Below are 56,989 nucleotides of genomic sequence, written 5' to 3'. Positions count from 1 at the left end.
TCGCCGATGGCGCGCCCGAGACCGCGACCTATCGCGCGGCCGCCCCGCACCACGGCGTCGCGATCGAACTCGCCAACGGCGAACTCGTCGTCACGCTCGGCACCGAGGAGAAGCGGACCGGCATCGTGGTGCTCGACCGCGACCGCGCCGAGAAGGCGCGCAACGAGGACTGCCCCGGTGTGCACGGCGAGGCGACCGCCGCGGGCGAGGCCGTGGTGATCGGCTGCGAGAACGGTGTGCTCGTCTACCGCGACGGCGTGATCAGAAAAGTCACCAGCCCGACCGAGTACGGCCGCATCGGCAACCAGGCGGGCAGCGCAGAGTCGCCGGTCGTCCTCGGTGACTACAAGCAGGACAGGGACGCCGAACTGGAACGCCCGCAGCGGGTTTCGCTGATCGACACGGTCATCGGCACGTTGCGCCTGGTCGATCTGGGTACCAGCTACACCTTCCGCTCGCTGGCTCGCGGCCCGCGCGGCGAAGCCCTGGTGCTGGGCACCGACGGCCGCATTCACGTCATCGATCCCGTCGCGGGGGCCGTCGTGCGGACCATCCCCGTCACTGGTTCCTGGCAAGAGCCGCTGGAATGGCAGAAGCCGCGACCCGCGCTGTTCGTCCGCGGCGACATCGCCTACGTCTCCGACCCCGGCGCGAAGCAGCTGCACCGCGTGGACCTGAACACCGGAGCGAAGACGGCGAGCGTCACGCTGCCGGACACGCCGAACGAAGTGAGCGGCGTGGCCGGGCACTGAGTGCGCGCCCAGCCGGACCTCGGCCGGCGTTCGCAGGCGCTGCCACGCGAACGCCGACGATATTCGTGCGAGGAATCGCGTCGCGACGGGTTAGGTTGACACGATGCCGCTGCGACACGAGCCGGACGTTTCGAAGGCCGAGTGGTTCACCAAGGGCGACGATCCGTGGACGCAACTGTGTTCGATCGGACCGAGTGGATTCGCCAGGTATGCCCGGCTGTTCCATCCGATCGCGCCCGAGGAGGATTCGTCCGATCCCGGCATCCTGCTCAACTACGAGGGCGACCTCGACGTCGAGACGCTGCGGCGACTGTGCGGCATCCTCGCCGGGCACACCGCGACGCCGGATGAGTGCTATTTCGGGCTCTGGGAGGGCTTCGGCGATATCTACGGCGGCTCGTCGGTCGCGGTGGCGTTCCGCGTGGACGGGGAAGCGGATCTCGCCTCCGCGCCCACCGTCGGACCGGCCTTCCCGCCAGAAGTGATCGATGGGCCGCGGGTGCGCATTCCCGCCCGGGACTATCTGCTGTTCCGTGGGCCGCTCGACGAGGCAGGACAGTGGGGGGCCGCGGACCTGGTTCCGGGCTGGTCGCGGACGATCAACAGCCCGAATCTCATCTGGCCCGCCGACCGGGCCTGGTTCGTGGCGACCGAGATCGATGTGCCCTGGACCGGCGTAGCGGGCAGCGCCGCGCTGATCGAGGCATTGCGCGACGATGCGGAACTGGACGTGGAGGAGGTCGTGCCGTCGGGCGAGCTGTCCTATTGGCGGAACGGCACGTGAACGCCTCGTAGTCGCCGAGGCGTGAATCCGCGGCCCGACCGCCGCTACGGTGGGATGGCATGGACACCGCTGTGCTCGCGCTGCCAGGGTCCGCGCGCGTCTCCCCGGCGTCGGCGTGGGGCCGGTTCTCCAGGATCGCGCAGCTGCGGCCGGTGGTCCTCGCGGCCGGGTGCCTGGTCGTGGTGCAGCTGGCGATCCGCTGCTGGGTGGCAGGCAGCGGGTTCTTCTACTGGGACGATTTCATACTGGTCGGCCGGGCGGCCCGCTTCGGACCGTGGTCCACCGATCTGCTGCTGTACGACCACGACGGGCATTTCATGCCGCTGGCCTTCGTCACGGCGTGGGCGGTGAACGCGGTGGCGCCGCTGGTCTGGGCCGGTCCGGTGGTGGCGCTGCTGATCATGCAGCTCGCGGCGTCGGCCGCCGTGGTCCGCATGCTGCTGCTGTTGGCGGGCCCGCGCCTGCCCATCCTGATTCCGCTGGTGTTCTACCTGTTGTGCCCGTTGACCATCCCGGCGTTCGCCTGGTGGGCCGCCGCCTTGAACGCGCTGCCGCTGCAATTCGCCCTCGCGTGGGTGATCGGGGACGCGGTGCTGCTCGTGCGCACCGGTCGTCGCCAGTACGCGGTGTCGGGGATCGCGGTGCTGGTGGTGGCGCTGCTGTTCTTCGAGAAATCGGCGGTCGTGCCGTTCGTCGCCTTCGCCGCCGCCGCGCTGGCCCGCCACGTCGACGGCGACGCGGCCCCGATCGGCGCGGTGGCGCGGCGGGGTGCGGCGCTGTGGATCGGATCGGCCGCCGTGCTCGGCTTCTGGTCCATCGCGTATCTCGCGGTGGTCGACGGCCCGGGTCTGCCCGACGATTGGAACGAGTTGCGCGACCTGCTGCCCACCGCCGCTTCGCTGGGGATCGTGCCCGCGCTGTCCGGCGGGCCGTGGGTGTGGGAGCGGTGGCTGCCGTCGACGCCGTGGGCCGATCCCCCGGGCTGGGCGGTGGTCGCGGCTTGGCTGGCGCTGGCCGCGGCGGTGGCGCTGACCATGCGCGCCCGGCAGCGGATCGCAGCGGTGTGGCTGACGGCGGCGGCCTACGTCGTGATCGCGCAGCTGGCCGTGGCGCTGGCTCGTGGCGGGCCGAACACCGCGGCGGAGGTGATGCAGTCGCTGCGCTACTTCGCCGACCTGGCGGTGGTCGCGGCGGCCGCGGGCGCGCTCATGCTGCGGGCTCGTCCCCGGCCGTCCCGCGGGCGGCCGCGCATGGCGCTTGCGGTCCGGCCGCTCGCGGTGGTGGTGACGGCGGTGTTCGTCGTGAGCAGCCTCTGGTCCACCTGGACGTTCGTGCGATCCTGGCGGGCAGGCCCGTCCGAGACGTACATCACGAACGTGAGGTCGGCGCTGCGCGCGTGGGACGGCGCGCCCCTGCTCGAGCAGGAAGTGCCGTGGAACGTCTTGAATCCGATGGCCTATCCCCAGAATCTGACCAGCAGCGTGCTGGCCTCCGTAGCCGCCCCCGGCACGTTCGCGGCTTCGACACCGCACCTGCGCATGATCACCGACGACGGTGCGATCGTCGACGCGGCCGTCTGGTGGAACCGGTCCATCCTGCCCGGACCGGAGCCCGGCTGCGGCTACCGCGTCGACGGAACCCGGTCGACGCTCCTGCGCCTCGACGGCCCCATGCTCGCGAACAAGTGGACCGCGCAACTCAACTACGTGGCCGGTCGTGACGGGGTGGTGAGCGTCGCCATGGAACACGGCGAACCAGTGTCGGCGCCGGTGCGGAAGGGGCTGAACACGGTGTTCGTGCGACTCATAGGTAGTGGGTCGGCACTGCGGATCTCCGCCGGTACCCCGGGGCTCGACCTGTGCGTCGGCGTCGGACCGGTCGGCGTCGCGTCGTACGACAACTGAGCCGCCGCCCCCCGGCAAGCCCGTGGGTCGATTCATTCGGGCTGACCGATCGGCTTGCGGACCGATCCGCCTGATTCCGAAGCGGTCCCGTGCGGAGCCGAGTCGAAGCCGCCTCGGCGCGGTTCGCCGCGTCGCCTCGACACGCAGCGTCAGATCGCGAACTTCTACTACGACACCGCGCTGAGCGGATCGGCCGCCGCGATGGCGAGCGTGCTCGCCGTCACCGCGCGCGAGCACATCGTCTTCGGCTCCGGCTGGCCCTTCAGCGCGCTCACCCTGCCGCAGACCGGCACCCACGGTCCGGCGCCGGGGCTCACGACATCTTCGACGCCGATCAGCGGATGGAGATCGAGCGGATCAGTCCGCTGCGGCAGCTGCTCCGGCTGGCCGCCGCGGTCGGCGCGTGAGCGCTCGCTCAGTTCAACGCGACGACGGTCTCGGCCGCGGCGCGGGCGCGCGACAGCGCCTCCGGCACCGGAATCCGGCCCAGATACATCTCGGCGAGGATCGGGTCGACGGCGCGCAGCGCGGCCGAAAAGCCGGGGCCGCCACCGGATGAGATCCGCGGGCCGCGCAGGACGTCGAAGAACGGGGAGACGTCCACTCCCTTCCCGGCCCAGTAATCGCGGTAGCGCTGCTGTTCGGAGACAACCGCCGGGATGGTGGCGCCGCCCTCGGCCAGGTGGCGATTGCCCGCGCCGCTGCCGAGCCAGGCCAGCACCCGGCGCACCGCCTCCGGATGCCGGGTGGCCGCGTTACCGGCGACGCCGATCGCGTTGTTCGTGCTCACCCGCCCCGCCGGGCCCGCGGGCAGCAGAGCGACGCCCCATTCGAAGCGGGCCTGTGCTGCGATCTGCGCGAGAGTGAACGTCCCGGACTGCAACAGCGCCAGTTTTCCTTGTAGGAAGGCATTTTTCGCGAAATCGGGATTGGCGTTGGTGTCCGCGGGCGATGGCGCGAGCCCATCGGCGATCAACCGCACCACATAGTCGAACGCGGTGACGCCCTGCGGGCTGTCGAAGACGAAGTGACCGTCGTCGTTTTGGAAGCGGGCTCCGTTCGAGCCCAGATACGGCAGCTCGATGGACTGGAAGTCGTGACCGGCGTTGTACGCGTACGGCGCGACCGCCGCCAGCCCGCGCAGCAACGGGCGCAAGGTGTCCTCGCCACTCGGACTCCACCGCGCCGTGTTCAGCTCGGTGGGATCGATGTGCGCGGCAGCGAGCAGGGCGCGGTTGTAGTACACCGCGGTGCCTGCATCGACGAATTGCGGGACGGCCCACAGCTTCCCGGCGCGGGTGTACTGCGCGACCGCCGAGGGGTCCCACGCTGTCGCGGCATCGGGACCCAGCGTCGCCCCGATGTCGAGCAACCGGCCCGCGTCGGCGTAGTCCTCGTACAGATTGGTCAAGAACAGATCGTCGGCGGTGCCACCGGCCACGTCCAAGCGCAATTTCTGCTGGTAGGACGACCACGGCACCACCGTGATCCGCACCGCGACGTCCGGATTCGCCCGTTCGAACTCCGCGAGCGAGGCGCGGTAGGCGGGCACGAGACTCTCGTCCCAGATCCGCAAACCCACCACGGTGCGGCCGGACCCGTCGACGTCGCGGCCGAGCCACAGGGCCGCCGCGACCAGCAGTGCCGAAGCGAGCGCGAGGGCGAGCGCCACGCGGGTCGAGGTCCTCATTTGACTCCCGTCCACGCGATCGAGCGCAGCACCTGCCGCTGGCAGATCACGAACAGCACCACCAGCGGCGCGATGGCCAGCGTCGTGGCCGCCATCACCAGGGTCCACTGCGCGTTGTAGCGGGTCTGCAGATTCGCCGTCGCCACCGTCAGCACCTGCCACGAGCGCCCGCTGCCGGCGACCAGCGGCCACATGAAGTTGTTCCACTGCGAGACGATCGTGATGAGCGTCAAGGTCGCCAGCACCGGCCTGCTCATCGGCACCATGACGTGCACGATGATGTCGAGGGTGTTCGCGCCGTCCAGGCGCGCCGCGCCGATCAGCTCCTGCGGAATCGCGCGAAAGTACTGGCGCAGCAGGAAGATCGCGTACGGCGATCCGAACACGAAAGGCAGCACCAGCGCCCAGAACGTGTTCAGCAACTCCAGCCGCGCGAACATCAGATACAGCGGGATCAGGGTCACCATCGGCGGCACCATCATGGTGCCCAGATACACCCAGAACAGCGCGTCGCGGCCCGGGAATTCGGTGCGCGCGAAGGCGTACGCCGCCAGCACCGACGTGACCAATTGCCCCCCGGTGACGAACACCGTCATCAGCGCGGTCACCAGCACCGCACGCCCGAACCCGTAGTCGAGCACGGTCCGGAAATTGTCCGCGGTGACCGGATGGGGGAGGGCCAGCGGTGACCCGGTGGCGAACTGCCCGGGTGTCTTCACGGCGGTGAGCGCGCTGAGCAGCAGGGGCGCCACGGTCAGCAGCGCTCCGGCCGAGAGCACCGCGTAGGCCGCCGCCGAACGCAGCCGATCAGATCTCATACGTGGTCCGATCCCGGAAGTAGCGGTGCTGCGCCACGGTGATCGCGAACATCACCGCGAACACCACGAGCGCCATGACGGCGGCGCGACCGGGACGCGCGGCGTCGAACGCTTCGGTGAAGATCCGCATCGCGAGCACATCGGTGCGGTCGCCCGGTCCGCCTCTGGTCAGCGCGTACACGGTGTCGAAGGTCTGGAACGCGGTCAGCACACCGGTGACCAGTACGAAGAACATCGTCGGGCGCAGCAGCGGCAGGATCAGCCAGCGGATCCGTCGCCAGCCCGTGGCGCCGTCCAGCGCTCCGGCGTCGAGGATCTCGCTCGGAATCGCGCGGATCCCGGCCACGAAGAACAGCGCCACGTATCCGAAGTTCGCCCACACGCTCACCGCGGCCACCGACGGCAGCGCCAGCGCCGGGTCCGACAGCCATTCGACGCGCCTGCCGAGCGCGGCGTTCACGGCGCCGCCGGTGGGAGCGAACATCCACTGCCAGACCACGCCGACCGCCACCGGCGCGCACATCCACGGCAACGCGTACATGACCCGCAGGCTCGTCGCGCCGCGCCGCCGGGCCAGCAACGCCGCGACCGCGAAACCCAGCACCGTCTGCGCGGGCACCACGATCGCGGTCAACGCCAGCGTCACCAGCATGGCGTGGCCGAAGGCGGCATCGCCGAGCACCGACCGCCAGTTGCGCAGCCCGACGAACTCCATCGGTCCCAACAGGTTCCAGCTGTGCAGACTGAGCCAGGCCACCACCAGAATCGGCAGCACGAGGAACGCGCCGACGCCGATCAGGCTCGGCAGCAAGAGAACATAGCTCGTCACGCCGCGACGAGCCCCACGCCGGTTCATGTGCTGCGACGTTACCGCCCTCGCCCGCCCCGGCACGGCGGGCGGGGGCCGGTGGTCAGTTGGTCGGACCGCCCGCCACGTAGATCACCTGGCCGGAAACGAAACCGGCGCCCTCGCTCACCAGGAACGAGGCGGTGTGCGCGATGTCCTCCGGCGTGCCGACGCGCTGCACCGGGATCTGCGCGGCGGCGGCCTTCTGGAAATCCTCGAAGGAGACGCCGACGCGCTCGGCGGTGGCGGCGGTCATGTCGGTGACGATGAAGCCGGGCGCGATGGCGTTGGCCGTGACGCCGAACTTGCCCAGCTCGAACGCCAGCGTCTTGGTGAAGCCCTGCAAACCGGCCTTCGCCGCCGAATAGTTCACCTGGCCGCGATTGCCCAGCGCCGAGGTGCTGGACATGTTGACGATCCGTCCCCACTTCTGTTCGACCATGTGCTTCTGCACCGCGCGGGTGAGCAGGAAGGCGCCGCGCAGATGCACGTTCAGCACCGCGTCCCAGTCGTCGACGCTCATCTTGAACAGCAAGTTGTCGCGCAGGATGCCGGCGTTGTTGACCACGACGGTCGGGGCGCCCAGTTCGCTCTCCAACTGCGCGACGGCGGCGGCGACCGACTCCTCGTCCGACACGTCGGCGCCGAGCGCGACGGCCCGCCCGCCCGCCTCGGTGATCGCGCCGACCGTGTCGGCGCAGGCGGCCGCGTCGAGGTCGAGAACCCCGACCCGAAGCCCGTCCGCCGCCAAACGCTTGGCGATGGCCGCGCCGATCCCTCGCGCGGCGCCGGACACTACTGCAACTCGCTCGCCCATGAGCGCGTCCCTTCGTCGATCGGATGTCGGATCGGATCAGTCATACCGCACCGCCCCGCATGGCCGGGGGCGGACAGGTCGCCGAATCGCCGCCGGGGAATCAGCGCAGACCTCGAGCGGAAGGCTTGCCCTGCTCTCGACCCGGATGCTTCGATCGGCACGTGACCGATCAGAACGAGGTTCCCCGTATCGTCAGCGCCAGCCGTGAGATCAACGCGGGTCAGGCGGAGATCTTCGAGCTCATCGCCGACCCCGCCGAGCAGCCGCGCTGGGACGGCAACGACAACTTGGCCGAGGCAGCGGCGGGGCAGCGGGTGCGGGAAGCCGGAGCGGTGTTCAGCACCACCTTGACCAACGGGGCCGTGCGCGACAATCACGTGGTGGAGTTCACCGAGGGCAGCCGTATCGCGTGGCGTCCGTCGGAACCGGGAAAACAGCCGCCCGGTCACCTCTGGCGCTGGGAGCTGGAGCCGGCGGCCGAAGGCCGCACCCGGGTCACCCACACCTACGACTGGACGTCGCTCACCGACGAGAAGCGTCAGGTCCGCGCACGCGCGACCACCGCGGACAAACTGTCGGCCTCCCTCGACCGGCTCGCCGAACTGGCCGAGCGGCAAGCGGTTTCGCCGCGGCAGTAGTCCCGCCAGCGGTGGGCAGGAACCGGGACGGTCGCCGAATATCGTGGTCTCGGAACACGCACGCCGGACCGCCGCGCGGTCCTGCCCATTCCGCAGGGAGGACGCTATGAAGGCTTCGAGGATTCTGCTCTGTGCCACTTCGTTCGTGGCGGCATCGGTCATCTCGGCGGCCACCGCTGGCATCGCCGCCGCGCAGCCGGTGGTGGACGTCGTGGCGGGCAAGAAGTGGATCGTGGTCAGCGTGACGCCCCAAGGCGGGGATCGCCCGGAGTGGTGCCGAGTGGATCCCTATTTCGGCACGCCCGAGACCGTCAGCCTCGAAGTCGCGCCTTCCGGCAATCTCTTCGTCGACAACGTCGCCCCCGGCCCGCACCGGGTGTCGGTGTGGTGCCCGAACGGGGGCGCGAGCACGCACGACGTGGTGGTTCAGGGCTGAGAGGCACGGCCGCGCGGGTGACCCGGCGACAGGACACATCGCCGCCCGGTACACCTCAGCGCGGTGCGGCCCCTCGGGACAGCAGCAAGCCGATGAGACCGGCTTCCTGCCCCTGAGCGGTCATCATGTCGCGGACCAGCTGCTCGAACCATGCCGCCGTTCAGCAGGCTGTCCGCCGCCTGCGGGCCGGTCGGCGACAGTCCGGTAACCTTGCCCCAATGACCTCGCCACGCCGTGGGAACAGGGGGCCGAAGGCGGCGGCCGGCAATCGAGCGGCCTTGATCCAAGCGGCGCGAGAGGTCTTCGCCGACAGCGGGTTCGACGCGCCGTTCAGCTCCATCGCGCGGGCCGCCGGGGTGGGGCAGGGCGTGCTCTACCGGCACTTCCCGACGCGCGAGAGCATCGCGCTCGCGGTGTTCGAGGAGAACATCGATGGCATCGAGGCGCTGGCGGCCGATTCCGCGGTGACCGTCGACGATCTGCTGGCGATCATGGTCGATCAGATCACCACCTCGGCGGCGTTCATCGCGATGATCCATCCCACGAACACCGACGACATGCGCCTGTTCGAGGTGGCGCGCAGGCTGATCACCCTCATCGGGGAGAAGCTGGAGGATCCGCGCCAGCGCGGCACGGTGAGTGCCGACATCACCACCACGGACGTGGTGCTGGCGTTGGCGATGCTGGCGGCCGTGCTGTCGAAGACCGACGCGCAGTCGAAGAAGGAGACCGCCCGGCAGGCATGGGCGTTGCTCGACCGCGCGCTGCACGACTGACGGCGCGGACGGGCCTGTCGCGTTTCACGCCGCGCGATCGATCGACGCCAGTGCGTCGGCGACGCGCTCGAGCGAACGGATCACGTGCAGAAGTCCATTGCCGAATTCGCGCTGCGCGAAATCTATTCCGGTTTCCGCCGACCAGCGAGCGAGCAACCGGTGTACCGTGGCGTCGGCGCCGCTGGTATGCGATTTCACCGCGGCGGCGTGTGCGTGTCGTTGTGCCGGATCGTGCACGGCGGCAATGCCTTCGGCGGTATGTGCGGCGGAGTCACCGATGATGTCCACCAGTTCGACGAGTTCGTCGGCCAGCCCGATCAAGTCGTGGATCTGGGCGATCTCGGCGGCGATCGCCATGTGGTCGATGCAGCAGCGCAGCAGGACGGCGAGCCGGCGCAGGTGCCGGGGCAGCGGGCCGACCGGCGCGCCAGGGGGGATGAGGCCGGCCAGGCGATGCCGGATGCTGAACGGATCGACCGGGGGAGTGCGGAACTCGGCGAGGACGATGGCGCCCGCGCGTAGATCGAAGGCGGTCGCGGTGAGCGGGTCGTCCGGATCGGCCCGGCTCGTAGACGTTCGCATACCTCTCCTGGGATCGTCGCCGAGACGCCGACTTGCCCATGCCGCCCCCTCGGTCGCCGGTGGAATCGTCGCGTCGCGCACTGCCGACAGGCTATTGCTGGCAGATAGCTCATGACTGTATGCCGGACCTGTGCATGATCCGGATAGTGTTGTCCGGTAGGTGATCAGTCTGAACCATTCGCGCGATGTCGTCAAGCCGTCGGCGCGTCGTGTCTCATGGCCGATCTGGCTGCCCGCAGAGCGGTGGATCAGGATGCAAGGTTCGAAATTGGCTGGTGTATCGGGCCATTGGGCAATTCTTCCGACGTAACGCGGTCAGGTTTCGCGCGGTGCCGATGGTGCGCGGCCGTTTGTGTCCCCCTTGTCTCGCGGCGAGGAAGGTGATGTCGGACGGTGGGGGTGTCCGGATCGGTAGGTGAATCGACCAGTTTGGCCAGTTGGTTGCCAGATGGTGATGCAGGTCACAATTCGACTCGTTCGAAGCGGCGTCATCGAATCCGCGTCCGCCTTAGTGTGTGTGCGGCAGAACCTTCCGGCGAGGGCGCGGCGACCCACTTCCACCCGCCGTCTCCGCTCACCGGATCCTTCGCTGGTTCGGCACGCGGCCGCCCGACGGCGGCGCGACTCGCTGATCGCTCTGGCCGGCGCGATGGCTGGTACCCCATCGCAGTCGGTGTCCGCGGCCGGACCTGTCGGTACTTTCGTTGGTGCTACCGGGATGGGAACCATGGCTGTACGATCCGTCGATTACGTTGACCGAGGCGCCCCAGCATCGCGCTCCTTCACGCAATGGCGAGCCCAGGCTCGCCGGTGCCCACATCGGTACCGCCTGGCGGTGGTCGCCCCCGATATCGCGGACGTCGTGCGCTGGACCGGCGGGTGGCTGTTCGACCGAACCGTCGCGGGCTGGGAGGTCACCGTGCTCGTGGCCGAGCGCGCGGATACCCGCCCGCTGCGCATCCTGGGGGCCGCGGTGCTCGACCTCGAGCAGTTCTCGGCCGCGCCGGTGCGGGAGACCTGGCCGCAGGCGGTCGCCGTCGCCGCCGAAGCGTATCGGTCCGACGGCAGGGTCCGGGACGGCGTGCTCGACTGTCTCGACCGCGGGCTCACCGAGGTGACGATGTGGGGAGAGGATCTTCCCGCCGAACTCGACCGTCGGGTCGGCACGGTGCAACACCGCGTCAGCTCGGCCGGCCGGGCGTTCAAGACGTGCGCGCTACGAGCCGCGGGGCTCGCCACCCATACGGCCGGCCCCATCGAGGTGTTCCGGACCGCGATGACAGCGCGGACACACCCCGGCTACGGCGTCGACCTCGTGCCCGCCGGGTGATCTGCTCGCGTGCCCGCTCGGCTGATCGTCACGTCGCCGTGCCGGACGTGTACCCACGTCAGGGGGCACGGTAGGCCGCCGGGCAGTAGCGGCCGGTTGTCGAACCGTGGCCGTCCGACTTCTCGGGACCGGCGCGCGGAGGCCGGTCCCGCGTATGGCGACCTCAGACGCAGAAGCTGACGCTTACCGGACCCAGCGGAATGTTGAGGCAGACCGCGACCGACCCGAGGGCGTTCGTCGTCGGCGCGGGTGACGCCGGTGCGGCCGAGGCCGCCGGGGCGAAGAGGGCGCCGATGGTCAGCGTGAGAGCGGTGGCGGCGATCGCTTGCGTGGCTTTGGTGATCATCGTGATGTTCCTTGGCTGAGCGATTGGGCGATCCGGAACCCGACCCGGCGACGACGATCCGAGTCCGGGGTGACTCTGCTCAGATCATCCGCTTATGAGGTGGTGGGGACAAGTGCTCGCGCGACGACCGAACGGCGGGCGAGGTCACGACGGGAAGTGGATCACCTGGTTGGAGAACAGCGCGTCGGGGTTGGTGATGTGATTCGCCGCTGCGACGACTCCCACTCTGGTGTCCAGGTCCCCGGGGCCGTACACGTCCTCGCACAGCGTGCGCAGTGTGTCGCCCGCGATGGCGTGACGGCGGTTCAGGCCGGGCACGATGAGCACGTGCCCTGGATCCGGTTCGGCGCCCTCGGGCAGGTGGTTGGCCCGTTCGATCATCAGGGCGAGGTGCGCGTCGCCGTACCAGCGCTCGGCGAGGATCGCGAGGCTTTCGCCTTCGACCACCGTGTGGTGACCGACATCGGCCAGCTCCGGCATGTGCAACCACGCGCCGCGCTGGATCGCCCGTTGCGCCACACCGTTGACGACTTCCCAGATGAGCTGGGTGCCGGTGTCCTCGGTTCCGTAGTAGCGCTGGGTGATCTGCTTGCGCGCCGCGGTCGAGTCGGTGGTGGTGACGAGATGCCGCCGCGTGATGTAGGGGATCAGGAGTTGCTGTCCCACGTCGATCGCATTGGGATCGGCGAGATGGTTCTGGCGTGCGATCGCCGGGAACAGGCTGCTGTCTCCGTATTCCCGGTGCGCGATCGCGGAAAGGGTGTCGCCGGGTTGTACTTCGTACTTCTTCATCTCTTCGGCCTTTCTGGAAGTGCCGACGGCCGGCGGCGTGTACCTCGATTCCGATTGTTTCCACCGCGCGCCTGCCGTCCACGAACGGTTGTCGCGCTACCGAATGCTCGTCGCGTTCGGCGGCGGGATCGTGCGTAGACGACTACTCGTTTTCGGCGGCTCTCCCTTCCGCTGCGCCGGGCGGCGTGCCGGGTACCCGGATGCTCGCGCGGATACGCGGGCCGGGTCGCTCAGCCGGTGCGGGGCTCGGACGGCGGATCACGGCGTGTCCGTGCCGGGGAGCCAGCTGTGACCTGGGCGGGTCCATTGCCGGTCCTTGATCATGCGGCGGGCGGCTCGCTTGTTGCGTCCGATGAGGCGTTCGAGATAGAGCAGGCCGCCGAGATGATCGGTTTCGTGCTGAAGGCAGCGGGCGAGGTAGCCGGTGGCCTCTACGGTGACGGAGCGACCGGTCACGTCGACGCCGGTGACCTCGGCCCGGTGCGCTCGCCCGGTGGGGTACCACTCGCCCGGTACCGACAGGCATCCCTCCACGTCGTCGTCGGGGTCCGGCATCGTCTCCGGGATCGGGGATGTCCGCAGGACCGGATTGATCACGTGCCCGCGGTGCCGCCGGCCCCCGTCGACGAGGTCGTAGACGAACACCGCTCGTGGGTCTCCTACTTGGTTCGCGGCCAAGCCCGCGCCGTTGGCCGCGGTGTTGGTGTCGAACAGGTCGTCGATGAAGGCGGCGAGGTCGTCGTCGAAAACGGTGACGGGGACCGCGGGCGTGGTCAGTCGCGGATCGCCCGCGATGAGGATCGGTCGAACAGCCATAACCGGCAGGGTACTCAAATGCGAGTAGTCGTGTCAGACTAGATCGGTGAACGAGACCCGGTTGTTCGTCCTCGCCGCCCTCGCCAAACGCGGTCCGATGCACGGACATCAGCTGCGCCGCGATGCTCGCCTCGACCGTGCCGACCTGTGGTCACGGGTCAAGCCGGGGTCTCTCTACGGCGCCCTGCACCGGATGGCGGGCGAGGGATTGATCCGGCCGCTGCGCACCGAGCAGGACGGCGCGCTTCCCGCTCGCACCGTCTACGAGATCACCGCCGAAGGGCGCAGGGAACTGCGCGCCCTGCGTGACGAAGCCTTCACCGAAGTCGACATCCGGCCCGACCCGGTGGATCTCGCGTTGGCGGTCAGCGACGACCTCGACCGCGAACTGCTGCGCGGATACCTCGAAGACCGCCTCGCCGCACTGCGGGCGCGACGCTCCAGGATCGAGCATCAGCTCGACCGCCGCTGGCCCGACCAGACCATGGCCGACGACCTCATCGTGGAACATGCCACCATGCGGATGGAAGCCGAAATAGCCTGGCACGAACGGGTTCTCGGCGATATAGACAAGCTCGACGCACGTCGCTCCTGACGGTGGCGCATGTGGTCGCGCGTGGCGATGTTCGTGCGGCGAGAAGCGGTCGGCGACAGGTGTTCGCGTAAGCGGTGACCGGACAGTTCTTTTCGATCGTGTGAAGAAGCTCCGCGGCTGATTCGACGGCTGCGGGCCGGGTAGCACCAAGACGTGGCGCGAAGAGCCACAGTCGGTTTCATCCGCTACCGAAAGGAGCAAGTGATGGCAGACCAGAACAACCCGGGCCAGTTCGGCAACCGTTCCGACACCGAGGAACAGGCGCGTCGCGGCGGCCAGGCCAGCACCGGCAGCTTCGGCGATCGTCACTCCGCCGATCCGAGCGAGGCCGGCCGCAAGGGCGCCGAAGCGCAGCCCAACGAAGCGAAGGTGCGTGGCGGACAGCACAGCCACAGCGGTCGCTGACCGCGACCGAACACGGGCCGGGCGGTACAACCGCCCGGCCCGTTTCGTTGTGCCGGGAACTCTTCGGTCGCGCTGGGGGACAGCGCGGGCGCTGCTGCTTCTATGTGACTAGTAATTAGCAGAGAAAAGATCGACCGATGGGCCCTGTTTTCCTGCCGTCTCGTCGGAGATCAGCCCGGAGCCGGCTTGCTGGACCTGCGTCCGACTGCATCGAACATGCTGATCATGCACGCGAACTGGGTGATCCGGCTGGTCGTGCGCCGTGGTGTGATCGGTACCGCGAAGTTGCGGAAAAGTAAGGACAACTGGCCGTGTTGCTTGCTAAGTTAATGACTGTTCTTATCGCTGCGACGGCGATGAACGAGTGTCGCCGGCCTTTCGTCGCATCATCACGGCGGCGCTCGGCTCAATGAGGAGTGGCGCAGACATGGATGGATTCAGCAGGCGCGACGCGTTGAAGGCCGGTGGGGTGCTCGGCGCGTTCGGCGCCCTGGCCATGGTGACCCCGGCACGCGCGGAGCCGTGGACGTGGTCGCCGCAGGGTTCGGTGGCGGGCTACGGCGAAGGAGCCGACCCGCTCACCGTCTGGGATCCGGAGGCGGATCAGTTGGTCGCCTCCGTGATCGACCGGGGGGAAGTGCCGAGGGTCAACGAGTTGTTGCGCACCTGGACCACGAACGGTCAGCCTCTGCCGGACGGGTTGCCGGCGGATCTGCGCGACTTCATGGAGTACGCGCGTCAGCTGCCGCAGTGGGCCGATCGCGGCAAGCTGGCCACCGCCGTCGATTTCAACAAGAAGCGCGGGCTGTACCTCGGCGTGCTCTACGGGCTGGCCAGCGGCATGATGAGCACGGTCATTCCCAAGGAGGCGCGGGCGGTCTACTACTCCAAGGGCGGTCACGACCTGAAGGACCGCATCTTGAAGACCGCCAAACTCGGTTACGACATCGGGACCGCGAATGCCTATGGTCCCGACGGCGAGATGGTCGTGACCTGTGTGAAGACCCGGCTGGTCCATGCCGCCGTGCGTCACCTGCTGCCGCAGTCGCCGCACTGGGCGTCCTCCGCCGAGGAGGACATTCCGATCAGTCAGAACGACATGATGGTCACCTGGCACAGCCTGCCGACCACCGTGATGAAGCATCTGACCGCGTGGCAGGTGCCGATCCCGCCCGCCGAGTCGGAGGCGTTCCTGCATTCCTGGCAGGTGGGCGCGCACATGCTCGGCATCAAGGATGAGTACATACCCAACTCGTGGGCGGAGGCGAACTCGCAGGCCGCGCAGGTGCTGGATCCGATCTTGGCGCCGACCCCGGAGGGCGCCAAACTGGCCGACCGGCTGCTGCGGCTCGGGGCCAACCTCGACTTCACCGTCCTCACCAAGCCGGTGCTCGGCGCCTTCACTCGCTTCCTGCTCGGCGACCGGATCGCCGACGGGCTTGCCATCGCCAGGGAGCCGGTCTGGGACCCGCTGCTGCGGGTGAGCTGGGGGCCGTTCATCGCCGTGCGCGAAGGCCTGCTGCCCGTGGTGCCGCTCGCGCCGGACGCCTACTGGCTGTTCGACGAATTCCTCCGCAGGGCGGCGCTGCTGTATCTGGCGGAACTGCGGATGCCGATCAGCATCGAGATCCCGACCATGAATCGAGACATGAGCCAGCCGCCGCGCTGAGTCGCCGGACGCCGATGCGCTCCCTCTGGAGTGCATCGGCAGTAGCTGGTAAGTTACTCGTTATTCTTTGTAGTACATTGCCGAGGTGGGTGACACCTCTCCGCAGGGGCCGGTCCCACGGCCGCCGATCGGGAAGTGAACAGCGCCTCCCACTCTAAGTTATGAGGAGTTCCGCAACGTGAGCCATAGGATGTCCGGTCCGGCGCATGGCTCGACCGCCTTGCGATCGATGTCCAAGGGTGGCGCGGAGCAGGCCGGACGGACAGTGCGGTCAGCATGACGAACCCGCAGCATATCCGACACATTCATATCGAATCCGGCGCGTTGGTCCTGGACTACCGGGCATGCGCGGAACAGGCCAGGAGCGTGGCCGCCGACTTGGCGCACAGCCACCCGGAGCTGATCGTCACGATCGATGACGACGTCCACGTCGAGTTGCCGGAGCTGCCCTGCGGCGGTCTGTGGCGGTGATCGGGTTCCCGGGAAGGTCGATCTCGCCGGCCGCGGTCGGCCGGAGTCGCTGCCTACGCGCATTCGCGTAGACGACGGCGATCGGCTGCGTCGGTTGTCGTAGCCGCTCGCGCATCCGGGGCGCGGCGCGGGAGCGCGCGAATGCCGTACGCTCACGGCATGGGTCAGCAGGCGGCGTCACGACGGCTGTCCGCCTGGTTGTCACGTCGGCCCGCCTGGTTCCCCGATGTCCTGCTGGCGCTGTTCGTCACCGTGATCCAGGTGCAGAGCGCCGCGATACCGGTGCCGCTGGAACCGGCCTACACGCCGGTGACGGGTTTCGGCTATGTGCTGCTGATCGCCAGCGGTCTGGCCGTCGCGGCGCGACGCCGGCAGCCGGTCGCGGTCTTCGCGGTCACGGCGGTGGCCAGCCTGATCTATTTCGGTCTCGGCTTCCCCGACCGGCTTTCATATCTCGGGCTCTTCGTCGCCTTGTACACCCTGGCCGCCTACGGCGACGGGCGGCGGTCGCTGATGGTCGCGGGCGCGGGCATCACGGTGCTGTCCGTCGGCTGGTTGATCGCCGCGGCGGATGTCGAGCCGCTCGTGGCCATCGGGTGGGTGTTCTTCCGGATCGGCGCCTCCGTGATCAGCACGATCCTCGGCGAATCCGTCCGATCCCGCCGGGTCATCGCCGCCGACGCGCAGGAACGCGCCGAACTCGCCGAGCGCTCCCGCGACGAGGAGGCCAGGGCGCGGGTCGACGCCGAACGGCTGCGGATCGCCCGCGAAGTGCACGACACCGTCGCCCACGCGATCGCCATCATCAACGTGCAATCCGGTGTCACCGCACACGTGCTCGACAAGCGACCGGAACAGGCCAGGGAAGCCTTGCGCACCATCGAGCAGACCAGCTCGCGGGCGCTGCGGGAGATGCGCGCGATCCTCGGTGTACTCCGCGACGGCGACGAGCGCGAACCGTACCCCGGGCTCGGCCAGATCGATGAACTCGTCGGCAAGGCCCGCGAAGCCGGGCTCGACATCGCTTTCCAGCAGACCGCCCCGGTGACGCCGCTGCCGAGCGCGGTGGGCAGCGCCGCGTACCGCATCGTGCAGGAATCGATCACCAACGTGATCCGGCATGTCGGCCCGACCAGGGTGACGGTGGCGCTCGAACCCGGCATCGACGCCGTGCGGATCCGTGTGGTCGACGAGGGCCGTCGCGACGCCGCCGGGGCACGGACCGACAGCGCGGGCACACCCGGACGCGGCATCGCCGGGATGCGCGAACGCTGCCGGTTGCTCGGCGGTGAACTCGACGCCACACCGCGTCCGGAGGGCGGGTTCGAGGTCACCGCCCGCCTGCCCCTGACACCGGTCGGAACGCGCTTGTGAACTCGACACCGCCGATCAAAGTCCTGCTCGCCGACGACGAACGCCTGGTCCGTTCCGGCTTCAAGGTGCTGCTCGACCTGGAAGACGACATCACGGTGGTCGGTGAGGCCACCACCGGTGCCGAGGCCGTCGAACTCGCCCGCGCCACCCGCCCCGACGTCGTCCTGATGGACATCCGCATGCCACGGCTGGACGGCATCCGCGCCACCGCGCAGATCGCCGAGGCCGGCGGGATGGAGCGGGTGAAGGTGCTCATCCTCACCACCTACGACACCGACGAGAACGTCTTCGACGCGTTGCAGGCGGGGGCGAGCGGGTTCTTGCTCAAGGACGCGGGCCCGGCCGAACTCTTGCACGCCATCCGGGTGATCGCCGCGGGTGACGCACTGCTCGCGCCCCGGATCACCCGGCGGCTCATCGGCCAGTTCACCGCGCGGCGGCGGGCGGCCAAGTCCGCCGAGGACCGGCTCGCCGTGCTGACCGACCGCGAGCGCGAAGTACTGGCGCTGGTGGGGGAGGGCATGAGCAACGACGAGATCGGCGCCGCGTTGTTCCTCAGTCCCGCCACCGCGCGCACCCATGTGAGCCGCGCGATGGTGAAACTGGGTGCGCGCGACCGCGCGCAGCTGGTCGTGATCGCCTACCAGACCGGTCTGGTGGGGTTCTCCTCGTAGTGATCGGGTCCGCGACGCCACGGGATCGCGGCATCCTGCGAATCCCGGTGCCGCACAATGCCGTAGACCTCCGTGATCGACTACGACGACCCGCGCAGCCGAGCGGCGTTCTCGTACGCGCGTTCACGTAGACGGTGACTCCTGTCGCCGGAAGCCGAGTGAGCCAGGACGGCGCGACCATCGACGCATGATTCTGGATCCCGAACTCGAGGCCGCTGTCTCGTTCTTCCCCCCTGCCGATCTGAGCGACCCCGCCATCGCCCGGAAGCATCTCGCCGAGTTGGCCGCCGCGATCCCGGTGCCGGACATCGCGGGCATGTCGGTCGAAAACCGCACGGTGCCGGGCGATGCCGAGGTGCCGATACGGATATACCGGCCGGCCAGGGCCGAGGGCGGCGCCCTCATCTGGCTGCACGGCGGCGGATTCGTCATGGGCGACCTGGACACCGAACATCCGTGGGCCACGCTGCTGGCGGACGACTCCGGCGTGACGGTGATCTCGGTCGGCTACCGCCTGGCTCCCGAGCATCCGTTCCCCGCCGCGCCCGACGACGTCTACGCCGTGCTGGCCTGGACCGCCGAGCACGCGACCGAACTCGGCATCGACCCGGCGCGGATCGCGATCGGCGGGCACAGCGCGGGCGCTGGGCTCGCGACCGCGGTCGCGCTGCGGGCCCGGGACGAGCAAGGGCCGCCGATCCGCTTCCAACTGCTCAACCAACCCGTCCTCGACGATCGTCAGCTGGCGTGGTCGGCGCGCAATTTCACCGATACCCCCTTCGTGACCCGGGCGAAAGTGGCCCAGATGTGGCAGCACTACCTGGCCGGCGCGCCCGCGACGCCGTATGCCGCACCGGCGCGCGCCACGGATCTGTCCGGCCTGCCGCCCGCCTACATCGCCACCGCCGAGTACTGCCCGAACCGCGACGAGGACATCGAGTACGCGCTGCGCCTGCTGCGAGCGGGCGTGCCGGTGGAGCTGCACCAGTGGCCCGGCACGTTCCACGGATCGCAGGCGATCCGGTCCGCCGACGTGTCCCGGCGCCAGAGCGCCGAATTCGCCGCCGTGCTCCGCCGCGCGCTGGTCCCGGCGCCCGGCTCGAAAACGGCGTAGGCGCAGAGCGATCGGTCGAGAGGAGAGCACGATGACCACCATCGAGATCGCCGAGGCGAGCAAGCAATCCACACCACCCTCGCCGGACGGCGATTCCCCGGCGGGCGGAGGTATGACCGCGCTGCTGCGCCCGTACCTGGGCGGATTCGCCGCGGTCGTCGTCCTGCAGATCGTCGGTGCCGTCGCCGGTCTGGCGCCGTTGCTCGCGGTCGTCGAATTGGGCCGGACGCTGTTGTCGCCCGGCCCGGTCGATCACGGCCATGTCCGGATGATCGTCGTCGCGGGTGCGGCCGGGTTGTTCGTCCGGCTGCTGTTCACGGCCGCGTCGTCCGGAATCGGGCACCTGCTCGACAGCCGGGTGCAACTGGCCTTCCGCCGGAAACTCGCCGCGCGACTGGGGCGGGTGCCGATCGGCTGGTTCGCCCGGCGCGGCGCCGGCGAGCTGGCGAAGATCGTGGGCAAGGACGTCGGTACCGTGCACCCGCTCATCGCCCACACGCCCGGCGAACTCGTCGCCGCATTCGTCGTGCCGCTGGTGTCGCTGATCTATCTGTTCACCGTGGACTGGCGGCTCACGGTGATCACGCTGCTGCCGGTGGCGCTGGCAGTGGCGCTGGTGCCCTTGATGATGACCCCCGCCCGCCTGCGTGAGCAGAAGGAGTTCGACGCGGGAATGGCGCGCATCGCGAGCGCGACCGTCGAATTCGTGCAGGGTATCCGGGTGGTCAAGGCGTTCGGCTCCGGTGAGCGCGCGCACCGGAAATTCCGCACCGCGGCAGACGATTTCACGGACTCCTTTCTGCGTATGGTGCGCGGTCTGGCCGGACTCGGCGCGGCGATGCAGGTGGTGCTGTCGCCGCCGTTCGTGCTGCTGGTCGTGCTGACCGGTGGCGCGGTCCTGATCACGGGCGGCGCCATGGCCCCGCCGGACCTGCTGCCCTTCCTGCTGCTCGGCCTGGGGTTGACCGCTCCGGTGGCGGCGCTCGGCCACGGCTTCGACGATCTGCAAGCGGCCCGGCGCGCCGTCGGCCGGATCCGGGAAGTGCTCGCGGTGCCGTCGCTGCCGGAGCCTTCGCGTCCGATCGCGCCGCGGGGACATCGGGTGGAACTGCGGGACGTGCGGTTCGGCTACCACACCGAGCACGAGGTGCTGCGCGGCATCGACCTGGTGCTCGAGCCGGGGACGGTCACCGCGGTCGTCGGGCCGTCGGGCAGCGGGAAGTCCACGCTGGTTCAGCTGCTTCCCCGATTCTTCGACCCCACCCACGGCGCGGTCCTGCTGGGCGGTGTCGATCTGCGCGAACTCGGCAGCCGGGCGCTCTACCGGATGGTCTCCTTCGTCTTCCAGGACGTGCGGCTGCTGCGCGCGTCGGTCGCGGACAACATCGCGCTGGCGGTGCCGCACGCCGACTTCGGCGACGTGGTGCGCGCGGCCCGGCTGGCGAACATCCACGATCGGATCCTCGAACTGCCGCGCGGCTACGACACCGTGCTCGGTGCGGAAGCCGAGCTGTCGGGCGGTGAAGCGCAACGGCTTTCGATCGCACGCGCGCTGCTGGCCGACACTCCCGTGCTGGTGCTCGACGAGGCCACCGCCTTCGCCGATCCGCACACCGAGCAGGCGGTGCGCCGAGCCCTGGCGACGCTGGACGGCGATCGGACCATCCTGGTCATCGCCCACCGGCTGGAAACCATCGCCGACGCGGACACCGTCGTCGTGCTGGAGAACGGGTCGATCGTCGAGCGCGGCAAGCCGGGCGAACTGCTGGCCGGCAACGGTAGGTTCGCCGAATTCTGGCGTTCCCACCGGCCCCCGCTCACCGAGAAGACCGAAACCCTCGGCGCCATGCTGCGGCGTGAATTCGGGCCATGGAGCAAGCATGGTGTGCGCGCGCCGTCGTTCGCCGACCAGACACCGCGAGGAGATGAGCTGCGATGATCCGGATGTTGCTGCGCGTGCTCGGACACGAGTACGCCCCGGCCGTACGTCGCACCGTGGCCCTGATGACGGCGACCTCGGTGGCCGAAGGGCTGTCCTACGCTCTCCTGGTTCCGGTGCTGCGAGCCCTGCTCGGGAGCACGCCCGCCGACGCCTGGCCGTGGCTGATCGCCTTCGGGGCGGCGATCGCCTGCTACGCGGCCTTGCGCTATCGCAGCGATCTGTCCGGGTTCCTGGTGGGAACCACGTTGTTGGGCGGCGTCTATCACCGTTTCGGCGATCACCTGGCCCGGCTGCCGCTCGGCTGGTTCACCGCCGGTCGCGTCGGCGAGGTGTCGGTCCTCGCCAGCGAGGGTGTGCTGCAGGCGATGAGCGTGATCGCGCATCTGCTGGCGCCGATGATCTCCGCCTGCGTGACGCCGCTGACGATCGTCGCCGTGCTGCTCGCCTTCGACTGGCACATGGGGCTGGCCGCGCTGGTCGCCGTGCCGGTGGTGGCGGCCATCCAGATCTGGACCGGACGCGCGATGGCCGCCACCGACGCCGACCGCGTCGAGCGCGCCGAGGAGGCCACCGCGAGGGTCGTCGAATATCTCCAGGCACAGCCGGTGCTGCGCGCCGGTGGCCGCACGACCGAACGGTTCCGGCTGCTCGACGACGCGCTGTCGGGACTCGAGCGCGCCTCCCGCCGCGCCGTGCTGTCCGCGCTGCCCGGCATGGTCGGCCTGACGCTCACCGTCCAAGCGCTGTTCACCGTGCTGCTGGCCCTCGGCGCCTACCTCGCGCTCGGCGGTGACGCAGGCGCGGCGGAGATGCTGGCGCTGCTGGTGCTGGTCGCCCGCTGCGCGGATCCGCTGCTGTCGCTGTCGGAGATCGGTGGCAAGCTGCGCAGCGCGCGGACCGTGCTGAGCGGGCTCGACACCGTGCTGCGCGCCGAGCCGCTGCCCGAACCTCGCGAACCGGTTCGGCCGGCCGGCCACGACCTGGCGTTCGAGTCCGTCGTGTTCCGGCACGGCGACCGTACCGTGCTCGACGGCGTGTCGCTGTCGGTCCCGGAGGGGCAGCGGGTGGCCATCGTCGGGCCGTCCGGCGCGGGCAAGAGCACACTGCTGCAATTGCTCGCGCGGTTCTACGACGTGGACGGCGGCGCGGTGCGCGTCGGCGGTGTGGACGTGCGGGCGATCAGCACCGAAGCGCTGCGGGAACGGATCGCCGTGGTATTCCAGAACGTCTACCTGTTCGACGGCACGATCGAGGAGAACGTGCGTCTGGGCCGTCCCGGCGCCGCCGAAGCCGAAGTGCGGGCGGCGGCGACCGCGGCCGGGCTGGACGAAGTGATCGAGCGCCTGCCCGGCGGCTGGGCGACGAACGTCGGCGAGGGCGGCGCGCTGCTGTCGGGAGGTGAGCGCCAACGCGTCTCGATCGCGCGGGCGTTGCTGAAGAACGCGCCGATCGTGTTGCTGGACGAGGTGACCTCCGCGCTGGACCCGGTGAACGAGGCCGCCGTTCACGACGGCATCGAACGGCTCATGGCGGGCCGGACGGTGGTGCTGGTCGCGCACCGGCTGCGGACCGTCCGACGGGCCGACCGCATCGTCTTCCTGGACGACGGCCGAGTCGTGGAAGAGGGCACCCACGACGAGCTGTTGCGCCTCGGTGGCCGCTACGCCGGCTTCTGGGAGTTGTCCACGGTGGGCGCGGCTGCCGAATGAGCGCGGATGTCCGCACCCCGGCGCCACGGCCATGGTGCGGACATCCCGGCTCGAACCGGACCGATCACGGGGTGCGCTCGTCGTCCTGCGCTGCCCCGCCGCGGGCCGCCCAGCGGCGCAATCCCGCCGGGCTGCGCAGCATCAGCACACCGATGGCGGCGACGGCGATGCCGCGGGGCGCCTCGTAGATGAAACCGGACAGCCCTTGGGTGGCGGGTATCGGCAGGAAGAAGCCGACCATGCCGAGCAGCGTGAGCACGGCGATCCAGCGGGGAATCGCGTTGTGGCGCAGCAGGCTCGCGCCCAGCAGGCCCATACCGGCCAGCATCACCACGCCGCCGATCGAGTTGAACAGCGCGAACGCGGTCGTGTCGATCATGTTGTCGTTGCCCGCGATCAGGTGCGCGGTCCGCGGATCGGACGCGAACGGGTAGGCGACGAACAGTTCGACGGTGAGATGACCGGTCGCGGTGACGATATTGCCGAGCAGATAGGCGACCGTGCCGGCGAATCCGGCCGGGCCGAGTCGCGGTCGCAGCCAGGCGTACATGCCCGGCAGGCCGAGCACGAGCAGGACGGTGCCGATACCGAGCAGCGTCTGCGCGATCGGCGTGCCGGGACTGGTGAGCGCCTCGACCGAATGGCCCTTGCCCGCGACGATCGGGTGCAGTGTGCCGCCCGCCATGCACAGGGCCCCGCCGATGGTCAGCGCGGCGCCGCACATCCGCAGTACAGTCTCGCGAGAGGGGCGGCCGGCCACGGTCCGCTCGTCGCCGGTGGTCGGGGTTGGCAGGAGTGCTTGCGTGTGTGTCATGAGCCAAGGGTCGGCGAGGGCGCTGGTGTGACGCTGGTGCGCGGCGGGTCCGGCGCCGACGCACCCGCCATCGCGGTGCTCGGCCCCTTGGAGGTGCGCGGGCCGGACGGCGCCCGCCGCACCATCCCGGCGCGCAAGCACGCCGACCTGCTGGTGATCCTCGCCGCCGAGCGCACCTCCCGCAGCGCGGATCATCTGTGCGAACTTCTGTGGCGGGGCAACCCGCCCGACAGCGCCCTGGTCACCCTGCAGGGCTACGTGTCGCGGTTGCGGCGGGCGCTGCGGCCGCTGCCCGAAGTCCGGATCGAGACCAGCTCGAACGGCTACGTGCTGCGCTGCGGCGGATCGGGCACCGACCTCGATCTGCTCGACGTGCTGTCCAGGGACGCCAGAGCCGCGTACGCCGACGGTGACGTGGCCGGCGCGGTCGACCTCCTCGAACGGGCGTTACGGCTGTGGCGCGGCGAGGCGCTGGCCGATGTCGGCGACGTCGCCGAACTCGCTCCCGAACGGGCGCGTCTGGACGAGTTGCGCTGTGAACTGGTGGAAATGTGCGCCGAGGGCTTGCTGGTGCTCGGCCGGGCGCGGCACGCGGTCACGCTGCTCACCGACGAACGCGCCCGGCATCCGCATCGCGAGGGCACGGCCCGTCTGCTGGCGTTGGCGCTGCGCGACTGCGGGCGGATCGCGGAGGCGCTGGATGTCCTCGCGCGGTTGCGGCGCACGCTGCGGGACGATCTCGGGCTCGATCCCGCGCCCGACACCGCGCGGGTGGAGAACGAGATCCGTAATCCGGCCGCACCGTCGACGACTCCGGCGGCGGGACGATCCGCCCTCGTCGGACGGGAGGACGTCGCCGCGGTGCTCGACCGCGCCAGGCAACGGTCGCGGCGCGGGCTGACCGTCGTGACGGTGCGCGGCGCGCCCGGCATCGGCAAGACGGCCGTCGTCGAGGACGCCGTGCGACGCCACGGCGACTCGGCCTTCTTCACCGCGGGCAGCAGCGGCGTCGGCGCTGCGGCGCAGGCGACGCTCACGCCGTGGCTGGATCAGGCCGCCCTGGCCGGGCGCGCGGTCCCGGAGGTCCCGACACCGCGTGCGCTCGCGGCCTTGTTCGCGGACGTCGCCCGGGAGACCGGCCGCGTGGTCGCGGTCATCGACGACGTGCAATGGGCGGACCCCGACTCGGTGCGGACGATCGCGGCGGCGATGCGGGTGCTGCGCGCCCATCCCGTCCTTCTGTTGCTCACCGTCCGGCCCGAGCCGCTTCCGGCCGAGGTGGAGGCGGCCGTGCGCTTGCTGTGCCGCGCGGGCGCCCATGTCGCGATCGATCTTTCGCCGCTGCCCGACGCGGCGATGGACGAGCTGGTGCGCGCAGGCGCGGGTGCGGCCGGCCTGCGGGTGCGCGCCCAGATCGTCGAGTTGAGCGGCGGCAGCCCTTTCGTGGCGGCGCAACTGTGCGATCTGGTGCGGGCGGGGCGTTCGCTGGACGCCGGGGGCGCCGCCACCGAGCTCACGGCGGCGAAACTCGGCGCGGTGTCACTGTCGGCGCGAGCGCTCGCCGAGGTGCTGGCCGTCATCGGCCCGCGGGCCCCGATCGGACTGGCCGCCGCCGCCGACGGCGCGCCCCGCTTCGACGACCGGATCGCCGAACTCGTCGCCGCGCGAGTCGTCACAGTGCGCGACGACGCCGTCGTCTTCGGACACGAACTCGTGCGCGCCGCCGTGCTCGCCACGCTCGGCCGCATGCGAAAGGCGCTGCTGCACAAGCGCATCGCGGAAGCACTTGCCGACCTGCGACCCGGCGCGCTCACCGCGCAGGCGTTGCATCGCAGCGCCGCCGCGCTCGATGCGCCGGACGCCACGGCGGCGCGCGCCTGCGCCGCCGCCGCGCGGGAGGCGTTGTCGCGGGACGCGGCCACCGAGTGCGCCGAGCTCGCCGCCCGTGGCATGCGCCACGCCGATCCCGGCGACGCGGGGTCGGTGATCGAGTTGAATCGGCTGGCGGGACAAGCGCACAACCGCCTCGGCCACTACGACGAGGCCGCCGCGTGCTTCGACCGGGCCGGGCGGCGATGTGGTGAGCGCCGCGACTGGTCTGGGCTGGCGCGCACCGCCCTGCTGGCCGCGCCGCGCGGGGTGGCCGGGTACTTCTCCGGATACGGTGTGGTGCAGGCGGGTTCGTCGGGACTGCGGGCGCAGGCGCTGGCTCATCGCCTCGACCTCGACGCCGATCTGGTCGCGGAGGTGGAGGCGATCGAGGCCGCCGATCGCGCGATTCACGGACTCCCTGGCGATCTCGACGCCCTGGCCGAGGCGCGGGCGCGCAGCGCACCGGGCAGCCGGTCGTGGCCGCAGGTGCTGCTGGCGGAGTTCGTGTGCAATTGGGATCCGGTCACCGTGGCCGACCGGCGCAAGATCGCCGAGGAACTCGAGGAACTCGCGGGTCACGACCGTGCGGTCCGGGCGACAGCGGTTCATCTGCGGCGGATCTGCGCGTTGGAGGCGGGTGACATGCGGCTGGTCCGCCGGTTGTCGGCGGAGTTCGCGCGCTTGGCCGCCGACGGCGGCACCGACCTCGCGGCCACCCAGTTGTGGTGGCAGGTGATGCTCGCGGTGCTGCGCGGCGACTACGGCCGGTCCCAGGAGTTGATGGCGCGCTTCGCCGCCGACCTCGGGACGGTCGACGATCGGGCCCGCCTGCTCGCCGAGGCCTCGGTGCTGACGAGCAGTTCGATCGAGTTGTGGCACCGCGGACGCCTCGGCGAAGCACTGGCCGAGGCCGATCGCATGGCCGAGGATTTCGACGAGGACTTCGCGCTCGTGGTCGCGATGGCCGCGGCGGAACTGGGTGACCACGAGCGGGCGATGGCGTCGATCGAATCGATCGTCGCCCTGCCGGGAAGGTGGCACGGTCCGCGTGTCGTCGTGCGGGTGCCGCTGCTGATCGAAGCGTTGCTCACGGTGGGTCAGCGCGCGCCAGGGCAGCGCGACCGGGTGGTCGAGCTCACCGCCGGACTGGAACCGCTCACCCAGGGGTGGGGCGAGACGCTGCTGGTGCAGTGGCCGGGACTGGTGTGTCTCGGTCCGTCCGGGCTCTACCGCGGAACCGCGCGCGGAATCCTCGGTCTCCCCGGCGCGCGCGACGAAGTACTCGCGGCACGCGACCGCGCGCGGGCACTCGGCGCGCGACCGTACGAGTCACGCGCCGACGACCGCCTGACCCGATGGCCGTTCGCCTGAGAACTTCGTTCAGTGCTGCTTCTCCAGCCAATCCCGGTAGTGCGTCGGGGCCAGACGCGCGCCGGTGCCGGCGGTGAGAACGTCGCCGGAGACGGCGGCGAACATGCCCGCGGTGTCGTCGGTGACGACGGTCCTGCTGTCGCGCCGGGCGGCCAGGGTGAGCCTGCCCAGGTCGTCGAGACGGAAGACCTCCGGACCGGCGACATCGCGGACTCCGCCCAGCGGCGCGCCGGTGGCGACCTCCACGACCGCGTCGACCACGTCCGCGGCGGCCATCGGCTGGATCGGGGTGGCGGGCAGCCGGACGGTGTCGTCGTCGGAGGTCCAGGACAGCACCGCGTCCACGAACTCGAAGAACTGGGTGGCGCGCACGATGGAGTACGGCGTCGGGCCCAGCCGCACCAGGTCCTCCTGCAAGGTCTTGGCCCGGTAGTAGTCCAGCTCGGGCACCCGGTCGACGCCCACGATCGACAGCACGACCTGATGTCCGACACCGGCCTTCTCGCCGGCATCGAGCAGGTTGCGCATGGAGATGCGGAAGAAATCCACCGACGCCTCGTCGAAGGTCGGGGAGTTCGCCAGGTCGATGACGACGTCGGCTCCCTCCAGCGCCCGGTCCAGGCCCTCTCCCGTGATCAGGTCGACACCGGTGGACGGCGCCGCAGGCACGGCCTCGTGCCCGGCCGCGGCCAGCTTCCCGACCACCTGCGAGCCGATCCGTCCGGTGCCGCCGATGACTGTCAGTTTCATGGTTGTCGCCTTTCCCGGCGCGGCAGGCACGCGAGCCGCGATTCACGCAACCGTTACCGGTTCGTTCGGTCGCCGTTGTGCTCACTCCTCGGTTTCCATGTGCGAATCCATCCGCGAGAGGATCTCCTCGATCCGGTCGCGCACCCACAGGATCAGCCGGTCGCTGCCCATGGCGGTGGCGATCGGCGCCGGGTGATCCAAGGGCATCACATAACGTCCGTCGTCGGGCAGGTCCCGCCACAACAGGCCCGCTTCGATCCGTCCCCGCGGCCCGTACTTCGAGCGGCCCTGCAGCACTTTGACGATTCCCGTGCTGACGGCGGGGGTGTCGAAGAACGCGGCGCTGCGGAACACGTCGTCGGCATCGTCGTCGTTGTCCGAGATCGTGGCGGCGGGGCGGTCCGGCTCGGGTTCGGGCCGGGCGGCGGGGAGCGCGAGACGGATGGCGTCCAGCCCACCGGCCCCGCAACGGGGAAGGAGCCCGACCACCGTGTCGGCCAAGGCGTGTGGATCGCATTCGAAGGCGTCGAATCCGCCGCTGTGCGCGAGCGTCTCACCCGGCCGCTGGGTGATCACGTACCCGCGCGCCCGGTGCCGGACCGCGTGCACCCTGACGCGCGTTTCGGGATTGCCGAAGTCCTGGTCGTTCCACGCGTGCGCGACGAGGAAGACGTCGGGTTTGGCGATCGCGCCCGCCAAGGCGTCCAGATCGTGGTCGAGCCGCCGCAGCAGCCGCTGCCGGACCTCGGCCTTCTCCTGCTCGTAGTCCGCCGCCAGCCGAGTGCGGCTGGTGAAGACGAACGGCGCGGGCAACTCGCCCTGCCTGACCTCCTCGCAGAGCAGATTGAACTCCAGATCGGTGAATTCCCAGAGCCGGTTCACGAGTCGACCACCGGCTTCACGCGGTCGGGCACGGCGCCGATGGCGTCGTCGAGATGGACCTTGGACTGCAGGAATTTGGCGGGCTTGTGGGCGGTGTTGCCCTGCCCGGCGCCACCACCCGCGGCGCCGGGCGCTCCCATCATCGGCGCGCCCGCGGGCACACCATCGTGCCGCGCGGCCGCCGCGGCAGGATAGACCGGAGCCTCGGCGCCCGGCAGCGACGCACGCGGAAACAGCTGTGCCGCACGGGATTGCTGCGTCGGATGCTCCGAGAGTCCGGCCCCGACTCCGGTTCCAGGACCGCCGGGGGCCGAGCCCGCACCGCCCGCGCCCGCGGCGTCGACGGGCGGGTGCCCGGCCGCGAGCGCGTCGGGATCGAACTGCCGCAACAGTTCCTGCAATTTCTCCGCGCCCGGCAGCGTGCTCCCGAATCGGGTCAGCGTGTCCAGACCCTCGGTCAGCGCCTTTCCGAGCTGCCCGAGGAATTCCCGGCCCGCGGAGGCGAGCGAACCGGCGCCTTGCGCCGCCCCCGACGCCGTGTCCTGCGCGGCGAGGCCGGCCCCTGCGGAGGACGGGCCGTCCGTGCGGGTCGCCGCCGCGAGCGCCTGCTCGTCCAATGCCCGGGGCAGGTTCTCCAGGACCGACCGCACGCCCGCCGGGTCCACTCCGCTGAGTTCCGACAGCGCGTTCTCGTCGACGACATCGGGAATGCTGTCCAGGATCGAGCGCACCTGCTCCGGCGGCAGCCCGGTGAGTTGCGCCAGGGTGTCCTCGTTCAGCAGGCCCGGGAGGTTGTCGAGCACCGACCGCACCTGTGCCGGGTCCGCGCCCGTCGCCCGCGCCAGCGCGTCTTCGAGGGACGCCGGATCCGCGCCGGAAGCCGTGCCACGGGATCTCGCCGGTGACCCGCCGGACGAGCCGTCCGTTCCGGCGGACATGCGCGGCAGCGGGACCGAACCCAGCGAGGGCACCTCCGCCATGCCGCTGCTCGCGGCGGATTCGGGCTGTCCGCCGGAGGACACACCGCCACGCGGCAGCGCCGAACTTCCCGTCCCGCCGGACCCGCGCGGGGGCGGTGTGTTGCCCTGGGACCCGGCGGCGCCGCCGAACAGGCCTGCGGGACCGGAACCGGACGCGCCGCCCGGCGATCCGTCTTCCGACTGCGAGCCGAGGCCGGCGGCGTCGTAGCCCGCGGGCAGGGAGCCACCGGTTGCGGGCGAAGCGCCCGCGGTCTGCGTGTCGGCGCCGGGGACGCCGGCTCCGGAACCAGGACCGGAACCGGCGCCTTCGGAGCCGCCCTGGCCCTGTCCGGCTGCCAGCCCCTCGCGGTAGCCCTCTTGGTAACCCGCCTGATAGTCCTGGCTCGGGTTCTGGTCGCCGGCGCCTTCGTCTCCGTAGCCGGTGCGCTGCCTGCGGCCCGCGGTCGTCTGATCCTGCACTTGTCCGTTGGGGTTGTCACCGGGCGCGTTCTGGTTGCCGCCCGGCTGGTTCTGGTTGCCGCCCGGTCGGTTCTGCCCCTGCCCGCCGGGCTGCGGTGTGGCGATGGGCCCGTTCACCACCGGCATCACCGACACCGTGTTCTTCATGCCCTCGCCGTAGTGCTTCTGCCACTCGTTGCGGTACCGCCGGGTCACCCTCCCCGGGCAGCAGTCCCCGGGATCCGGTGTCGCCGGCATGCTCAGTTTGGTCAGGTGCAGCCACTGCGCCGTGTAGTCGAGATTCTGGCTCATCGCGATCATCGACGTGATCAGCGGCTGCACGCCGTCGGAGTAGGACCTGACCGCGTCCGCGGCCGCGGCGGCGCCCTGCCCCTCCCACGCCTCGGTGCCGGCGGAGATCACGGTCACGAAATCGTTCAGCCTGCTCAGCAGGTCGTTGGCCAGGCTGTGCCAGGCGCCGGCGGCGGCGAGCACCGGTTGCGGATCGAGATCGCGCCCCAGCTCGTACAGTTCGGCGAAGCTGAGACTGTCCTTGTTCTCGATGTTGGCCGTGACGCCGGAATCCTTCGCGCCCTGATAGTCCTTCAACGAGGAAGGAAAACTCTCGGCGTTCGCCTTCTCGACGTGGGTGTTGCCGTCCCCGTCCGTCCAGGAGAAACCACCGTTGGGTTTGTCGAATTCGGCGTCGGGCGCACCGGGGGCCTTCTTGCCCGGCGTGTAGGGCGTCGCCTCGGTCGGCATCTTCAGCGCGCTGAGCGCCTTGAAGGTGTCCCCGGAATCCCCGTCGGTCTTCGTGTACGCCTTGCCCGCGGCGATGTAGGTCTCACCCATGTCGGTGACGATCTTCGCGTGGTCGCCGAGGATCGTGTGCAGGCGAGAACCTTTGGTGGTGAACGCCATCGCCAGCTGCGCGCCGGAGGTCAGCGTGCCGATCGGCGCGAAGTTGTTCAGCCGCAGGTCGGTCACCGCGGCGGCCATCCCGAGCAGATCGTCGACCAGCTCGGCGCAGGCCCGGGCCGCGGCGAGGGCATCGGCCGGGTCGAACGTCAGATACCCCGCCTTCGCCTGGTTCTCCAGGCCGGACCACGTGTTGGATTCGAGGGCCATCGTCATCTTCCTCCGCCGGGGATCGGGTCCCCGCTCCTTCGGATGTGCACCGCGTCGTCAGTCGTCGTTGTCGGCGACCACCGACCGCGGTCCCGCGACGCCGGAATCGTCGACGGGCCAGCGCGCCGGATCGGGCGGCGTCGTCGGCGGGGCGGGTGCGGTCGGCATGAGCGCGCCGAGATCGGGAGCGCCTTCGATGATCTCGGACAGCTTGGGCAGCGCGTTCTTCCGTTCCAGCAGCGGCGCCATCAGGTCCCTGCTCCGCTGGGCGACCTCGGCCGCCGCCTGCTGCACGGCCGCCGTCACGGTGTCGGCGATCTCCTCGATGCTCAGATCGAGGACGTCGTCGGCGAACCTGGTGGCGATCAGGATGCCGTCGGCGTTCACCGTCACCTCGATGCGTTTGTCGCAGGCGGTCACCGTCGCGGTGAGCTGCGAACGCTGCTTCTGGAGTTCGGCGATTCCGCGCAACTGCTCGCCGAGCCCCTCCAGCATCGTGGCCATGTCCGCGTGCAGGCGTTCGTTCACCATGTGCCGCTCACCCGCCCAGCTGTCCGCCCGACGCCTGGTCGGTGCCGGTCAACGAGTCCGCGGCCGCGCGCTGGCCCTCCGACATGTCGTGGAGGGTTTGCGCGGCGCCCGTCGCGCCGTCGAGCAGGTTCTTTCGAGCCGCCTGATAACCCTTGTCGCCTTGCGCGAACTTCCTGCCCCGTTTGTCGTCGCCCCACGGCATCGTGGTGGCATCGGATTCGATGCCGCCCAGCGTGTTCCGCAGTCTCTCCGCGATGGCGGTGACCTTGGTCGACAACTCCCCGGTCAGCTCCGATGCCCGGCGCAATTTCTCCGGGTCGACCTCTACTCGATCGGCTGCCATGGCACTCCCTTCGATGTCGGCGGTCTAGAGGGTGAACGAAACATCCACGTCCTCGGGGCCTGCGGGGGCGGCTCGTGTGTCGGCCTGCGGGGGAGGGTGCCCCGGCAGCCAGTCGCTCGGCTGCGAGGCACCGCCGGGAGGCGGCTGGAAGGGGCCGGGCAACGGCTCCACCGAGGGCCACTGTTTCGGACGGGCCTTGCCGCGCAGATCTTTACCCTCACCGAGGAACGGCTCGTCGGCGCTGGTGGCGATCGGGTTCCCTTGCGTGCCCGAGGAACCGGTGACCTGCGAACCCGCGGGGCTGGGGCCGCCACCGGACGAGGCGTGTCCGCTGGGTGCGGGCGTCGCGGGCGGTTGCCTAACGGGGGGCGGGGACACCGGAATACGCGCTGCCCCGGAAGATCCCGATCCCGTGGTGCCGGGTGGCGGGCCTCCGGTGGAACTCCAGCCGTCCACCGACGACTCCCACGAGGTAGGGGGCCGACCGGTGAAGTGACCGGACCCGCCCGCGCCGGAACCGGTGGAGTAGCTGGAGTTCGATCCCGAGGAACTCGTGCCGACGGCGTCGTGGTAGACGCTGTGGCCTGATCCGGTGCTGATGGTGTCGGGGGTGCCGGGCCGGATGGACGGTCCGCCTCCGCTGTATTGACTGGTTGCGTCGTGGTAGACGCTGGGGCCCGATCCGGTGCTGACGGTGTCGGGTGTGCCGGGTCGGGCGGACGGTCCGCCTCCGCTATATGTACTCGGGGGGTCGTAAAACACGCTGTGCCCGGACCCGCTGCTGATGGTGTCGGGGGTGCCGGGCCGGAAGGATGGTCCGCTTCCGCTGTATTGACTGGTGGCGTCGTGATACACGCTGTGTCCAGAGCGGCCCGAGTGGGTGGACGCGGCACCGCCGCTGCCGACAGCGGAGACCGGGCGCGAGCCGCCGGATGCCGAGCCGTCGGGATGCGGTGCCGGGGTGCCGGTGGAACCGGCGACCGTGGACGCCGCGGGCGACGACCGCCCGGCCGACGCGCCGGTGGCCGTCGACGCGGGCCTGCTCCCGCCCGCGCCGGTGTGCGACGCCGACCTGCTCCCGCCGGTTCCAGTGGACGACCCGTCGTGGACCGGTGGGCGTCCGGTGTTGCCGGTCGACGGTTTCGGCATCCAGACGTAGGAGCGGATGTCCCCGCGCCCCGGCGGAATCGGTGTGCCGAGCGCGAATCCGCCGCGTGCTCCGCCGACCAAGCCGCCGCGCGCGATGCCGCCGACCCAGCCCGGACCTGATGAGAACGACGACCAGTCACCGGTGACCGCCCCCGCGGCCACGTTCCCGAACACGGTGCCGACCGCGCCGGAGGCGCCGCCGATCACGGCGCCGCGGCCGACCCGACCGAATACGTTGTCGAAGTTCTTGCCCGCGACTTTGTCGATGCCTTTGCCGAGATACCGCCCGAACTCGCGGCCGGGGATCACGCCCGCGACACCGGCGAGGATGGACAGTCCGAACTCGCCGCCGTTGAAGTGGCGGCGCTTGCCCGCCGCCAGCTGGCCGACCTGCACCGCTCCGTTGATCGTTCCGGTGATGGCGGCGGCCTCGATCGCCCGCACGCCGTAGACGCCGTAGCCCTTCGCCGTCGGCAGCACCGGCCGCAACTGCACCGCGCGCGTCCAGAAGTGCCGCTTGACCGTCGGGGCGCCGAGCCGGGCGGCGATATTCGTGATGATCTTCTGGACGAAGTCCTCGAACACTTTGAGAAAGGACCGGGTGGTGGTGATCGCGGCCGCTTCGACGGCGGGCGCGGTCGGCGGGAACAGCCAGGCCCAGAGGATCTCGAGCGCGAGCCAGGCCAGGGTGACGATCACGGTGATCTTGGTCGCCTGGATCTCGGTGCCCATGTCGAACGCGCTGTCGCCGACCGTGCTCATCAGCTTCGCCAGCTCCTCCAGGGATTGATCCCCGGCGCGCAGGACGTCGTAGCGGGCGCCCATCGCGGCCCCGCCTTCACCCTGCGAGTAGGCCGACACCGTGGTCTGCTCGGCCTCATCGATGGCCGCTAGCAGCGCCTGGAGTTCCTTGCTCGCCGTCTTCCATGCCTCCGAGACCGCCCATGCGGCGTCCTCGTCACCCTTCGGCCAGGTCGTGCCCGCCACCCAGGCCAGCCACTGCAACCCGTCGGGCAGGTAGATGGTCACCGTTGCTCCACGGCGGTGCCGAAGCGCCCTCTCGGGTTGCTTCCCACAGTTCGCCTCCTCGGCGGTCGACGTCATCGGATTACACCGCGGTGAGTTGAACCTTCATCAAAGACCGGGCGAATTCTCGTCGCGCACAGCATGAATCGATGGGCCGACTCGAAAAGTCGCTTTCGACAGCACCATTCGTTTCCCGCGCGGTGGTAGCCTCGCGCCGCGAACGAGGAGGTGCCACGTCGTGACCGCAGCCGAGCCGCCGTCCGCGGACGGACCCACCCCACCGGATCCGGCGAGCCGCCGGATCGCCGAGTTGCTGACCGGGCTCGCGCCGCGGGGCGGCCACGAGATCCACGCGGTCTTCGTGCTGACGGTCGCCGCCGAGCTGGCGTCGGTCGTCGCCACCGACGCGGAGGGACGCACGGTCCAGATCCTGCCTCCGGAGGAGGTGCTGGCGTTGGTTCGCAGGCACCGGGAAGCGTCGGCCGCCCAGCCCGGTGGCCCCTGGTGGCGGTATCTGCTTCTGGTGTCGGCATCCGGTGAAGTGCGGACGGATTACGACTACGGCGACGAACCGTTCCCCGACGACCACCTTTTCCCGGCCGAGGTCTATCGAGCGGATCTCGAAGTATTTCCGCGGGACCGGCTACCGGTGTGGCTCGCCGCCCATATCGGGCATGCCGATCGGCAGTCGCGGCCGGCGGAGACGGCGGCCGGGGCGGAGCCGGGCGCGGCGGTGGTGGAGGAGGGACTGCCCGCGCTGCCGTTGCTCGTGGCGCGCTGGGCGGTGCTGTCGGCGGCCTTCGTGGCGGTGGGCTCCCCGTGGGGTCCGCGGGTCCTGCCCGCGCTCGGCTTGTTCGAAGGGGCCGAGCACAGCGGTTCCTCGCTGTGGATCGTGCCCGGCGACCGGGCGGTGCTGTCCGGCGGCGTGTGGAACGATCCTGTTCTCGACGCCGTCTACAACGCCGGGGCGCCGATGCCGGACCTCTACGCGGGCGCGCCGATCTGGGTGGCGAATCCGCTGCTGAACCCGCGCGCGGGCATCGGGCTGCTGTCCTTCTGTTACTGGTGGGATGGCGGCCGGTGGTTCCGCGGTGCCTCGCCGCCCGCCGCGGAGGTCGCCGCGGCCGTACCCGCTGTGTGGAGCGGGGAGAACACCGCCGCCATAGTGGCCGCGCTGGTCGAGGACCAACCGGGCGCCCGGGCCCGCGAGGCGGCGTTCGGTCTGGTGCTCGCCGCCGAGCGCGGGGAGATCGATCGCGCCGCGCTGGCCGAGGTCTTCGGCGCGGGCGATATCGAAGACGCCCACCTCCAGCTGATCATGGCCGGAGTCGCCAGCGGGTGATGGGGTCCGCGCAGACCAGGTCGCCCGGCTTCGCCCCCCGAGGGGCCGAGGACGACGCGGCCCTACCGTCGGCGCGCAGGAGTCCGGAGGATTCAGGAGCTGCGCGGTGGGTGCCAGATCCCTCGTCAGCGGCACACACCGCGCGGTCGCCGGGCCGCGACGTGCGCCCTGGCCCGGTACGCGAGCTGGCGGACCGCCGCCGGGCTCCTGCCGACGGCTTCGGCGATCGCGTCGTAGCTCAGATCGAACACCTCGCGCAGCACGAACACCGCACGCTCGATCGGCGTCAACGTCTCCAGCACCAGCAGCATCGCCATCGACACGCTGTCGGCCGGTTCGACGTCCTCGGCCACGTCGGGCGCGGTGAGCAGCGGTTCGGGCAGCCAGGGGCCGCCGGAGGACTCTTTGCGCCGCCCCAGCGTTCGTAGCCGGTCGAGCGATTGGCGGGTGACGAATCCGGACCAGGTAGGCCCGCTGATCCCGGACGGTGCCGAGGTCGACGCCCGCCCACCGCAGCCAGGTCTCCTGCAGGACGTCTTCGGCGTCGGCGGCCGAGCCGAGCATCTCGTAGGCGAAGATCGTTCGGGGTCAGCCGGAGTTGTGCAGGGCGCTGGCCAAAGCGCGTAGGGCGGGAACCGCGGCCAACAAGGCGTCGACCTCGTCTTCATCGACGGTGGACAGCGCGTCGACAACCAGCTGGGTGCGTGCCGCGTCGATGCGGGCGGCATTCTCGATCGCCTTGGACGTGGGCAGGATCCGGCTGCTGCGCCGATCGGCCGGGTCCGTCTCGCGTTCGATCAGTCCCAGCTCGGTCAGGTGGCGCAGCACGGTGCTGACGTTGCTGGGTTGCATGCCGGTCACGGCGGCCAGGCGCCCGGGGACCGTGCCCGGCTCGTGCACGATCACGCGGAGCACCTCGGCTTGGGCTTGGGTGAGCGGCTCCACCCTGGTCAAGCGCTCGGCCGCGCGATGAACGGCGCGTGACAGCTCCCGCAGTGCGGCGTCGAGTTCGCGGAGGTCGGATTCACGACTCATGCCCCCCATGGTAAGTTACTTATGCATAAATAAGTATCTGGAGGTGTCGACGTGCTGAAATCGACCGCACCGGGGGTCAACGGACCGCTGCTGGTGGTGCTCGGCCTGCTGTCCGCGGTGGCGCCGTTCGCGACCGACATGTATCTGCCCTCGTTCACCGGGCTGGCCGCCGATCTGCACACCAGCGCGTCGAGCGTGCAATTGACGCTGACGACCTTCCTGATCGGGTTGGCGCTGGGGCAGCTCGTCATCGGGCCGCTGTCCGACCGGTTCGGACGGCGGCGGCCGCTGTTGCTGGCCACGGCGACCGCGACCGTGCTGACGGTGCTGTGCGCGCTCGCGCCGAACATCTGGCTGCTGGTGGTGCTGCGCTTCGCGCAAGGCTTCTCGGGCGCGGCCGGGATCGTGATCGGTCGCGCGGTGGCGGCCGACCGCGTCAGCGGCGCGGCCGCGGCGCGGATCTTCACCCTGTTCGCCAGCATCGGAGGCATCGCGCCGGTGGTCGCGCCGCTGCTCGGCGGCGCGCTGGTCCCGGTCGGCTGGCGCAGCGAGTTCTGGGTCCTCAGCGCGATCTTCCTGGTGATGTTCTGCGGTGCGCTGCTGGTCGTGCCGGAATCACTGCCGGTCGAACACCGCCACGTCGGCGGGCTCGCCGCCACCGCCCGTGTCGTGCGAACCCTCGTGGCCGACCGCGGCTACCTCGGCTACACCCTCGTGTTCGCGCTCGGCTTCGCCGGGTTGATGGGTTACATCTCGGCGTCCCCGTTCGTGATCGAGAACGTGCTCGGGCTGTCGACCACCGAGTACACCGTGGTCTTCGCCGTCAACGCGCTGGGCATGATGGCCGTCGGGGTGCTGAGTTCGCGGCTGACCAAGCGTGTGCGCCCGCAGGTCATCCTCTCCGCCGGGCAGGGCGTGATCCTGGCCCTGAGTGTCGTGCTGCTGGTCCTGTTCGCCGCGGGCGCATCGGCGGCGCTGATTCTGCCGGTGCTGTTCTTCCTGGTCAGTTCGTTCACGGCGATTCTCGGCACGGCCAGCGCGCTGGCCGTCGGCCGGGCGCCACACGCCGCGGGTAGCGCGTCGGCATTGCTGGGCGCGCTGCAATTCCTGCTCGGCGCGCTGGTGTCCCCGCTGGTCGGGCTGGGCGGCACCGCGACCGGCATCCCGATGGCGGTCACCATCGTGATCAGCGCCGCGCTGGCGCTCGCCGCCCGGCTGCTCGTCCGTGGCACGGCTGCGGTCGTGGCGGTGCGGCGCGAAAACGAGACCGTCGCCGCATGATCCGCGGGGGTCGGCGCTGCGCTCCCCGATGCCGCCCGAGGACGACGTGACTCCGTCCAGCGCGCCGGGAGGCTCGGCACCGGTGCTTGTCACTCGGCCCGCAGCCACGGGTCCCGCATCACCCGCTACGTGTCGTCCTCGGGAGCGGCGATCGTCAGAACCGCGTCGGCGATATGCGGATTGCGTTCGAGCTCCCGCTCGAGCGAGCGCAGCGTGAGCGCGATGCTCGACTCGGCCGGATCGCCGACCAGGTCGACGCTGGCGACGAGGAAGACCTGCCGGGGCCCGACGTACTCCAAGCGCACGAAGCGCACCGCGGCCACTTCGGGCATTTCCTCGATGCGGGCCGCGGCGGCGGCGCGGAGTTCGGGCGAGGCGGGCTCGCCGGTCAGGAAGCGCCGGTTGCGGTCGATGAGTACGACGGCGATCACCCCGAGCAGCACGCCGACGAGCACCGATCCGAGCGCGTCCCAGACCGCGGCGCCGGTGAGCTGGTGCAGTCCCATTCCCGCGAACGCGATGACGATGCCGATCAGCGCCGCGCTGTCCTCGGCGAAGACCGCCCGCAATGTGGGATCGGAGGTCTCCAGCACGTACTCGAGGATGTCCTGATCGAAGCTCTCGGCCTCGCCGCCGAGTTGCCGGGTGGCCTGCAGCCACGAGGCGCCCTCCAAGACGAACGCGAGCCCGAGCACGAGGTAGGCGATCGCGTAATCCTGTCCGCTGTCACCTTCGTGCAGCAGTTCGGTGATGCCGTGCCACACCGATACCGCGGCGCCTGCGACGAAGAGACCCACCGCCGCAAGCAACGACCAGACATACGCCTCGCGCCCGTACCCGAGTGGCCGTTTCGCGTCGGCGGTGCGAGTGCTGCGACGGTTGGCGACCAGGAGGAAGATCTGGTTGCCGGTGTCGGCCCACGAATGCGCGGCCTCGGCGACCATCGACGCCGAGCCGGACAGCGTCGCGGCGACCGTCTTCGCCACCGCCACCGCGACGTTGACGCCGAAAGCGACGATCACCGTGCGCGTGCTCTCCCCACCGGCCGTCGGCGCGGATTTCTCGTCGTGGAAGGCGTTCGCTCGCTCCATCTACGCCAGTCTGGCACGAACCGCCCCGGACTCTGTCTGCCCCACCACATGCCGGGTACGCGCGGGTGGTGATCAGGCATGACCGCATAGCCGAACCCTGGGGTCACCGGACACCGTACCAACCAGGGGAGCCGTGGCCCGTCCGCGTGGACATGCATCTGGCCGACGGAGTCGACGAGCGGGACGTCGAGAAGTGGGTGCCCTCGGCGTCGATCCTGCACAGCAATGGCGACGCGATGGACATCGCCGTGCGGGACGGCGGCATCGTCGGGGTGCGCGGACGTGCGGGAGACCGGGTCAACCACGGTCGGCTCGGACCGAAAGACCTGTTCGGATGGCAGGCGAACGCCTCGCCCGACCGGCTGACGAAGCCGTTGATCCGCGTCGGCGGGCGCTTGGTGGAGACCGACTGGGACACGGCGATGAACCGCATCGTCCAGCGCAGCAAGGAATTGCTCGCCGAGCGGGGGCCGAGTGCGCTGGGTTTCTACACCAGCGGACAGCTGTTCCTGGAGGAGTACTACACCCTCGGTGTGATCGCGCACGGGGCGATCGGCACCAACCATGTCGACGGCAACACGCGGTTGTGCACCGCCACCGCGGCCCAGGCCCTCAAGGAATCGTTCGCCAGCGACGGTCAGCCCGGCAGCTACACCGATGTCGATCACGCCGACGTCATCGCCCTGTTCGGACACAACGTCGCCGAAACCCAGACCGTTCTGTGGACGCGCATGCTCGACCGCCTGGCCGGAGCGAAACCGCCCGCGTTGCTGTGTGTCGATCCGCGCCCGACACCCGTGGCCAAGGCCGCCACCGTGCATCTGGCTCCGCTGCCGGGAACCAACGTCGCGCTGATGAACGGCCTGCTGCACGAGATCATCGAGCACGACTGGATCGACCGCGACTACATCGACGCCAACGCCGTCGGATTCGACGAATTGGCCGCGGCGGTAGCCGAATACACCCCCGAGCGCGTGGCCGAGATCTGCGGTGTCGCCGCCGCGGACGTGCGCAGGGCGGCGGAATTGCTCGGCACCGCGCGGCGGCTGCTGTCGACCGTGTTGCAGGGCTTCTACCAATCCCACCAGGCGACGGCAGCGGCAGTGCAGGTCAACAACATTCACATCGTGCGCGGGATGCTGGGCAAGCCCGGCTGCGGGATATTGCAGATGAACGGCCAGCCCACCGCCGAGAACACCAGGGAATGCGGAGCCGACGGCGACTTGGCCGGCTTCCGCAACTGGGCCAACGACGAGCACGTCGCCGAATTGGCGAAGCTGTGGAACATCGAGACCCACCGCATTCCGCACTACGCGCCGCCGACGCACGCGATGCAGATCTTCCGCTACGCGGAGCAGGGCACGATCCGAATGCTGTGGATCAGCGCCACCAACCCCGCGGTGTCGCTGCCGCAGCTGTCGCGCATCCGGTCCATCCTCGCCCAGGAGAGGCTGTTCGTGGTGGTGCAGGATCTGTTCCGCACGGAAACGGCCGAACTGGCCGATGTCGTCCTGCCCGCCGCGACCTGGGGCGAGAAGACCGGCACCTTCACCAACGCCGACCGGACCGTGCACATCTCCGAGAAAGCGGTCGATCCGCCGGGCGAGGCGCGAGCGGATCTGGAGATCTTCCTCGACTACGCCCGGCGCATGGACTTCCGCGACAAGGACGGCGACCCGCTGCCGCCGTGGCGCGACCCCGAATCGGCGTTCGAGGCATGGAAGAGGTGCAGCGCGGGCCGGCCCTGCGACTACACCGGGATCACCTACGAACGCCTGCGTGGCGGCGGCATCCAATGGCCGTGCAACGACCGGTATCCCGATGGCGCCGAGCGATTGTACGAGAACGGCGAGTTCTTCGCTGCCCCGCAATACTGCGAAAGCTACGGCAAGGACCTGATCACGGGAACGCCGGTGGAACCGACCGAGTACCGCGCGCTCAATCCCGACGGCAAGGCGATCATCAAGGCGGCCCGCTTCGTGCCGCCGCATGAGCAGCCCAGCGAGGAGTATCCCTTCGCCCTGATCACCGGCCGCACCCTGTATCACTTCCACACCCGCACCAAGACGGCTCGCGCGCCGCAGTTGCAGGCCGCAGCGCCGCAGGTGTGGGTGGAACTGTCCAGCCGCGATGCGGCGGAACTCGGTGTGGCGGAGGGCGATATGGTGCGGATCTCCTCGCCGCGCGGCGCGATCCGGGCACGGGCGCGGATCACGGGCATTCGTGCCGGCGTGCTGTTCGTGCCGTTCCACTACGGCTACTGGGACCAGCCGGACGGCGAGCGCGAGCACCAGCGGGCAGCCAACGAAATGACCGTCACCGATTGGGATCCCGCCTCGAAACAGCCGATCTTCAAGACCGCAGCCGCCCGGCTCGAACGGCTCGCGGGCGCGCACGGGCACCCGGCGCCCGCGCCCACCGCCACCGCGTCCGCGCCGACCACACCAGGCATCGCCGCCACCGTGGGCGGCAGCGCGGCGCTCGACGACGAACTGCTCGAGGTCCCGAACCGATGAAACTCCGCATCGCGCTGCGCGAACTGCACCGATCCGAACGCAAACTCGCCCGGGAGTTGTCCGGCATCGCCGCACGCCACGTCACCGAGCACGAGGTCCGCCACGTGGCCCTGGATATCCGGCGCTGGTCGGTAGACCACATCGCGGCTCTCGCCGACGTAGGCCGTCGATACGAACTGAACCTCCGGGCCGAGCCCCGCGCCGAGACCTTCGGCGCGGGACTGCAAGAGCGCGTGAGCACGCTGCTGGGCCGCCGGCCGGAACCGGCTCTGCTGCTGCTGGCGGATCTGCGTCGTCTGCACCGCGTCGCGGCCGGTGTGTCCTTGGATTGGGAACTGCTGGCCCAAGGGGCCCAAGCGGCACAGGACATCGAGTTGGTCGAACTCTGTCAGCGTTGCCACCCGCAGACGCTGCGGCAACTGCGCTGGGCGAACGGCATGCTCAAGACGCTGTCGCCGCAGGCGTTGGTCAGCTGACGGCGCTCGCCTGCCTTCTGTCGTCGACAGCTGCGGCGCCGACGAGCCGTTGTGGCCTGGGAATCGCCGAAGGGGGGCCATCGCCACCGAGGTTCCCCGCTGAAGATCGGGTGTGTCGATAGCCGTCATATATCGGGCCGTTGTCCAGCGGTAAATGAACCTGGTTTGCTGCCGGTCGCTCGTCTGCTTGCGTGACGAAAACCTAAGGTTCTGCGAGAAGCCTTGCTGGCCATCACAACTCGCCGAACCGCAACTCGCTTGGTTGCGCCGTCAACTTTGGTTCCCAAACGACCGTCTCCTTCCTAGAATGAGCCGACAAACAACGGCACACTGATTGAGTGCACGGTGGTCAGGCTGGGCCGGCGGTTCCTCCCACCGTCGACGATGGGATTCGACATGGTTGTGAGTTCAGCGGAACCGTCGGACTGGTCCTTCGAGCGCAAAGGCGCCGAGTGGGTCGCGGACGAGGAGCGCCGAGGCAAGCCACGCGCCCTGTTCTGGCCGTGGGCGGGTACCAGCTGCAATGTGGTGCTGGTGTCGTTCGGTCCGTATGTCACCGCGCTGGGCCTGGACTGGCATCTGGCGGCGCTGGCCGCGGCGGTGGGTGGGGTGCTCTCCTTCCTGCTGCTCGGTTTGGTGTCGCTGGCCGGGCAGCAAGGGGGCGCGGCGACCATGGTGGCGGGCCGGGCCGCGTTCGGATTCCACGGCAACAAGATCCCGGCGCTGCTGAGCTACCTGGCGCTGGTCGGATGGGAGACGTTCTCGGCGGTGCTGGCGACCCTCGCGGCCCGCACGGTGGCGCATCGGCTCGACCCGGATATGGACACCGCGCCGCTCATGGTCGCCACGCTGGTGACCGTCATCGTGGTGACCACGGTGATCGGCATCTACGGCTGTCATGTGATCCTGCGGATCCAGAAGTGGTTCGCTCTGGCATTCACCGCGCTGTCGGTGGTCTATATCGTGCTGACGCTGCCCAGGATCTCGTTCGCCACACACGGGCAGGTGAGCGTCGGCGCGTTCGTGGGCGGGGTGATGCTCGTCGCGAACACGCTGGGCTTGAGCTGGGTCAACTGCGCGGCCGACTACACCCGCTATCTGCCGCGCACCGCGCGGAAGGGCGCGCTGGTCGGCTGGATCACGTTCGGTGGCACCGCTCCCGCCCTGGTTCTGATGGGATTCGGCACGGTGCTCGCGGCGGGTGATCCCGAGGTGGCGGCGACGGCCGCCACCGATCCGATCAGCGCCCTGTCGGCCCACTTGCCCACGTGGTTCCTGGTGCCCTATCTGATCCTGGCGCTGGTGGGCTTCGTCTCGGGCTCCATCATCGGTCTCTACTCCTCGGGGCTGGCGCTGCAGACGTTGGGCGTCCGGATCTCCCGGCACTACACCGTCCTGATCGATGCCGCCCTGATCGCCGCCGCCGGTGGCTATGTGGCCTTCGCGGCGCCGGGTTTCTTCGCGCCGTTCCAAGCGTTCCTGACCACCACCGGCGTGGTGATGGCCGCGTGGGCCGGAATCTTCGTGGTGGACCTGTGGCAGCGCCGCCGTATCGGTTACGACCGGACGTCCCTCTACAGCCCGCTCGGCGGCTACGGAAAGGTCAACCGCGTCGGGGTCGGCTGTCTGATCGTCGCGACCATCGCCGGGCTCGGCCTGGTCACCTCGCCCGATCCGCATGTCGGTCCGCTGCTGGGTTACCTGTTCACGCCTGCCGCCCGCGCGGGCGGCCTCGGCAGCAGCAATCTCGGGGTCTTCGTCGCGCTGGTCGTCGCGAGCGTGGGCTACGCGGCGCTGCACCGGGTGCGTCCGCTCGCGCGGGCGAGCGCGGCCGAGCGGATCGGGCACCGCGACGCGGAGCCGGTCCGAGTCACCGTGTAGAGCGCCGTCCCCGTCCTCACGTGTGTGCGGCGATCCGCCGGTCGATCACCGACAGCGCGAACTCCGCCCAGCGAATGTTCTCCTGCTCGAAGGAGATTCCGCGCAGCAGCGTGAGGTAAGGGCCGACTCGCTCGGCCTCGGCCAGGTACGCCTGCTCGCTGCGGCCGTCCAGCAGCCGGGAGCGCAGGCGTTCGTACCGGGCCAGTTTCGACTTCGACCACTCCAGCTTGCCTGCCACCGCGGCGCGCACGGCGGGGGCGTCCTCGGCGACCATGCCCTGCACCTTCACCATCAACTCGTCGCGGATGGCGGTGGGCTTGGCCGGCTTCTCGACGAATTCCCGCAGGGCCGCCCGCCCGGCCGGGGTGATGGCGTGCAGGCGCTTGTTGGGCCTGCGCTCCTGCTGCACGACCCGGGTCTCGATGAGGCCGTCGGCGGCCATGCGTTCCAGTTCCTTGTACAGCTGCTGGGGCGTGGCCATCCAGAAGTTGGCCACCGAGGCGTCGAAGCTCTTGGCCAGGTCGTAGCCGGACGCCTCGCCCTCCAGCAGGGCGGCCAGCACCGCGTTGCGTAGCGCCATCCGCCCAGGCTAACACTTCGGATGATTATTCAAATATCTGTCCGGATGGATCTGGACATAGCTGCTGCACCTCGATAATGTGCGCATCACCTATTAAATTCTTTGAGTAGGAGAATGCCATGCACCCGTTCCGGGCAGCCGTGGAAGCTCGCGACGAGGCCGCCATCGAGGCGCTGCTGGCCGACACCGTGGTGTTCACCAGTCCGGTGGCGTTCCGGCCGTACCCGGGCAAGGCGATCACCGCGGCCATCCTGCGCGCGGTGATCCGCGTGTTCGAGGATTTCCGCTATGTGCGCGAGATCGCCGACGCGAACGGTCGCGACCACGCGTTCGTGTTCGAGGCAACCGTCGACGGGAAGCGGCTGACCGGCTGCGACTTCCTGCACTTCGACGAGGAGGGCAAGATCGACGACTTCATGGTCATGGTGCGTCCGCTGTCGGCGGCCCAAGCCCTCTCGGCGCGCATGGGTGAGCAGTTCGAGCGCATCAAGGCCGAGGCCGCCGCGCAGCTCGAACGGGAGGCGCGGGGAGCGTGAGCGACCTGTCCGAGCGCCCCTCGTACTCGCGCTATGTCGCGCTCGGCGACAGCCAGACCGAAGGAGTCGGCGACGGCGACGATCGGACCGGATTGCGCGGCTTGGCCGACCGGCTGGCCGAACGTCTCGCCCGGTCCGATCCCGGCCTGCTCTACGCCAATCTCGCGGTTCGAGGCAAACTCGCCGGTCAGGTTCGCGCCGAGCAACTCGACGCCGCAGTGGCGCTGCGACCGGATCTGGCGACCGTGGTCGCGGGCGTCAACGACCTGCTACGGCCGGGTTTCGACGCCGACGAGGTCGCCGGGCACCTGGACGCGATGTTCGCCGCCCTCACCGCAGGAGGCGCGGTCGTGGCGACACTGACCTTTCCCGACCTCGCGCGCATCACCCCGCTCGCGCGCCCGCTCGGCGGTCGTGTCACCGCGCTCAACCAGCGCATCCGCGCCGCGGCGGCGCGACACGGCGTCGTCGTCGCCGAAACCGAGCAGCGCGCGGCCGTCACCGATCCCCGTCTGTGGAGCTATGACCGGCTCCATGCCAACCCGCTCGGACACCAGCGCATCGCCGACGCCCTCGCCCACGCCCTGGGCCTGCCCGGCGCCGACGAAACATGGGCCGAACCGTTGTCGCCGCCGCTGCCCGCCGCCACGCGGTTGGCCACGGTGGTGGGCGAAACACGCTGGGCCGCGACGTTTCTCGGCCCTTGGCTGGGCAGGCGGATCACCGGACGCTCCTCCGGCGACGGACGCGCCGCCAAACGCCCGCACCTACTTCCGGTCGACGGTACGGCGACCGCCGCGCCAACGGCCCGGACCCAATCGTGAGCGCGGAATTCACCGGTCTCGCAACGCATTGCCGGTCATCGCGCTCGCCCAGCACACCGCCGCCGCACGTGCGCCGCTTACCTCGCGGGTAATCGACCCTGGTCGATCGCCATGTCACGATCACACCATGACCGCCTACGTCATAGCCCACCTGCAAGACGCCGCACCGCACCCGGAGATCGCGGACTACATCGAGCGCCTCCCCGCCACTTTCGAGCCCTACGGTGGCCGCTACCTCGTGCACGCGACACCGCACGAGGTGAAGGAAGGCAGCTGGCCCGGCGGCGTGGTGATGATCGGCTTCCCCGGCATCGCCGAGGCGCGGGCATGGTGGGATTCGCCCGCGTACCGGGAGCTCGCGCCGCTGCGCTCGCGGCACATCGAGGGCGACATCATCCTGGTCGAAGGCGTCCCGGCCGATTACGCCCCGACCGCCGCCGTAGCGGCGATCCGGAAGGCGGTGTCCGGCTAGCCCGTGTCGGCTGCAAGGCCTCCGGAATGCCGGGGCCGTCGTCGGTCACGCGCAGCACGGCTCCGCCGTCGCCGTGGGATTTCGACCTGCGCGCCGGGCCCCCGCCCACGCAGAAGCATCCGAGGCACGCACGCATGTTCCTGTCCGGCACTCGAGCACCGAATCCCGGCCTCCCCATAGGGTTGTGACCGACGGGCCCGGTCCGCCGAGAGGAGTTGCCGATGGACGCCGAACACTACTTGCCGTTCCGCAAAAGCGCGGTGATCTCGCTGTGCGCGGACGAACTCCCCGAGTCGGAACGCGAGTCGTTCGTGGAATTCGCGCGTCTGCTGTCGGCACTGGCGCACCACGAGTTCCATGTGCGTGGTGAGACCGTGCTCGATGCCTATCAGCTGGTCGATCCCGCGCAGGACGAACGGGCGCTGCGCGCCGCTACCCCCGAGGACCGGGCCGCGGCGCGGGCACGCGTGGAGCGTGAGCTGGTCGCGCTGGCCGAGTCGGCGGATTTCACGCGCATCGATGCCGCCGAGATCGAGCGAGCGTTCGCCGAGCACTCCCTGGTGAAGGTGCGGTTGGAGGTCGACGCGGAGGACATCGATACGGTGATGTTCTTCCGGCGCGGGGTGGCGCAACGCACCGAGCAGGTGCGGTGGCTGTTCGGTCTGCGGCGGCGCGGCATCGAGTTCACCAGCTACGCGAAGGTCCTTGTCTACGTCGCGTTCACCGAGCGCGCGGAGGCGGTCGCGGACCGGCCCGACGGCGGTGTGCTGCTGAAGCTGTTCCAGAACGTCCCGCGCAACGACCTGGAGATGCTGTATCCGAGCGTTCGCGTGCGGATGCGGCCACTGGACAAACTGCTGATCGGGGTGCCCGCGGTGGTCTCCGGGATCGTCGTTGTCGTCACCAAACTGGTCGCCTCGCTGGGCCCGCTGCTGTTGCTGCTGGCGTTCTGGGCGGGGTTGCGCGAGGAGTCCGTGCGGCTCGATCAAGCCACGCTGGTCACTCTCGGCGCCGGGCTTGCGGCCTTCGGCGGTTATCTGGTGCGGCAGTTCGCCAAGTTCTCCAACCGCAAGATCAAGCTGATGAAGACGCTGTCCGAACACCTCTATTTCCGCAATCTCGACAACGACGCGGGAGTGTTCCACCACTTGCTCGGCGCCGCCGAGGATTCGGAGGTGAAGGAAGCCGTCCTGGCCTATCACTTCCTGCGCACCGCCGACCGGCCGCTGACCGCCACCGAACTCGATCAGCGGGTGGAGCAGTGGTTTCGCCGACGGTGGGGGACGACCTTCGACTTCCGGATCCGTGACGGCCTTGGCAGGCTCCGCCGGTGGCGGCTGCTCGTCGAGGACGAGCACGGCACCGTGGGCGCGGTGCCGCTGACCGAGGCGATACAGCGCTTGAATCACCACTGGGACAACTTGTTCCGTGTTCGCCCGCCGTCGGGCGACGCCATCGGCCGGGCCGCGGTCACATCCGGCTGAAGAAGCAGGTGCAGGCTGCGCGGTGCGATGTCAGCCAACGGCTTGACCTTTCCCCAGGGGCAGGGTTCGAGCATGGTGACATGAACGAGCTGACAGAGAAATTGGCGGAATTCGTCGCGGCGTCGGCCGAGCAATCGGGTGTACCGGGTGCGGCGGTCGGGGTCTCGATCGGCGGTGAATCGTCCTTCGCGTGCCATGGGGTGACGAGCATGGACAACCCGCTTCCGGTCGACCCGGACACGATGTTCGTGGTGGGCTCGGTGAGCAAGACGTTCACCGCGACCGCCTTGCTGCGGCTGGTCGCCGCGGGACGGGTGGAGTTGGACGCGCCGGTGCGGCGGTATGTCCCGGAATTCGCCCCCGCCGACGCGGCTGCCGACGAGATCACCGTGGTGCGGTTGCTCAACCACACAGCGGGGCTGGAATGGCGGGTCGGTGACGACACCGGCGAAGGAGATGACGCGTTGGCGCGGCACGCGGTCGAACTGGCCGAGTCGCGGCTGATCGCGGAACCGGGAGCGCGGGCGTCCTACAGTCAGGCGGGGTTCAACCTGGCCGGCCGGATCATCGAGAACGTCACCGGCTCGACCTTCGAACGGGCGGTCGCGTCGCTGTTGCTCGAACCGCTCGGCCTGGCACATACCTGTTACGCGGTCGGTGACGTCATGACCCGGCGGTTCGCGGTGGGTCACAACGTCGATGCGGGCGGCACGCTCGTCGTCGCCCGGCAGTGGAAGGACAATCGCGCCGATAATCCCGGCGGGGGTGTGGCGACGTCGGTCGGTGATCTGCTGCGGTGGGCGCGGTTCCATCTCGGCGACGGCCGGACCGAGGGCGGCGAGCGCGTTCTGCCCACCGAACTGCTGCACCGGATGCGGGAGCGAACCGTCGAACTGCGGGGGAGCACCTTGGGTGACGCGTTCGGCCTCTGCTGGTTCCTGCGCGAGGTGGACGGTGTCGCGACCATCGGGCACGGCGGCTCCGGCAATGGTCAGTTCGCCGACCTGCTCATCGTGCCGGAGCGGGATTTCGCCGTCGCCGTGATGTCGAACGCGGGCCCGGACGCGGGGCTGGCGTTCAACCGGACCGTGGTGCGGTGGGTGCTCGAGCACTACCTCGGCGTGGTCGAACGCGATCCGGAACCGCTGCCCCACGATGCGGCACGGGCAGGGGAGATCGTCGGGCGCTACGAGAACGAGATGATGCGGCTGACGCTCGACACCGATGGGGCGGGCCTGACGATCGAATGCGCCATCAAACCGGAGATCCGTGCCGCCGCGACGACCGAGCTGCCGCCCGACCTGCCACCCGCTACCCTCGGCCTGCTGCCCGGTGCGGGGGACGAGTACATCGTCACCGAAGGCGGTCTGCGAGGACAACGCGGGTTCTTCACACGGGACGAATCCGCCGCCGTGAGCGGAATCGATCTCGCCGGTCGATTGTTCGCTCGGGTGCGATGACGGTCACGGAAGGAAGACGCGCATGATCACCATCGGGCAGCTCGCGCGGTACGCGGGCGTGACGATCAAGGCCGTGCGGGTCTATCACGAGCGCGGGCTGCTGCCCGAGCCGCCGCGCGACTCCTCCGGCTATCGCCGCTACCGCGCCGAGGACGCCATCGATCTGGTCAAGATCAGGACGCTCGCGCGATCGGGCGTGCCCCTGGCGCGGATCAAGGAGCTGCTGACCGCGAACTCCGGCGAGTTCGCGGCGGCCATCGCCGAGGTCGACCGCATGCTCGCCGAACGCGCCGAGGAGATCCGCCGCACCCGCGAGCAGATCGCCCAATTGGGGTCCGGCGATCGGCTGTTCGTGTCTCCCGAGGTCGCCGAGTACCTCGAGCGCCTGCGCGAGCTGGGAGTGAGCGACCGGGCGGTCCGGATGGAACGCGACATCTGGATTCTGCTGCAATCGGTCGCCCCGCAACAGGCGTCGGACTGGGCCGCCGACAAGCTCGACGCCATCGGCGATCCGCGCTTCCGGTCCATCTACCTCGACTACGACGCGGCGTTCGACTGGTCCCCCGACGACCCGCGCCTGGCCGACCTCGCCGACCGCACCCGGCGGTGGATCACCGGCAGGCGCACCGGAGCGGGCCGGACCACACCGCGGCTGGATCCGGAACTCGTCCGCTTGGTGAACGATTCGGTGGGGATCACCTCCCCCGCCTGGGAAAGGTTGACGCGGATCGCCCAGAACGCGACGACCGAGTGACAGCCCCGGACCTGTGCGGGTAAGGCAAGCGGGACTGGATATTTCGTGGCGGCTGTGGGGCTCGGTCGATCACGCGCCGATTGCCCCCGGCCGCGGCGGAAAGGCAAACACACTGCGGTACAGAGCCTTCCAGAGTGCGTTACTGTCCTGCGGACCCGTGCGCCGGTGACCCGGCCGCGCGGGCGCTCATGTCGTACTCCGGAATCGAGGCAAACGAATGAACCACAAGCTCTGGTTGCTCGGACGGTCCGTCACAGTCGGTGCGCACATCATCGGCGAGAAAGTGTTCCGGCCGAAGGCCAGGGATGCCGGGGACGTCCCGGTGTCGGGCGAGACGCTGACCCCACAGTGGCTGACGGCCGTCCTGTGCCGCGATGTCCCCGAGGCCGAGGTGGTCGGGTTCGAGACCTCCAACGGCAGCCGCGGAACATCCACCCGCGTCGCGATTCGCGTCGACTACAACGACGCGGGGCAGCGGGCCGGATTGCCGACCCACCTCTTCGCGAAGACCACGACAGCTTTCTCGCAGCGCATCCTGCTCGGTGGCGGGAAGATGATCGACGGGGAGACCCGTTTCTTCCGGGACTTCCGCCCCCAGCTCGACATCGAAGCGCCGTTCGGCTATTGGGGCGCCGCCGATCCGGCGTCGTGGCGATCGATCGCCCTGATGGAAGACATCGCCTCCACCCGCGGCGCGCGGTTCGTCGAGCCGAACGCCCCGGTCGCGCGGGACCAGATCGAAGATCTGGTGCGCAATCTCGCGCGACTGCACCGCACCTTCTGGGAGCACCCGTCGATCAAGGACCTCAAGACCACGACCGAGGCACTGCAGGCATACCTCGCCGCCATCGACATGAAGAAGCGCTGCGAGGTGGGGCTGCGCCGCGCCGCGGAAGTGGTTCCGGAGTCCCTGCACGGCGAAGCGGACCGGCTGTGGGCCGGTGTCGAGCGGGCGATCGACAACGCGACCAACGAGCTCCCGCAGACGCTGCTGCACGGTGACCCGCACATCGGGCAGACCTATCGAACCGCCGCAGGGCGCATGGGTTTCGTCGACTGGCAGGTGGTGATGCGGGGCGGATGGGCCCACGACTTCGCCTATACCGTCAATTCGGGATGCGAGCCCGAGGACCGCCGTGCCTGGGACCGTGAACTGCTGGCGGCGTATCTGGACGAACTCGGAAGCCTCGACGGCCGGGCTCCGTCGTTCGACGAGGCGTGGCTGGCGTACCGGCAGCAGTCCATGTTCGCTTACGCCGCTTGGGCTTTCACGATCGGCAGGGCGGCGTATCAACCCGAGATGCAGCCCGTGGAGACTTGCTTGACGTTGTTGAAGCGCATCACCACGGCCATCGACGATCACGATTCCCTGCAGGCCCTCGGAGTCTGACACCGAGCCCCGCACCACCGCTGTGGCGTCGCGGCCGGATTCTCGTGCGTGGTGATGATCGCGCGTCCACGCGCTATACCATCGACCGGCCCCGGCGTAGTCCCGGTGAGTTCGCTCCGATGCAGTGTCGCGGTACGGAGCGGTAGTTCAGCAGTCACGTAGTGCAACACCAACAGTTTGGAGTTCGCTCTTTGAGTACGCCGCAATCTCAGGCCCCGGTTCGGACGTGCCCCGTCGTCCACGGCTCGCCGACCGATTCCGACGACCAGCGAGTGCCCATCTACTCGCCCGAATTCGCGGCCGATCCGCACCGTGTGTACCGCGAGATGCGCGGCCGCTACGGATCTTTGGCGCCGGTGGAGTTGGCGCCGGGTGTCCCGGCCACCTTGGTGATCGGCTACAGCACCGCGGTGCGGATCCTCAATGATCCCGAGCACTTCCCCGCCGACCCGCGCGCCTGGCAGAAGGACATCCCCGCCGACTGCCCGATTCTTCCGCTGCTGGAGTGGCGGCCGATGGCCAGTCGTAGCACCGGAACCGACTTCACCCGGTATCGAGGGGCGATCACCGCCAGCATCGATGAGGTCGATCTGTATGCCCTGCACGACATCGTGGAGGGACTCGCCATCCCGCTGATCAACTCCTTCTGCCGAGAAGGGAGCGCCGAACTGATCCGTCAGTACGTGTTCCCGCTGGTCTTCGAGGTGGTGAACTATCTGCTCGGCTGCCCGCCCGAGATCGGGGCGCAGGTCGCCGCCGGTACGGCCGCCCTGCTCGAGGGCGTCGACGCCGAGAAGGGCAATCAGATGCTCGGGGAGGCGCTGATGAGCCTGGTGGCGCTCAAACGAGCCGAACCCCAGCGCGACATCACCTCGGTGCTGCTGCAGCATCCCGCCCAGCTCGATGACGTGGAGGCGTCGCACCACGTGTCGCAGGTCTACGGCACCGGGATCGAATTCCAGCTGAATCTGATCGCCAACACCCTGCTGCTGATCCTCACCGACGAGCGCTTCGGCGACAGCATCCTCGGCGGGAACCTGTCGTCCCGCGACGCCATCGACGAGGTCTTGTTCAACGACCCGCCACTGGCGAACCTGCTGATCACCTACCCGCGCCACCCGATCCTCATCGACGGCGTCTGGCTGCCCGCGCACCAGCCCGTCGTCATCAGCATGGCCGCGTGCAACAACGATCCCGCGATCCGCACCGGCGACTTGACCGGCAATCGCTCGCATTTGGCCTGGGGGCTCGGCCCGCACGCCTGCCCGGCGCGTCCGCTGGCCTACCTGATCGCGCAGGAGGCCATCGACCAACTCCTGGACGCGCTGCCGGAGATCGAACTGAACCTGCCGAACCGGACGCCCGACTGGCGGCCCGGTCCGTTCCACCGGGCCCTGACCGAATTGCCGGTCACCTTCCCGCCGACCGCTCCGCTGAACATCTGACCCAGCCGCGGGCACAGGTCGCGTGGCACCGGTTGTCTCGGCTCGAAGCGCGGCCTGCTCGACGGGCCGGTCGTGGTGTAGTTGCCGGACCGGGCTGCGATCGTGCGGCGCGAGCGGACGGCGGCCGGAAGGATCGCCGCCGGCGGCGCGGTGTCCGGATCTCCGCTGCGGCCCCGCTACTCGGTGGCGGGGCCGCATTCCCGTGCCGTGCACATCAGCCGGGAACTATCAGACCTGCGGCCGGAAATGCGGCCGGTTGGGCGCGCCGGGAGTGAGGTTGGTCGCGCCGCCAGGGGTGAGGGCGGTCTGGCCGCCGGGTGTCAGATTGGTCTGCGGGCCGCACACCAGGTTGGGCCAGCGACAGGTCGGTAGGTTGGGGTCCTGATCGGCATGGGCAACGCCGGCCGTCACCAGGCCCACCCCGAGCAGGACGGGCGCCGCGGCGATCGTCATGGCGCGGGCGAAGCGGCGGGTGCGACGGGTCGAGCGCTGGTCGGTGGCCATAGGGGTGCTCCTTCGTGTCGGTGCTGCGGGGCGGTCCCGCTGTCGTTGTGACGTTGTCCAGCCTCATCGACACAGGACATCGCCGAAAGGACACTCAGGGTGCGCGACGACCACCCCTGCACATGGTTCGGTCCCACCAAGGTGGGTCACCGGCTGCCGCAGGCCAGTCGCTCGCGCAGCACCGTGCGCAGGCCGATGGGTTCGCGGCCGAGCAAGGTGGCCAGCGCCGGGTCGACGGTGGCGAACTCGCCCGCGCGGCTGGCCGCGAAGATGCCCACCAGCTCGGCCGCCCGCTGCGCGGGAACGCCCTGGCCGGTCAGCTGCTGCTGGAACTGCTCGTCGGGGGTGGTGGTCCTCGTCATGGTCCGGCCAGTGACCTCGCTCGCGATAGCCGCGATGTCGTCGAAGGTCAGCGCGCGCCCTCCGGTGAGCGGCGGCGTCGGTCCGTCGAAGCGGCCTTCGTCGGCCAGGATGATGGCGGCTGCCTCGGCGAGGTCGGCATGCGCCGTCCAGCTGACCGGCCCGTCGGCGGGGAGCGCGATCCGGCCGGAGTCCACCGCGTGGTCGAGGAAGTGCACCGCGCTGGCGGCGTAGAAGCCGTTGCGCAGTGAGGTGAACGGCACGCCACAGGCGCGCAGCACCTCCTCGGTAGCGGCGTGGTCGCGGCAGGCCTGGAAGTGCGACGAGGCGCCGGCCCCCATCTGGCTGGTGTACAGGATGCGGCGGGCGCCCGCCGCGACGGCCCCTTCGATCGCGGTGCGATGTTCTGCGACGCACTCTTCGCCCATTTTGTCCACGGAGATGATGAGCACCTGAGAGGCGCCCTCGAAGGCGTGGGCGAGGCTGCGCGGGTCGGTGAAACTTCCCTGCCGTACCCGCACCCCGCGTTCGGCGAATGTCCGTGCCTTCCGTGGGTCGCGGACGCTGACCCCGACGTGCTCCGCGGGTACGCGCGTGAGCAGTTTCTCGACGATCTGACTCCCCAGCTGCCCGGTCGCTCCGGTCACGACGATCATGTGGCACTCCGTAATTCGACTGATGTTTCCAATGGAATCGTAATCACGATATCATTGATACTAACGATGGAATCAACACCGCGATATCGTTGATCCATGACCTCGCATCCAGGCGGCGGCGACGATGCCGCGACCGTCAGATCCGACGCCCCGGCCACGGCACGTGAGCAGACCCGCCGGCGGGTCATCGAGGCCGCCATCGATCTGCTCACGCGCGGGGGTCGCGATGCGGTCACCACACGCGCGGTCGCGGATGCGGCGGGCTTGCAGCCACCGGCCATCTACCGGCTGTTCGGCGACAAGAACGGGCTGCTCGACGCGGTGGCCGAGTACGGCTTCGTCGCGTTCCTCGCCACCAAGCACGTCGATCCCGACCCGCAGGACCCCATCGAGGACCTCAGAGCAGGCTGGGACGTCGCGGTCGAGTTCGGTTCGGCCAATCCCGCGCTGTTCACCTTGATGTACACCGAACCCGCCGGGACCTCGTCGGCCGCCTTCCAAGCGGGCATGGAGATCCTGATGGGACGCATCCGGCGTCTCGCCGCCCGTGGCCTGCTGCGCGTCGACGAGGAACTCGCGGCGCAGATCATCAATGCCACGGCGCGCGGTGCGGTGCTGACCTGGCTTTCGCTGCCCGAGCAGCGGCGCGATCCGGCCTTGTTCACCACGCTGCGGGAGTCCATGGTCGCCGCCGTCACCTATGAAAAGCCGGCCGTGCGTGACCCGGGCCCGGCAGGCGCCGCCCGTGCCTTGCGCGCCGCACTGCCCGAGCAGACGACCCTCAGCAGCGCGGAGCGGCATCTCCTGCGGGAGTGGCTCGACCGCCTTGCCGCCGATGGTTAGATCGCGGGCGTAGTCACCACGCGACCGTCGTGGCCCGGTTGCCACCCGAGATCACGAGATCGCCGTTTCCCGCTCCGTCGGCCACCCCGGCACGCGGATGCCGAGCCGCGGCCATCCGCTGGAGCGCGGCCTCGGTGAAGACCGACAACCCGAGGTCGGGGTTGTAGCCGTGGATTTCCTTGACATCGAGTTCGGCCAGGAAATACAGGATCTCCCTGGAGACCACCTGTCCGGGAACCAGTATCGGGAAGCCGGGCGGGTACGGGACGACGAAGGTGGCCGACACCAGGGACTTCCCCTTGGCGAGCCGTCGCCCGGCCTCGCCGAGCAGCACGTGTTCGCGGTCGGACTCCTCATATCCGGCGTAGAAGGCCGATCGCATGTCGCCGAACGAGCTGGCGCCGTCGGGGCGGAAGGCGCTGTCGAACTCGCTGAAGTCGGGCAGCGCGGGCAGATCCTTGGTGATCTCGTCGATCCGCCGTTGCTGCAGGGCCCGGTCGGCCTTGCCCGCCGCGCTCACGCTGCTGTCGAAGTCGGTGGCCACCCGGCGCAGCACGTCCAGCAGGTGGTGCACGCTGGACCAGGTGACGCCGATCGTGAAGATCAGCAACACGCTGTTGATCGAGGTCTTGTTGATCTGGATGCCGAACCGGTCCATCAGGATCTTCTCGCGGAAGTCGAACCCGTTCATGCCGGTCTTGCCGATGAACAGGGTGACCCTGGTGGGATCGAGCACGAACTGATCGGACCGCCACGCCTCGTTCCACTCCGCCAGGCCACCCTGTCTGACCTGCCGGTAGGAGCTGACGGCGGAGGGACGGAACTGCTCTGGCACCAAGTCGTCCTCGTCGAGGATGCGGAACCACTTGCCGATCAGCCGGTCTTTGCGGACGCGGTGCCGGAACACCAGCGCCATGTCGTAGACGCTGCGGACCAGCTGGAAACCCTCGATGTCGACCTGCCTGCGCGCCAGATCCAACGACGCCAGCAGTTGCTGGTTCGGCGAGGTCGAGGTGTGGGTCAGGAACGCTTCGGCGAACGTCTCGCGGACCAGCGCTTTGAAATCCTGGTCGCGAACATGGATCATCGACGCCTGCCGCAGCGCGGACAGCGACTTGTGGGTGGAATGCGTCGCGTACACCCGGACCCGGGCGCGCGCCGGGTCGGGAAGCAGCCTGCGGTCCCTCCACTCGGCACGGTCGACCTCCCGCATCGAGGCGCGCCACTGGCGGTACTCCTCGGCGTACCCGGGCGAGGCCAACATCGCTTCGAGTTGCTCGGCGGCGACCATCGCGGTCCGCTGTCGAGCCCACGGCACGGCGGTCGCGAACGCGTACCACGCCTCGTCCCACAGGAAGCAGATGTCCGGCTTGATCGCGAGGACCTCTTCCATCACCCGCCGGGGGTTGTAGACGATGCCGTCGAACGTGCAATTGGTCAGCAACAGAATCCGCACTCGGTCCAGCTGTCCGGCGGCCTCGAGGTCCAGGAGCG

53 protein-coding genes and 1 pseudogene (2 of these 54 running past the window's edge) are annotated in these 56,989 nt (G+C 69.7%); 31 read left to right on the top strand and 23 right to left on the bottom strand.

What is annotated here, in order from left to right; genetic code table 11:
- From aztD to U3653_RS22655, 3 genes are all read left to right on the top strand, one after another.
- A protein-coding gene (gene aztD, locus U3653_RS22665; RefSeq protein ID WP_195081487.1) for a zinc metallochaperone AztD crosses the window boundary here: on the top strand, positions 1–752 show its 3' portion. Its footprint begins 403 nt before the window's first position; only the last 752 of its 1,155 coding nucleotides appear in the window; its start codon lies off the left edge, out of view; it ends in the stop codon at positions 750–752.
- A 103-nt stretch (positions 753–855) separates the two neighbouring features.
- On the top strand, positions 856–1,536 hold the full coding sequence (locus U3653_RS22660) for a hypothetical protein (RefSeq protein WP_195081488.1): 681 nt from the start codon (positions 856–858) through the stop codon (positions 1,534–1,536).
- Between the two features lie 59 nt (positions 1,537–1,595).
- Complete coding sequence (locus tag U3653_RS22655; RefSeq protein WP_323124295.1) at positions 1,596–3,440, top strand: hypothetical protein; 1,845 nt, start codon at positions 1,596–1,598, stop codon at positions 3,438–3,440.
- A 167-nt stretch (positions 3,441–3,607) separates the two neighbouring features.
- On the opposite strand, the gene U3653_RS22650 is transcribed toward U3653_RS22655, so the two are convergent.
- The 5 genes from U3653_RS22650 to fabG all read right to left on the bottom strand — a co-directional run bounded on the left by U3653_RS22650 (position 3,608) and on the right by fabG (position 7,612).
- On the bottom strand, positions 3,608–3,757 hold the full coding sequence (locus tag U3653_RS22650; protein WP_195081489.1) for a hypothetical protein: 150 nt from the start codon (positions 3,755–3,757) through the stop codon (positions 3,608–3,610).
- A 98-nt stretch (positions 3,758–3,855) separates the two neighbouring features.
- Positions 3,856–5,130: an ABC transporter substrate-binding protein gene (locus U3653_RS22645; protein ID WP_195081490.1), complete on the bottom strand. Its 1,275-nt coding sequence runs from the start codon at positions 5,128–5,130 to the stop codon at positions 3,856–3,858.
- The gene (locus U3653_RS22640; protein ID WP_195081491.1) at positions 5,127–5,948 is read right to left on the bottom strand and encodes a carbohydrate ABC transporter permease; all 822 of its coding nucleotides are present in this window, start codon (positions 5,946–5,948) and stop codon (positions 5,127–5,129) included. The genes U3653_RS22645 and U3653_RS22640 overlap by 4 nt, the downstream gene beginning before the upstream one ends.
- Positions 5,938–6,804 carry a carbohydrate ABC transporter permease gene (locus tag U3653_RS22635; protein ID WP_195081492.1) on the bottom strand — a complete coding sequence of 289 codons (867 nt, stop codon included), beginning with the start codon at positions 6,802–6,804 and terminating at the stop codon, positions 5,938–5,940. Before U3653_RS22635 ends, U3653_RS22640 begins: the two co-directional genes overlap by 11 nt.
- Before the next feature lie 55 nt (positions 6,805–6,859).
- Positions 6,860–7,612, bottom strand: coding sequence for a 3-oxoacyl-ACP reductase FabG (gene fabG / locus U3653_RS22630; RefSeq protein WP_195081493.1), 753 nt, complete (start codon positions 7,610–7,612; stop codon positions 6,860–6,862).
- A gap of 161 nt (positions 7,613–7,773) precedes the next feature.
- On the opposite strand from fabG, the gene U3653_RS22625 reads away from it, so the two are divergent.
- The 3 genes from U3653_RS22625 (at position 7,774) to U3653_RS22615 (ending at position 9,462) form a co-directional block, all read left to right on the top strand.
- Positions 7,774–8,250, top strand: a complete 477-nt coding sequence (locus U3653_RS22625; RefSeq protein WP_195081494.1) for an SRPBCC family protein — start codon at positions 7,774–7,776, stop codon at positions 8,248–8,250.
- Positions 8,251–8,356: 106 nt separating this feature from the next.
- On the top strand, positions 8,357–8,686 hold the full coding sequence (locus U3653_RS22620; RefSeq protein WP_195081495.1) for a hypothetical protein: 330 nt from the start codon (positions 8,357–8,359) through the stop codon (positions 8,684–8,686).
- 218 nt (positions 8,687–8,904) lie between these two features.
- On the top strand, positions 8,905–9,462 hold the full coding sequence (locus U3653_RS22615; protein ID WP_195081496.1) for a TetR/AcrR family transcriptional regulator: 558 nt from the start codon (positions 8,905–8,907) through the stop codon (positions 9,460–9,462).
- A gap of 24 nt (positions 9,463–9,486) precedes the next feature.
- Here U3653_RS22615 and U3653_RS22610 read toward each other — a convergent pair whose 3' ends face one another.
- Positions 9,487–10,044, bottom strand: coding sequence for a hypothetical protein (locus U3653_RS22610; protein WP_195081497.1), 558 nt, complete (start codon positions 10,042–10,044; stop codon positions 9,487–9,489).
- A gap of 835 nt (positions 10,045–10,879) precedes the next feature.
- Between U3653_RS22610 and U3653_RS22605 the strand changes: the two genes are divergently transcribed.
- On the top strand, positions 10,880–11,374 hold the full coding sequence (locus U3653_RS22605; protein ID WP_195081498.1) for a hypothetical protein: 495 nt from the start codon (positions 10,880–10,882) through the stop codon (positions 11,372–11,374).
- 163 nt (positions 11,375–11,537) lie between these two features.
- On the opposite strand, the gene U3653_RS22600 is transcribed toward U3653_RS22605, so the two are convergent.
- The 3 genes from U3653_RS22600 to U3653_RS22590 all read right to left on the bottom strand — a co-directional run bounded on the left by U3653_RS22600 (position 11,538) and on the right by U3653_RS22590 (position 13,328).
- Positions 11,538–11,720 (bottom strand): hypothetical protein, encoded by a 183-nt coding sequence (locus tag U3653_RS22600; protein ID WP_195081499.1) that lies wholly within the window; start codon positions 11,718–11,720, stop codon positions 11,538–11,540.
- A 144-nt stretch (positions 11,721–11,864) separates the two neighbouring features.
- Positions 11,865–12,512, bottom strand: a complete 648-nt coding sequence (locus U3653_RS22595; RefSeq protein WP_195081500.1) for a LysM peptidoglycan-binding domain-containing protein — start codon at positions 12,510–12,512, stop codon at positions 11,865–11,867.
- Positions 12,513–12,770: 258 nt separating this feature from the next.
- Complete coding sequence (locus tag U3653_RS22590) at positions 12,771–13,328, bottom strand: peptide deformylase (protein ID WP_195081501.1); 558 nt, start codon at positions 13,326–13,328, stop codon at positions 12,771–12,773.
- Positions 13,329–13,374: 46 nt separating this feature from the next.
- On the opposite strand from U3653_RS22590, the gene U3653_RS22585 reads away from it, so the two are divergent.
- The 9 genes from U3653_RS22585 to U3653_RS22545 all read left to right on the top strand — a co-directional run bounded on the left by U3653_RS22585 (position 13,375) and on the right by U3653_RS22545 (position 23,281).
- A complete protein-coding gene (locus U3653_RS22585; protein ID WP_195081502.1) occupies positions 13,375–13,923 on the top strand; it encodes a PadR family transcriptional regulator in 549 nt (182 codons plus the stop codon).
- A gap of 204 nt (positions 13,924–14,127) precedes the next feature.
- Positions 14,128–14,328 (top strand): hypothetical protein, encoded by a 201-nt coding sequence (locus U3653_RS22580; RefSeq protein ID WP_195081503.1) that lies wholly within the window; start codon positions 14,128–14,130, stop codon positions 14,326–14,328.
- Between the two features lie 427 nt (positions 14,329–14,755).
- Positions 14,756–15,997, top strand: coding sequence for an oxygenase MpaB family protein (locus U3653_RS22575; protein ID WP_195081504.1), 1,242 nt, complete (start codon positions 14,756–14,758; stop codon positions 15,995–15,997).
- Positions 15,998–16,273: 276 nt separating this feature from the next.
- Positions 16,274–16,468: a hypothetical protein gene (locus U3653_RS22570; protein WP_195081505.1), complete on the top strand. Its 195-nt coding sequence runs from the start codon at positions 16,274–16,276 to the stop codon at positions 16,466–16,468.
- 159 nt (positions 16,469–16,627) lie between these two features.
- The gene (locus U3653_RS22565; protein WP_195081506.1) at positions 16,628–17,842 is read left to right on the top strand and encodes a sensor histidine kinase; all 1,215 of its coding nucleotides are present in this window, start codon (positions 16,628–16,630) and stop codon (positions 17,840–17,842) included.
- Positions 17,839–18,516: a response regulator transcription factor gene (locus U3653_RS22560; protein WP_195081507.1), complete on the top strand. Its 678-nt coding sequence runs from the start codon at positions 17,839–17,841 to the stop codon at positions 18,514–18,516. Before U3653_RS22565 ends, U3653_RS22560 begins: the two co-directional genes overlap by 4 nt.
- A gap of 187 nt (positions 18,517–18,703) precedes the next feature.
- Positions 18,704–19,630: an alpha/beta hydrolase gene (locus tag U3653_RS22555; RefSeq protein WP_195081508.1), complete on the top strand. Its 927-nt coding sequence runs from the start codon at positions 18,704–18,706 to the stop codon at positions 19,628–19,630.
- A 31-nt stretch (positions 19,631–19,661) separates the two neighbouring features.
- Positions 19,662–21,569, top strand: coding sequence for an ABC transporter ATP-binding protein (locus tag U3653_RS22550; protein WP_195081509.1), 1,908 nt, complete (start codon positions 19,662–19,664; stop codon positions 21,567–21,569).
- A complete protein-coding gene (locus U3653_RS22545) occupies positions 21,566–23,281 on the top strand; it encodes an ABC transporter ATP-binding protein (RefSeq protein ID WP_195081510.1) in 1,716 nt (571 codons plus the stop codon). The genes U3653_RS22550 and U3653_RS22545 overlap by 4 nt, the downstream gene beginning before the upstream one ends.
- Before the next feature lie 64 nt (positions 23,282–23,345).
- Here the strand turns inward: U3653_RS22545 and U3653_RS22540 are convergent, their stop codons facing one another.
- Entirely contained in the window at positions 23,346–24,095 is a 750-nt protein-coding gene (locus U3653_RS22540; RefSeq protein WP_195081511.1) for a hypothetical protein, read from the bottom strand.
- Between the two features lie 27 nt (positions 24,096–24,122).
- On the opposite strand from U3653_RS22540, the gene U3653_RS22535 reads away from it, so the two are divergent.
- Complete coding sequence (locus tag U3653_RS22535; RefSeq protein WP_195081512.1) at positions 24,123–27,338, top strand: ATP-binding protein; 3,216 nt, start codon at positions 24,123–24,125, stop codon at positions 27,336–27,338.
- Positions 27,339–27,347: 9 nt separating this feature from the next.
- Here U3653_RS22535 and U3653_RS22530 read toward each other — a convergent pair whose 3' ends face one another.
- The 6 genes from U3653_RS22530 to U3653_RS22505 form a co-directional block, all read right to left on the bottom strand.
- Positions 27,348–28,088, bottom strand: a complete 741-nt coding sequence (locus U3653_RS22530) for an SDR family oxidoreductase (RefSeq protein WP_195081513.1) — start codon at positions 28,086–28,088, stop codon at positions 27,348–27,350.
- 81 nt (positions 28,089–28,169) lie between these two features.
- Entirely contained in the window at positions 28,170–28,970 is an 801-nt protein-coding gene (locus U3653_RS22525; RefSeq protein ID WP_195081514.1) for an ESX secretion-associated protein EspG, read from the bottom strand.
- Positions 28,967–31,516 carry a PPE domain-containing protein gene (locus U3653_RS22520; RefSeq protein WP_195081515.1) on the bottom strand — a complete coding sequence of 850 codons (2,550 nt, stop codon included), beginning with the start codon at positions 31,514–31,516 and terminating at the stop codon, positions 28,967–28,969. The genes U3653_RS22525 and U3653_RS22520 overlap by 4 nt, the downstream gene beginning before the upstream one ends.
- A 57-nt stretch (positions 31,517–31,573) precedes the next feature.
- A complete protein-coding gene (locus U3653_RS22515) occupies positions 31,574–32,047 on the bottom strand; it encodes a YbaB/EbfC family nucleoid-associated protein (RefSeq protein WP_195081516.1) in 474 nt (157 codons plus the stop codon).
- A gap of 7 nt (positions 32,048–32,054) precedes the next feature.
- On the bottom strand, positions 32,055–32,390 hold the full coding sequence (locus tag U3653_RS22510) for a hypothetical protein (protein WP_195081517.1): 336 nt from the start codon (positions 32,388–32,390) through the stop codon (positions 32,055–32,057).
- A 24-nt stretch (positions 32,391–32,414) separates the two neighbouring features.
- On the bottom strand, positions 32,415–34,568 hold the full coding sequence (locus U3653_RS22505) for a WXG100-like domain-containing protein (RefSeq protein ID WP_195081518.1): 2,154 nt from the start codon (positions 34,566–34,568) through the stop codon (positions 32,415–32,417).
- A gap of 235 nt (positions 34,569–34,803) precedes the next feature.
- Between U3653_RS22505 and U3653_RS22500 the strand changes: the two genes are divergently transcribed.
- Positions 34,804–35,907, top strand: a complete 1,104-nt coding sequence (locus U3653_RS22500) for a hypothetical protein (RefSeq protein ID WP_195081519.1) — start codon at positions 34,804–34,806, stop codon at positions 35,905–35,907.
- A gap of 134 nt (positions 35,908–36,041) precedes the next feature.
- Here the strand turns inward: U3653_RS22500 and U3653_RS22495 are convergent.
- Positions 36,042–36,471 (bottom strand): annotated as a pseudogene (locus U3653_RS22495) (sigma-70 family RNA polymerase sigma factor); the annotation flags it as partial.
- Positions 36,472–36,495: 24 nt separating this feature from the next.
- Positions 36,496–36,942 carry a MarR family winged helix-turn-helix transcriptional regulator gene (locus U3653_RS22490; protein ID WP_195081520.1) on the bottom strand — a complete coding sequence of 149 codons (447 nt, stop codon included), beginning with the start codon at positions 36,940–36,942 and terminating at the stop codon, positions 36,496–36,498.
- 51 nt (positions 36,943–36,993) lie between these two features.
- Between U3653_RS22490 and U3653_RS22485 the strand changes: the two genes are divergently transcribed.
- On the top strand, positions 36,994–38,223 hold the full coding sequence (locus U3653_RS22485) for a multidrug effflux MFS transporter (RefSeq protein ID WP_323124296.1): 1,230 nt from the start codon (positions 36,994–36,996) through the stop codon (positions 38,221–38,223).
- A 125-nt stretch (positions 38,224–38,348) separates the two neighbouring features.
- Here U3653_RS22485 and U3653_RS22480 read toward each other — a convergent pair whose 3' ends face one another.
- Positions 38,349–39,314 carry a cation diffusion facilitator family transporter gene (locus tag U3653_RS22480; protein WP_195081521.1) on the bottom strand — a complete coding sequence of 322 codons (966 nt, stop codon included), beginning with the start codon at positions 39,312–39,314 and terminating at the stop codon, positions 38,349–38,351.
- 71 nt (positions 39,315–39,385) lie between these two features.
- Between U3653_RS22480 and U3653_RS22475 the strand changes: the two genes are divergently transcribed.
- The 3 genes from U3653_RS22475 to U3653_RS22465 all read left to right on the top strand — a co-directional run bounded on the left by U3653_RS22475 (position 39,386) and on the right by U3653_RS22465 (position 44,187).
- The gene (locus tag U3653_RS22475) at positions 39,386–41,830 is read left to right on the top strand and encodes a molybdopterin oxidoreductase family protein (protein WP_195081782.1); all 2,445 of its coding nucleotides are present in this window, start codon (positions 39,386–39,388) and stop codon (positions 41,828–41,830) included.
- Positions 41,827–42,306: a hypothetical protein gene (locus tag U3653_RS22470; protein WP_195081522.1), complete on the top strand. Its 480-nt coding sequence runs from the start codon at positions 41,827–41,829 to the stop codon at positions 42,304–42,306. Before U3653_RS22475 ends, U3653_RS22470 begins: the two co-directional genes overlap by 4 nt.
- A gap of 396 nt (positions 42,307–42,702) precedes the next feature.
- Positions 42,703–44,187 carry a purine-cytosine permease family protein gene (locus U3653_RS22465; protein ID WP_195081523.1) on the top strand — a complete coding sequence of 495 codons (1,485 nt, stop codon included), beginning with the start codon at positions 42,703–42,705 and terminating at the stop codon, positions 44,185–44,187.
- Positions 44,188–44,203: 16 nt separating this feature from the next.
- Here the strand turns inward: U3653_RS22465 and U3653_RS22460 are convergent, their stop codons facing one another.
- A complete protein-coding gene (locus U3653_RS22460) occupies positions 44,204–44,767 on the bottom strand; it encodes a PadR family transcriptional regulator (protein ID WP_195081524.1) in 564 nt (187 codons plus the stop codon).
- Between the two features lie 119 nt (positions 44,768–44,886).
- Between U3653_RS22460 and U3653_RS22455 the strand changes: the two genes are divergently transcribed.
- From U3653_RS22455 to U3653_RS22420, 8 genes are all read left to right on the top strand, one after another.
- Positions 44,887–45,303: a nuclear transport factor 2 family protein gene (locus U3653_RS22455; RefSeq protein WP_195081525.1), complete on the top strand. Its 417-nt coding sequence runs from the start codon at positions 44,887–44,889 to the stop codon at positions 45,301–45,303.
- On the top strand, positions 45,300–46,127 hold the full coding sequence (locus U3653_RS22450) for an SGNH/GDSL hydrolase family protein (RefSeq protein WP_323124297.1): 828 nt from the start codon (positions 45,300–45,302) through the stop codon (positions 46,125–46,127). Before U3653_RS22455 ends, U3653_RS22450 begins: the two co-directional genes overlap by 4 nt.
- Before the next feature lie 127 nt (positions 46,128–46,254).
- A complete protein-coding gene (locus tag U3653_RS22445) occupies positions 46,255–46,599 on the top strand; it encodes a DUF1330 domain-containing protein (protein WP_195081526.1) in 345 nt (114 codons plus the stop codon).
- A gap of 221 nt (positions 46,600–46,820) precedes the next feature.
- The gene (locus tag U3653_RS22440; protein WP_195081527.1) at positions 46,821–48,083 is read left to right on the top strand and encodes a TMEM143 family protein; all 1,263 of its coding nucleotides are present in this window, start codon (positions 46,821–46,823) and stop codon (positions 48,081–48,083) included.
- Between the two features lie 80 nt (positions 48,084–48,163).
- Positions 48,164–49,543, top strand: coding sequence for a serine hydrolase domain-containing protein (locus U3653_RS22435; RefSeq protein WP_195081528.1), 1,380 nt, complete (start codon positions 48,164–48,166; stop codon positions 49,541–49,543).
- A gap of 22 nt (positions 49,544–49,565) precedes the next feature.
- Positions 49,566–50,297 (top strand): MerR family transcriptional regulator, encoded by a 732-nt coding sequence (locus tag U3653_RS22430; protein WP_195081529.1) that lies wholly within the window; start codon positions 49,566–49,568, stop codon positions 50,295–50,297.
- Between the two features lie 217 nt (positions 50,298–50,514).
- Positions 50,515–51,687, top strand: a complete 1,173-nt coding sequence (locus U3653_RS22425; protein ID WP_195081530.1) for an aminoglycoside phosphotransferase family protein — start codon at positions 50,515–50,517, stop codon at positions 51,685–51,687.
- 191 nt (positions 51,688–51,878) lie between these two features.
- The gene (locus U3653_RS22420) at positions 51,879–53,132 is read left to right on the top strand and encodes a cytochrome P450 family protein (protein ID WP_195081531.1); all 1,254 of its coding nucleotides are present in this window, start codon (positions 51,879–51,881) and stop codon (positions 53,130–53,132) included.
- Positions 53,133–53,360: 228 nt separating this feature from the next.
- Here U3653_RS22420 and U3653_RS22415 read toward each other — a convergent pair whose 3' ends face one another.
- Entirely contained in the window at positions 53,361–53,636 is a 276-nt protein-coding gene (locus U3653_RS22415) for a hypothetical protein (protein ID WP_195081532.1), read from the bottom strand.
- A gap of 146 nt (positions 53,637–53,782) precedes the next feature.
- Entirely contained in the window at positions 53,783–54,652 is an 870-nt protein-coding gene (locus tag U3653_RS22410) for an NmrA family NAD(P)-binding protein (protein WP_195081533.1), read from the bottom strand.
- A 96-nt stretch (positions 54,653–54,748) separates the two neighbouring features.
- Between U3653_RS22410 and U3653_RS22405 the strand changes: the two genes are divergently transcribed.
- A complete protein-coding gene (locus U3653_RS22405; RefSeq protein ID WP_195081534.1) occupies positions 54,749–55,495 on the top strand; it encodes a TetR/AcrR family transcriptional regulator in 747 nt (248 codons plus the stop codon).
- Positions 55,496–55,508: 13 nt separating this feature from the next.
- On the opposite strand, the gene U3653_RS22400 is transcribed toward U3653_RS22405, so the two are convergent.
- Positions 55,509–56,989: the 3' portion of an aminotransferase class I/II-fold pyridoxal phosphate-dependent enzyme gene (locus tag U3653_RS22400; RefSeq protein WP_195081535.1), read on the bottom strand. The gene runs 1,330 nt beyond the window's last position; 1,481 of the gene's 2,811 nt are visible here — the last part of the coding sequence; the start codon falls outside the window, past its right edge; it ends in the stop codon at positions 55,509–55,511.

Source organism: Nocardia implantans (genome assembly GCF_035544775.1).
Lineage (GTDB): Bacteria > Actinomycetota > Actinomycetes > Mycobacteriales > Mycobacteriaceae > Nocardia > Nocardia implantans.
This window is presented reverse-complemented; position numbering and strand designations above follow the sequence as displayed.

Bases quoted from the DNA above. Each gene is read 5' to 3' on its own strand.
- U3653_RS22490 (WP_195081520.1), bottom strand. From the start codon at position 36,942: ATGAGTCGTGAATCCGACCTCCGCGAACTCGACGCCGCACTGCGGGAG.
- U3653_RS22590 (WP_195081501.1), bottom strand. From the start codon at position 13,328: ATGGCTGTTCGACCGATCCTCATCGCGGGCGATCCGCGACTGACCACG.
- U3653_RS22435 (WP_195081528.1), top strand. From the start codon at position 48,164: ATGAACGAGCTGACAGAGAAATTGGCGGAATTCGTCGCGGCGTCGGCC.
- U3653_RS22480 (WP_195081521.1), bottom strand. From the start codon at position 39,314: ATGGAGCGAGCGAACGCCTTCCACGACGAGAAATCCGCGCCGACGGCC.
- U3653_RS22410 (WP_195081533.1), bottom strand. From the start codon at position 54,652: ATGATCGTCGTGACCGGAGCGACCGGGCAGCTGGGGAGTCAGATCGTC.
- U3653_RS22445 (WP_195081526.1), top strand. From the start codon at position 46,255: ATGACCGCCTACGTCATAGCCCACCTGCAAGACGCCGCACCGCACCCG.
- U3653_RS22635 (WP_195081492.1), bottom strand. From the start codon at position 6,804: ATGAACCGGCGTGGGGCTCGTCGCGGCGTGACGAGCTATGTTCTCTTG.
- U3653_RS22595 (WP_195081500.1), bottom strand. From the start codon at position 12,512: ATGAAGAAGTACGAAGTACAACCCGGCGACACCCTTTCCGCGATCGCG.
- U3653_RS22515 (WP_195081516.1), bottom strand. From the start codon at position 32,047: ATGGTGAACGAACGCCTGCACGCGGACATGGCCACGATGCTGGAGGGG.
- U3653_RS22555 (WP_195081508.1), top strand. From the start codon at position 18,704: ATGATTCTGGATCCCGAACTCGAGGCCGCTGTCTCGTTCTTCCCCCCT.
- U3653_RS22520 (WP_195081515.1), bottom strand. From the start codon at position 31,516: ATGGCCCTCGAATCCAACACGTGGTCCGGCCTGGAGAACCAGGCGAAG.
- U3653_RS22655 (WP_323124295.1), top strand. From the start codon at position 1,596: ATGGACACCGCTGTGCTCGCGCTGCCAGGGTCCGCGCGCGTCTCCCCG.
- U3653_RS22615 (WP_195081496.1), top strand. From the start codon at position 8,905: ATGACCTCGCCACGCCGTGGGAACAGGGGGCCGAAGGCGGCGGCCGGC.
- U3653_RS22545 (WP_195081510.1), top strand. From the start codon at position 21,566: ATGATCCGGATGTTGCTGCGCGTGCTCGGACACGAGTACGCCCCGGCC.
- U3653_RS22530 (WP_195081513.1), bottom strand. From the start codon at position 28,088: ATGAAACTGACAGTCATCGGCGGCACCGGACGGATCGGCTCGCAGGTG.
- U3653_RS22640 (WP_195081491.1), bottom strand. From the start codon at position 5,948: ATGAGATCTGATCGGCTGCGTTCGGCGGCGGCCTACGCGGTGCTCTCG.
- U3653_RS22465 (WP_195081523.1), top strand. From the start codon at position 42,703: ATGGTTGTGAGTTCAGCGGAACCGTCGGACTGGTCCTTCGAGCGCAAA.
- U3653_RS22455 (WP_195081525.1), top strand. From the start codon at position 44,887: ATGCACCCGTTCCGGGCAGCCGTGGAAGCTCGCGACGAGGCCGCCATC.
- U3653_RS22425 (WP_195081530.1), top strand. From the start codon at position 50,515: ATGAACCACAAGCTCTGGTTGCTCGGACGGTCCGTCACAGTCGGTGCG.
- U3653_RS22575 (WP_195081504.1), top strand. From the start codon at position 14,756: ATGGATGGATTCAGCAGGCGCGACGCGTTGAAGGCCGGTGGGGTGCTC.
- U3653_RS22430 (WP_195081529.1), top strand. From the start codon at position 49,566: ATGATCACCATCGGGCAGCTCGCGCGGTACGCGGGCGTGACGATCAAG.
- U3653_RS22610 (WP_195081497.1), bottom strand. From the start codon at position 10,044: ATGCGAACGTCTACGAGCCGGGCCGATCCGGACGACCCGCTCACCGCG.
- U3653_RS22460 (WP_195081524.1), bottom strand. From the start codon at position 44,767: ATGGCGCTACGCAACGCGGTGCTGGCCGCCCTGCTGGAGGGCGAGGCG.
- U3653_RS22620 (WP_195081495.1), top strand. From the start codon at position 8,357: ATGAAGGCTTCGAGGATTCTGCTCTGTGCCACTTCGTTCGTGGCGGCA.
- U3653_RS22550 (WP_195081509.1), top strand. From the start codon at position 19,662: ATGACCACCATCGAGATCGCCGAGGCGAGCAAGCAATCCACACCACCC.
- U3653_RS22440 (WP_195081527.1), top strand. From the start codon at position 46,821: ATGGACGCCGAACACTACTTGCCGTTCCGCAAAAGCGCGGTGATCTCG.
- U3653_RS22580 (WP_195081503.1), top strand. From the start codon at position 14,128: ATGGCAGACCAGAACAACCCGGGCCAGTTCGGCAACCGTTCCGACACC.
- U3653_RS22470 (WP_195081522.1), top strand. From the start codon at position 41,827: ATGAAACTCCGCATCGCGCTGCGCGAACTGCACCGATCCGAACGCAAA.
- U3653_RS22405 (WP_195081534.1), top strand. From the start codon at position 54,749: ATGACCTCGCATCCAGGCGGCGGCGACGATGCCGCGACCGTCAGATCC.
- U3653_RS22660 (WP_195081488.1), top strand. From the start codon at position 856: ATGCCGCTGCGACACGAGCCGGACGTTTCGAAGGCCGAGTGGTTCACC.
- U3653_RS22645 (WP_195081490.1), bottom strand. From the start codon at position 5,130: ATGAGGACCTCGACCCGCGTGGCGCTCGCCCTCGCGCTCGCTTCGGCA.
- U3653_RS22600 (WP_195081499.1), bottom strand. From the start codon at position 11,720: ATGATCACCAAAGCCACGCAAGCGATCGCCGCCACCGCTCTCACGCTG.
- U3653_RS22570 (WP_195081505.1), top strand. From the start codon at position 16,274: ATGACGAACCCGCAGCATATCCGACACATTCATATCGAATCCGGCGCG.
- fabG (WP_195081493.1), bottom strand. From the start codon at position 7,612: ATGGGCGAGCGAGTTGCAGTAGTGTCCGGCGCCGCGCGAGGGATCGGC.
- U3653_RS22565 (WP_195081506.1), top strand. From the start codon at position 16,628: ATGGGTCAGCAGGCGGCGTCACGACGGCTGTCCGCCTGGTTGTCACGT.
- U3653_RS22540 (WP_195081511.1), bottom strand. From the start codon at position 24,095: ATGACACACACGCAAGCACTCCTGCCAACCCCGACCACCGGCGACGAG.
- U3653_RS22510 (WP_195081517.1), bottom strand. From the start codon at position 32,390: ATGGCAGCCGATCGAGTAGAGGTCGACCCGGAGAAATTGCGCCGGGCA.
- U3653_RS22415 (WP_195081532.1), bottom strand. From the start codon at position 53,636: ATGGCCACCGACCAGCGCTCGACCCGTCGCACCCGCCGCTTCGCCCGC.